Annotated in this window: 61 protein-coding genes, 2 tRNA genes and 1 CRISPR repeat array (1 of these 64 running past the window's edge); of the genes, 16 read left to right on the top strand and 47 right to left on the bottom strand. The window is 46.3% G+C overall.

The annotated features are described in order from the left end of the window. From VIS94_07325 to VIS94_07255, 15 genes are all read right to left on the bottom strand, one after another. Positions 1-987: the 5' portion of an acyl-CoA dehydrogenase family protein gene (locus VIS94_07325; GenBank protein HEY9160877.1), read on the bottom strand. The gene continues 162 nt to the left of window position 1, outside the view; the window shows 987 of its 1,149 coding nt (coding positions 1-987); its start codon is at positions 985-987; its stop codon lies off the left edge, out of view. Between the two features lie 175 nt (positions 988-1,162). Then, positions 1,163-1,654, bottom strand: coding sequence for a Zn-ribbon domain-containing OB-fold protein (locus tag VIS94_07320; GenBank protein HEY9160876.1), 492 nt, complete (start codon positions 1,652-1,654; stop codon positions 1,163-1,165). Between the two features lie 10 nt (positions 1,655-1,664). Next, positions 1,665-2,117, bottom strand: a complete 453-nt coding sequence (locus VIS94_07315; protein HEY9160875.1) for a Zn-ribbon domain-containing OB-fold protein — start codon at positions 2,115-2,117, stop codon at positions 1,665-1,667. Positions 2,118-2,127: 10 nt separating this feature from the next. Next, on the bottom strand, positions 2,128-3,294 hold the full coding sequence (locus VIS94_07310) for a hypothetical protein (GenBank protein HEY9160874.1): 1,167 nt from the start codon (positions 3,292-3,294) through the stop codon (positions 2,128-2,130). A gap of 9 nt (positions 3,295-3,303) precedes the next feature. Continuing rightward, the gene (locus VIS94_07305; GenBank protein ID HEY9160873.1) at positions 3,304-4,446 is read right to left on the bottom strand and encodes a thiolase family protein; all 1,143 of its coding nucleotides are present in this window, start codon (positions 4,444-4,446) and stop codon (positions 3,304-3,306) included. Between the two features lie 107 nt (positions 4,447-4,553). Next, positions 4,554-5,324: a CoA-transferase gene (locus VIS94_07300; protein HEY9160872.1), complete on the bottom strand. Its 771-nt coding sequence runs from the start codon at positions 5,322-5,324 to the stop codon at positions 4,554-4,556. Continuing rightward, positions 5,317-6,315 carry a CoA-transferase gene (locus tag VIS94_07295; protein ID HEY9160871.1) on the bottom strand — a complete coding sequence of 333 codons (999 nt, stop codon included), beginning with the start codon at positions 6,313-6,315 and terminating at the stop codon, positions 5,317-5,319. Before VIS94_07295 ends, VIS94_07300 begins: the two co-directional genes overlap by 8 nt. Positions 6,316-6,370: 55 nt before the next feature. Then, complete coding sequence (locus VIS94_07290) at positions 6,371-8,176, bottom strand: long-chain fatty acid--CoA ligase (protein ID HEY9160870.1); 1,806 nt, start codon at positions 8,174-8,176, stop codon at positions 6,371-6,373. Between the two features lie 120 nt (positions 8,177-8,296). Beyond that, positions 8,297-9,160, bottom strand: a complete 864-nt coding sequence (locus tag VIS94_07285; GenBank protein ID HEY9160869.1) for a 3-keto-5-aminohexanoate cleavage protein — start codon at positions 9,158-9,160, stop codon at positions 8,297-8,299. Between the two features lie 107 nt (positions 9,161-9,267). Then, positions 9,268-9,735 (bottom strand): Zn-ribbon domain-containing OB-fold protein, encoded by a 468-nt coding sequence (locus VIS94_07280; protein ID HEY9160868.1) that lies wholly within the window; start codon positions 9,733-9,735, stop codon positions 9,268-9,270. 11 nt (positions 9,736-9,746) lie between these two features. After that, positions 9,747-10,904, bottom strand: coding sequence for an SCP2 sterol-binding domain-containing protein (locus VIS94_07275; protein ID HEY9160867.1), 1,158 nt, complete (start codon positions 10,902-10,904; stop codon positions 9,747-9,749). A 10-nt stretch (positions 10,905-10,914) separates the two neighbouring features. Next, complete coding sequence (locus VIS94_07270; GenBank protein HEY9160866.1) at positions 10,915-12,105, bottom strand: hypothetical protein; 1,191 nt, start codon at positions 12,103-12,105, stop codon at positions 10,915-10,917. Positions 12,106-12,117: 12 nt separating this feature from the next. Then, positions 12,118-13,260, bottom strand: a complete 1,143-nt coding sequence (locus VIS94_07265) for a thiolase family protein (protein HEY9160865.1) — start codon at positions 13,258-13,260, stop codon at positions 12,118-12,120. Positions 13,261-13,291: 31 nt separating this feature from the next. Next, positions 13,292-13,873, bottom strand: coding sequence for a hypothetical protein (locus VIS94_07260; protein ID HEY9160864.1), 582 nt, complete (start codon positions 13,871-13,873; stop codon positions 13,292-13,294). An 82-nt stretch (positions 13,874-13,955) separates the two neighbouring features. Beyond that, positions 13,956-14,543 carry a TetR/AcrR family transcriptional regulator gene (locus tag VIS94_07255; protein HEY9160863.1) on the bottom strand — a complete coding sequence of 196 codons (588 nt, stop codon included), beginning with the start codon at positions 14,541-14,543 and terminating at the stop codon, positions 13,956-13,958. A gap of 161 nt (positions 14,544-14,704) precedes the next feature. Here VIS94_07255 and VIS94_07250 point away from each other — a divergent pair, with 161 nt between their 5' ends. From VIS94_07250 to VIS94_07240, 3 genes are all read left to right on the top strand, one after another. Beyond that, on the top strand, positions 14,705-16,564 hold the full coding sequence (locus VIS94_07250; protein ID HEY9160862.1) for an ABC-F family ATP-binding cassette domain-containing protein: 1,860 nt from the start codon (positions 14,705-14,707) through the stop codon (positions 16,562-16,564). A gap of 289 nt (positions 16,565-16,853) precedes the next feature. Next, entirely contained in the window at positions 16,854-17,405 is a 552-nt protein-coding gene (gene pal / locus VIS94_07245) for a peptidoglycan-associated lipoprotein Pal (protein ID HEY9160861.1), read from the top strand. 45 nt (positions 17,406-17,450) lie between these two features. Further along, on the top strand, positions 17,451-17,705 hold the full coding sequence (locus VIS94_07240) for a hypothetical protein (GenBank protein ID HEY9160860.1): 255 nt from the start codon (positions 17,451-17,453) through the stop codon (positions 17,703-17,705). A gap of 115 nt (positions 17,706-17,820) precedes the next feature. Here VIS94_07240 and VIS94_07235 read toward each other — a convergent pair whose 3' ends face one another. The 9 genes from VIS94_07235 to VIS94_07195 form a co-directional block, all read right to left on the bottom strand. Beyond that, positions 17,821-18,321, bottom strand: a complete 501-nt coding sequence (locus VIS94_07235) for a 3-isopropylmalate dehydratase small subunit (protein HEY9160859.1) — start codon at positions 18,319-18,321, stop codon at positions 17,821-17,823. Then, on the bottom strand, positions 18,321-19,583 hold the full coding sequence (leuC, locus tag VIS94_07230; GenBank protein ID HEY9160858.1) for a 3-isopropylmalate dehydratase large subunit: 1,263 nt from the start codon (positions 19,581-19,583) through the stop codon (positions 18,321-18,323). The genes VIS94_07235 and leuC overlap by 1 nt, the downstream gene beginning before the upstream one ends. A 21-nt stretch (positions 19,584-19,604) precedes the next feature. Beyond that, complete coding sequence (locus VIS94_07225) at positions 19,605-21,137, bottom strand: 2-isopropylmalate synthase (GenBank protein ID HEY9160857.1); 1,533 nt, start codon at positions 21,135-21,137, stop codon at positions 19,605-19,607. Beyond that, a complete protein-coding gene (gene pssA, locus VIS94_07220) occupies positions 21,103-21,930 on the bottom strand; it encodes a CDP-diacylglycerol--serine O-phosphatidyltransferase (protein ID HEY9160856.1) in 828 nt (275 codons plus the stop codon). Before pssA ends, VIS94_07225 begins: the two co-directional genes overlap by 35 nt. A 2-nt stretch (positions 21,931-21,932) precedes the next feature. After that, positions 21,933-22,949 (bottom strand): ketol-acid reductoisomerase, encoded by a 1,017-nt coding sequence (gene ilvC, locus VIS94_07215; GenBank protein HEY9160855.1) that lies wholly within the window; start codon positions 22,947-22,949, stop codon positions 21,933-21,935. Then, positions 22,949-23,446: an acetolactate synthase small subunit gene (ilvN, locus tag VIS94_07210; GenBank protein ID HEY9160854.1), complete on the bottom strand. Its 498-nt coding sequence runs from the start codon at positions 23,444-23,446 to the stop codon at positions 22,949-22,951. Before ilvN ends, ilvC begins: the two co-directional genes overlap by 1 nt. A gap of 25 nt (positions 23,447-23,471) precedes the next feature. Beyond that, positions 23,472-25,172 carry a biosynthetic-type acetolactate synthase large subunit gene (gene ilvB, locus VIS94_07205; GenBank protein ID HEY9160853.1) on the bottom strand — a complete coding sequence of 567 codons (1,701 nt, stop codon included), beginning with the start codon at positions 25,170-25,172 and terminating at the stop codon, positions 23,472-23,474. 34 nt (positions 25,173-25,206) lie between these two features. Beyond that, positions 25,207-25,428, bottom strand: coding sequence for a DUF465 domain-containing protein (locus VIS94_07200; GenBank protein ID HEY9160852.1), 222 nt, complete (start codon positions 25,426-25,428; stop codon positions 25,207-25,209). Positions 25,429-25,631: 203 nt separating this feature from the next. After that, complete coding sequence (locus tag VIS94_07195) at positions 25,632-25,955, bottom strand: PilZ domain-containing protein (GenBank protein HEY9160851.1); 324 nt, start codon at positions 25,953-25,955, stop codon at positions 25,632-25,634. A gap of 136 nt (positions 25,956-26,091) precedes the next feature. Between VIS94_07195 and VIS94_07190 the strand changes: the two genes are divergently transcribed. From VIS94_07190 to VIS94_07165, 6 genes are all read left to right on the top strand, one after another. Further along, positions 26,092-27,564 (top strand): CoA-binding protein, encoded by a 1,473-nt coding sequence (locus VIS94_07190; GenBank protein ID HEY9160850.1) that lies wholly within the window; start codon positions 26,092-26,094, stop codon positions 27,562-27,564. 86 nt (positions 27,565-27,650) lie between these two features. Beyond that, positions 27,651-28,178 carry a hypoxanthine phosphoribosyltransferase gene (hpt, locus tag VIS94_07185; protein HEY9160849.1) on the top strand — a complete coding sequence of 176 codons (528 nt, stop codon included), beginning with the start codon at positions 27,651-27,653 and terminating at the stop codon, positions 28,176-28,178. Position 28,179: 1 nt separating this feature from the next. Next, positions 28,180-29,007, top strand: coding sequence for a zinc-ribbon domain-containing protein (locus VIS94_07180; GenBank protein HEY9160848.1), 828 nt, complete (start codon positions 28,180-28,182; stop codon positions 29,005-29,007). 98 nt (positions 29,008-29,105) lie between these two features. Then, a complete protein-coding gene (gene ruvX, locus VIS94_07175) occupies positions 29,106-29,525 on the top strand; it encodes a Holliday junction resolvase RuvX (protein HEY9160847.1) in 420 nt (139 codons plus the stop codon). Further along, entirely contained in the window at positions 29,506-30,513 is a 1,008-nt protein-coding gene (gene mltG / locus VIS94_07170) for an endolytic transglycosylase MltG (protein ID HEY9160846.1), read from the top strand. Before ruvX ends, mltG begins: the two co-directional genes overlap by 20 nt. Positions 30,514-30,598: 85 nt before the next feature. Beyond that, complete coding sequence (locus VIS94_07165; GenBank protein ID HEY9160845.1) at positions 30,599-32,056, top strand: HD domain-containing phosphohydrolase; 1,458 nt, start codon at positions 30,599-30,601, stop codon at positions 32,054-32,056. A gap of 2 nt (positions 32,057-32,058) precedes the next feature. On the opposite strand, the gene VIS94_07160 is transcribed toward VIS94_07165, so the two are convergent. The 10 genes from VIS94_07160 to VIS94_07115 all read right to left on the bottom strand — a co-directional run bounded on the left by VIS94_07160 (position 32,059) and on the right by VIS94_07115 (position 41,574). Beyond that, positions 32,059-32,532 (bottom strand): hypothetical protein, encoded by a 474-nt coding sequence (locus VIS94_07160; GenBank protein HEY9160844.1) that lies wholly within the window; start codon positions 32,530-32,532, stop codon positions 32,059-32,061. Between the two features lie 176 nt (positions 32,533-32,708). Next, positions 32,709-34,640, bottom strand: coding sequence for a bifunctional UDP-sugar hydrolase/5'-nucleotidase (locus VIS94_07155; GenBank protein HEY9160843.1), 1,932 nt, complete (start codon positions 34,638-34,640; stop codon positions 32,709-32,711). 145 nt (positions 34,641-34,785) lie between these two features. Then, positions 34,786-35,793, bottom strand: a complete 1,008-nt coding sequence (locus VIS94_07150) for an inorganic phosphate transporter (GenBank protein HEY9160842.1) — start codon at positions 35,791-35,793, stop codon at positions 34,786-34,788. After that, a complete protein-coding gene (locus VIS94_07145) occupies positions 35,786-36,418 on the bottom strand; it encodes a DUF47 family protein (GenBank protein ID HEY9160841.1) in 633 nt (210 codons plus the stop codon). Before VIS94_07145 ends, VIS94_07150 begins: the two co-directional genes overlap by 8 nt. Positions 36,419-36,594: 176 nt before the next feature. After that, positions 36,595-36,666 (bottom strand) — tRNA-Thr (locus VIS94_07140). A gap of 52 nt (positions 36,667-36,718) precedes the next feature. Continuing rightward, positions 36,719-37,465, bottom strand: coding sequence for an amino acid ABC transporter ATP-binding protein (locus VIS94_07135; GenBank protein HEY9160840.1), 747 nt, complete (start codon positions 37,463-37,465; stop codon positions 36,719-36,721). Then, positions 37,452-38,255, bottom strand: a complete 804-nt coding sequence (locus VIS94_07130) for an amino acid ABC transporter permease (GenBank protein ID HEY9160839.1) — start codon at positions 38,253-38,255, stop codon at positions 37,452-37,454. Before VIS94_07130 ends, VIS94_07135 begins: the two co-directional genes overlap by 14 nt. Further along, positions 38,246-38,992, bottom strand: a complete 747-nt coding sequence (locus VIS94_07125; GenBank protein HEY9160838.1) for a basic amino acid ABC transporter substrate-binding protein — start codon at positions 38,990-38,992, stop codon at positions 38,246-38,248. The genes VIS94_07130 and VIS94_07125 overlap by 10 nt, the downstream gene beginning before the upstream one ends. 91 nt (positions 38,993-39,083) lie before the next feature. Beyond that, positions 39,084-40,589, bottom strand: coding sequence for an ABC transporter substrate-binding protein (locus VIS94_07120; GenBank protein ID HEY9160837.1), 1,506 nt, complete (start codon positions 40,587-40,589; stop codon positions 39,084-39,086). Positions 40,590-40,614: 25 nt separating this feature from the next. Then, positions 40,615-41,574 (bottom strand): queuosine salvage family protein, encoded by a 960-nt coding sequence (locus tag VIS94_07115; GenBank protein ID HEY9160836.1) that lies wholly within the window; start codon positions 41,572-41,574, stop codon positions 40,615-40,617. A 129-nt stretch (positions 41,575-41,703) separates the two neighbouring features. Between VIS94_07115 and VIS94_07110 the strand changes: the two genes are divergently transcribed. Then, positions 41,704-42,249, top strand: a complete 546-nt coding sequence (locus VIS94_07110; protein HEY9160835.1) for a hypothetical protein — start codon at positions 41,704-41,706, stop codon at positions 42,247-42,249. Here the strand turns inward: VIS94_07110 and VIS94_07105 are convergent. After that, positions 42,243-43,901 carry a C45 family peptidase gene (locus VIS94_07105; GenBank protein HEY9160834.1) on the bottom strand — a complete coding sequence of 553 codons (1,659 nt, stop codon included), beginning with the start codon at positions 43,899-43,901 and terminating at the stop codon, positions 42,243-42,245. The genes VIS94_07110 and VIS94_07105 overlap by 7 nt on opposite strands. A 412-nt stretch (positions 43,902-44,313) precedes the next feature. Between VIS94_07105 and VIS94_07100 the strand changes: the two genes are divergently transcribed. The 5 genes from VIS94_07100 to VIS94_07080 all read left to right on the top strand — a co-directional run bounded on the left by VIS94_07100 (position 44,314) and on the right by VIS94_07080 (position 47,050). Beyond that, positions 44,314-44,601, top strand: a complete 288-nt coding sequence (locus VIS94_07100; protein HEY9160833.1) for a hypothetical protein — start codon at positions 44,314-44,316, stop codon at positions 44,599-44,601. A gap of 35 nt (positions 44,602-44,636) precedes the next feature. After that, positions 44,637-44,712 (top strand) — tRNA-Phe (locus VIS94_07095). Positions 44,713-44,769: 57 nt separating this feature from the next. Then, complete coding sequence (locus tag VIS94_07090; protein HEY9160832.1) at positions 44,770-45,429, top strand: HAD hydrolase-like protein; 660 nt, start codon at positions 44,770-44,772, stop codon at positions 45,427-45,429. Between the two features lie 9 nt (positions 45,430-45,438). Then, positions 45,439-46,341, top strand: coding sequence for a DUF2804 family protein (locus VIS94_07085; GenBank protein HEY9160831.1), 903 nt, complete (start codon positions 45,439-45,441; stop codon positions 46,339-46,341). A 55-nt stretch (positions 46,342-46,396) separates the two neighbouring features. Further along, entirely contained in the window at positions 46,397-47,050 is a 654-nt protein-coding gene (locus tag VIS94_07080; GenBank protein ID HEY9160830.1) for a cyclase family protein, read from the top strand. Between the two features lie 213 nt (positions 47,051-47,263). Here the strand turns inward: VIS94_07080 and VIS94_07075 are convergent, their stop codons facing one another. Together VIS94_07075 and VIS94_07070 are read right to left on the bottom strand one after the other, a co-directional pair. Continuing rightward, the gene (locus VIS94_07075) at positions 47,264-48,073 is read right to left on the bottom strand and encodes a hypothetical protein (protein ID HEY9160829.1); all 810 of its coding nucleotides are present in this window, start codon (positions 48,071-48,073) and stop codon (positions 47,264-47,266) included. A 139-nt stretch (positions 48,074-48,212) separates the two neighbouring features. Further along, on the bottom strand, positions 48,213-49,298 hold the full coding sequence (locus VIS94_07070; GenBank protein HEY9160828.1) for an OmpA family protein: 1,086 nt from the start codon (positions 49,296-49,298) through the stop codon (positions 48,213-48,215). 175 nt (positions 49,299-49,473) lie between these two features. Here VIS94_07070 and VIS94_07065 point away from each other — a divergent pair, with 175 nt between their 5' ends. Continuing rightward, complete coding sequence (locus VIS94_07065) at positions 49,474-49,830, top strand: DMT family protein (GenBank protein HEY9160827.1); 357 nt, start codon at positions 49,474-49,476, stop codon at positions 49,828-49,830. A gap of 10 nt (positions 49,831-49,840) precedes the next feature. On the opposite strand, the gene VIS94_07060 is transcribed toward VIS94_07065, so the two are convergent. The 10 genes from VIS94_07060 to VIS94_07015 all read right to left on the bottom strand — a co-directional run. Next, positions 49,841-50,719, bottom strand: a complete 879-nt coding sequence (locus VIS94_07060) for a F0F1 ATP synthase subunit gamma (GenBank protein ID HEY9160826.1) — start codon at positions 50,717-50,719, stop codon at positions 49,841-49,843. Beyond that, entirely contained in the window at positions 50,706-52,256 is a 1,551-nt protein-coding gene (locus tag VIS94_07055; protein HEY9160825.1) for an alternate F1F0 ATPase, F1 subunit alpha, read from the bottom strand. The genes VIS94_07060 and VIS94_07055 overlap by 14 nt, the downstream gene beginning before the upstream one ends. A gap of 19 nt (positions 52,257-52,275) precedes the next feature. Continuing rightward, positions 52,276-53,058 (bottom strand): hypothetical protein, encoded by a 783-nt coding sequence (locus VIS94_07050; GenBank protein HEY9160824.1) that lies wholly within the window; start codon positions 53,056-53,058, stop codon positions 52,276-52,278. A 6-nt stretch (positions 53,059-53,064) separates the two neighbouring features. Continuing rightward, a complete protein-coding gene (locus tag VIS94_07045; protein HEY9160823.1) occupies positions 53,065-53,340 on the bottom strand; it encodes a F0F1 ATP synthase subunit C in 276 nt (91 codons plus the stop codon). A gap of 37 nt (positions 53,341-53,377) precedes the next feature. Then, entirely contained in the window at positions 53,378-54,085 is a 708-nt protein-coding gene (locus tag VIS94_07040) for a F0F1 ATP synthase subunit A (GenBank protein HEY9160822.1), read from the bottom strand. A gap of 9 nt (positions 54,086-54,094) precedes the next feature. Further along, positions 54,095-54,373: an ATP synthase subunit I gene (locus VIS94_07035; GenBank protein ID HEY9160821.1), complete on the bottom strand. Its 279-nt coding sequence runs from the start codon at positions 54,371-54,373 to the stop codon at positions 54,095-54,097. Continuing rightward, a complete protein-coding gene (locus tag VIS94_07030) occupies positions 54,370-54,657 on the bottom strand; it encodes an AtpZ/AtpI family protein (GenBank protein HEY9160820.1) in 288 nt (95 codons plus the stop codon). The genes VIS94_07035 and VIS94_07030 overlap by 4 nt, the downstream gene beginning before the upstream one ends. A 28-nt stretch (positions 54,658-54,685) precedes the next feature. Continuing rightward, on the bottom strand, positions 54,686-55,069 hold the full coding sequence (locus VIS94_07025; GenBank protein HEY9160819.1) for a F0F1 ATP synthase subunit epsilon: 384 nt from the start codon (positions 55,067-55,069) through the stop codon (positions 54,686-54,688). 2 nt (positions 55,070-55,071) lie between these two features. Continuing rightward, a complete protein-coding gene (atpD, locus tag VIS94_07020) occupies positions 55,072-56,448 on the bottom strand; it encodes a F0F1 ATP synthase subunit beta (protein HEY9160818.1) in 1,377 nt (458 codons plus the stop codon). 359 nt (positions 56,449-56,807) lie between these two features. Beyond that, a CRISPR array of direct repeats spans positions 56,808-57,446; the repeat unit is 35 nt; unit sequence GTCGCAATCCCTTCAATCAGGTCGTGTGGTTCGTT. Positions 57,447-57,477: 31 nt separating this feature from the next. Then, positions 57,478-57,671, bottom strand: a 194-nt coding sequence (locus VIS94_07015; protein ID HEY9160817.1) for a hypothetical protein, incomplete at its 5' end; no start/stop codon positions are given.

Raw genomic sequence — 57,671 nt, 5'->3', positions numbered from 1 at the left:
CAGGTCTCCGACATACATCTTGTTGACCGCTGCAAGCAGAGGATTGAGCATCTGCCCGTTGTCCTTAGACGATGCGACACGGTATATGGCGAGCTTTGCCGCCTCGTTGAATATCTTTATATTAGCTATCCTGTTCTGCACGGCCTGGAATTCCCTGATCGGCTTCTTGAACTGGACACGTTCGTTCGCATACTTGGCGCATGCGTCAAGCGCGAAGAGCCCAGTCCCGAGGAACGGGGCAAGCAGGGTACAGCGATCCCATTCGACTGAGGAAAGCGCCATGTTCCATCCCTTGAACTCGCCTCCAAGGCAGTTTTCCAGGGGAACTTCACAGTCTTCAAAAAAGACCTCGCAGGTGGTCGAGCACTTGCAGCCCATCTTGTGGAAAGGCTGTCCTGTGGAGAATCCCTTGAAATCCCTCTCGACTATGAATGCGGTGATTCCTTCATGCTTCTTTGACTTGTCAAGAGAGGCGTAGACAACCATGACCTGAGCTACCGGGGCATTGGTTATGAAAGTCTTGGAACCGTTCAGAATATACTTGTCGCCCTTCTTGACCGCCGTTGTCCTCATGCTGGCTGCATCAGATCCCGCACCCGGCTCGGTAAGCCCCATGCAGCCTATCCATTCGCCGGTAGCAAGTTTGGGTATATATTTTTTCTTCTGTTCTTCGGTCCCGAAATGATAAAGCGTCGCAGCGCATAAATAAGTATGCGCGCCGAGCGCCAGCAGATGGCCGCCGTCGACGCCCGCATGGGCTAACGCCTCGCCGGAAAGGCAGCATGAAACAATATCCGCACCCGAGCCCCCGAGCTCCTCAGGGAAAGGAAGCCCCAGAAGCCCCATGTCACCCAGTTTCCTCCACACCTCGAAACTGAACTCCCCTTTGAGGTCGGCCTCTTCGCACAAGGGTGCTATCTCCTTCTTGGCATACTGATAGACCGTCTCCCGAAACATCTTCTGTTCGTCTGTTAACGTGAAATCCATTCCTTCCCTCCTGTATTATGAATCAAGAACTCAACCTCCCCCATCCCCCTCCTGTTCTCAGGAGGAGGCTATATCTTTTAATCAATCCGCGTCTTGGCGCGGATTGATTAAAGACATGGCCCTCTTTCCCATGTGGGAAAGAGGGGTGGGAGATAGGGAGAGTTTCGTGTTCAATTTATTTGCTCTTCCCGGACTTGACCGGTGTGAAATATTTTATATCCATGATGTGGCCTTTTTTGTCTTCATTCCAGACGGCCTTCACTTTCATGCCGTTCTGAACTGTTTTGCGCACGAGCTCCGAATCGGACAGGTCGATGCCGCCGATCAGATGAAGGAAGTTGGAATCGGTGCCGTCCAGCCTGATAAGGGCCCCTATGAACGGCGGTTTGGTGGGCATTCCGAAGTATTCGTACTCGGTCAGCGCCCAGGCGACAATTGCACCTTCCTGGGCAACCTCGATAAAGCTGTTTACTTCCACGAAGCAGCGGGGGCAGTATGAACGCGCCGGCACAAGTATCCTTCCGCATTTTGCGCATTTGCTGCCGAGAATCTTCTCTTCCTTCATCCCGTCAAAAAACTTGATCCACGTAGGACCGTAGGCAATCTCATAGTCGACCGATATTTCGTCCGTAACGACATCGCATTCTTTTCTGATCTGTTCCGCCATCACACACCCCCTAACGTACCGGCTCGAAGTATTTGATGTCGAGCATATGGCCTTTTTTATCATCACTGAAAACGGCTTTGACCTTGAGGCCTTTTTTGAGCTTTCTGGACAGAGTCTTCAGATCCGCGCCGCCGATCAGGTGCAGGAAATCACAGTCGGTCCCCGCAAGTCTTATCAGTGCCGTTATGAAAGGAGGTTCACACGGCGAGCCGAAAAAGGGTTTATCAGTATAAGCCCAGGAAACAACCTCGCCCTTGCCCGAAAGCTCGACCCATTTGTCCATCTTGGCAAGGCATCCCGGACAGAACGAACGGGCCGGAACATATGTTTTCTTGCAATGAGGGCATGTGTTCGCAAGAATTTTCCCCTGCCTCAGACCGTCATAAAATTTTGTTATGACAGGCCCTGCCCCGTATTTATGGGGCAGCGTCATCGTATTCGAAATTGTTTTATATTCTTTCATGGCATCCCCCCTATTTCACCGAGCTTACGATCATGACGCCGTTGTACTGATCGACTCCGCCCATTGCGTGTGCCAGTGCCGTTTTGGCATTTGGAATCTGATGCGCCCCTGCCTGATTCGTCACCTGCAGGGCCGCCTCAGCCACACGGTTGAGACCCGTTGCACCGATGGGGTTTGTGCAGAGCGTCCCCCCGGACGGGTCGCAGGGCAGTTCGCCTTCTCTTGAGAATACGCCCTTGAGGGTGTAATCGCATGCGGTGCCGAAATCGCAGAACCCGAAGCATTCGTAATAGAGCAGTTCCTGGAAGGTGAACGGATTATAGACCTCAGCCACGTCGAGTTCCTTGCGCGGGTTTTTTATACCGGCCATTTTATAAGCCTGTCTCGACGCCTGTATCGCCGACTGCCAGATTACCTTGTCCGAATCGCCGAACCAGTATTCCTCGCCGCAGTAACCTACGCCCTTTATCCATGCCGCCTTCCTGCCGAGCTTCTTGGCATACTTTTCGGATGCGATCAGCATGGCGCATGCACCGTCCGATGCAGGACATACATCCCATAGCCTGACCGGGTATGTGATTATGCGGGCGGTATTGACCTGCTCTTCGGTAAGATGCTGTTTGATATGCGCGTGTGGATTATCGAACGCATCATTGTGATGGTCTATCGACAGCCTTGTCGCAGCGGCCCTGACCTTTTCTTCAGGAATGCCGAAACGCTTGGACCACTCCTGAGACTGCATGGAGAATATGCCCGGCGCGCCTGAGATGAAATACTTCTGGTAAAACGGGTCGAGTATCGACGTCATGGTCGACTGTGAATCACCCTCGTTCATCTTCTCGGAACCGATTACGAGGACCAGGTCCGCCATGCCGGATGTCACCCAGTAATAGCCGGTAATGGCTATCGATATCCCGGTCGAACCGCATGTCTCGGTCTTGAGAATCGGCTTGCCAACGGCACGCAGAACATCGGCGAAATAGAAGTGAGTAAGCGCCACCCCTTCCATCATGGAGGGCATGGTGCCGAAAACAACACCGTCGATATCCTTGAGGTCAATACCCGTGTTCTCCATAAGGGCTTCGACCGCTTCGTTCACAAGCTCGGGATAATTGACGTCAAAGCGCTTGCCATGGTTTGTCTGTCCGCTTCCGATAATTGCAACTGGTCTTCCCATAGCCGCCTCCTATGCTCCCACTATCGCAACGGCATGGCATTGTCCGGCGAAACCGTGCGTGCCGTGCGCCAGAGCTGTCTTGACCTCGCGGTCCAGCTGATGCTCGCCCGCCTGTCCTCTTATCTGAAGGACGCATTCTGCAAGCCTGTACAGGCTGCGTGAAATATAGGGATTCATGGCGAGCGTTCCGCCCGAAGGGTTGACCGGCATTGCACCTGCCATTGAAGTAGTGCCCTTATCGATGAGCTTGCCGCCTTCGCCTTTGCCGCAAAGCCCTAGGTCTTCGCACCACAGAAGCTCCTGGAAGGCGTAGGGCTCGGTTATCTCGAAGCAATCTATCTCCTTTTTGGGATTCTTGATGCCTGCCATGTCATAAGCTCGCTTTGCGGCATTGGGCAGCTGGCCTTTCAAGAGGTCGCGGTCGCCCGGGTAAAAGCTGTCCAGGGATGAACCGTAACCTTTTAGCCATACGGGTTTTTTCGTAAGCTGCTTGGCCTTTTTCTCGTTTGCAAGAAGAATTGCTATTATGCCATCGGATTTGGGGCCCGCCTCCAGAGAATGGATGGGGTCCATTACCATTTCCGTTGCCAGGACATCATCAACGGTAATGCGCTTTCTGATATGTGCATACGGGTTGCCGAGCGCATTGCCCAGGTTTTTGACAACGACTTTCGCGCACTGTTCCTGGGTAATGCCTGCACGTTCCATGTATTCCCGTTTCTGGAGCGCAGCGGCTATTGTTTCGTTAAGACCCAACTGTCTCAAATAAAACGGGTCGGTATAGAAATGCGTTATTACGTCATTTTCAGGATTTTCAGAGCCCTTGCAAACACCGAGGACCAGTGCCGTTTCATAGTTACCACTCATTATCCGCATTGCTGCGTATGCAAGAGCAAAGAGTCCTTCGCCATCCTGGCGGCTGCCGTTTTTGAGCAAGGCAGCTCCTGCATCCCAGTAGTATGCATTCGCACAGCTCATTCCTGAATGGAAAACGTCCGATGAACAGCTGATGACCGTTCCAACATCGTCGCGGCTTACACCAGCCTTGTCGAGAACTTCCCTGCAGACCCTGAACACTATGTCGAGAAAGTTCTCATGGCTTGGCGCACCTGCTGTCATGGCAATATCTACTATCCCTACCTTGCCTGACATATTATCCTCCCAATTTAGCTGATTGGTTGTTAAGCTAATGAGCTATCAAGCCGCAAAGAAATTGACTTGCATTTTTGCTTAACAGCTCGACAGCTTTTAGCTTTTTACTATCTTCCAATTATGTATCTGTACGGATCGACCTGCTCGCGAAGAATCGACAATTCATGGTGAGTCGGTGCTTTTGTCTCCTTTATCTTGGGAATCTGCAAAAGCTCGAATCCGCAGTTTTCCTGCACATCCTTGAATGTATAGCCGGGATTGATGGATATGACCCTCATGCGTTTGCTCTCGGGTTCAAAGTCCATGACAGCCATGTTCGTGATTATCTTATAAGGCCCGGTTCCCAGAGGCAAACCGGCATCATAGCGGGAATTGCCGCCTTTGATCCATCCGGGGGTAGTGATGAAATCGATGTTTTCAACAAAACGTCTCGCATCCTGGACAGTCATGACCATCATTTTCCAGCAGAATGATCCGAAATCATTGGCCCCGCCGGAACCCGGCAGTCTAACCTTCGGCTTCTGGTGGTCGCCTCCAATCTTCGTCGAATTGAGATTGCCGAACATATCGATCTGGGCTCCGCCCAGAAATGTGTAGTCGACAAAACCCCGGCAGCATGTCTCCATAATCTCAGCCATGCTGGTTGCCATAATGGCCTTGTTGAATGTGCGCGAATCGCCGACCGAGATCGGCATCTCAGGCAGGATCGGGCTTACACCGCCCGCCTCGAACATGATAACAAGGTTCGGCGCATGAGTCTTCTGTGCAAGCATGGCCGCCGCACAAGGGGCACCCGTCCCGACTCCTGCCGTGGCGCCGTCTTCAAGTTCACGCGAGGCAACCGTAATCATCAGCTCCATGGTATTGTAATCAGCCATTGGTCACCTCCTTGTGAAGCATGTGTTCCTTCAGTCTCAGTTCGATTATCTTGTGTATGCCGCCGTTGAGCTCGATATAGTCATAATGGTCTTTGCAGCCATAAATATACTTCTGCATGAAGGCCTTGAACCTCTCGGGGTCCTCTTCGGTCTGCATCCACTCTTTCAGATGCTGTTCATCCGAGAAATATTCATAAGCCATATTACCCGGATATGCGCCGAAAGGCACTTCACAGACTGCATCCACCAGCCAGTAAGGTATCTTCGTCGCTGTAGGATCACGGCGGATTTCTTCATTGGGAATAAGCCTTTCGCATGTAATGATGAGCTTTTTGCTAGCCCTTGCCAGATCGTCATCGGCAATCATGATGCCCTTTATGCGGCAGTTGCCGTATATGTCGGCTTCATGCACATGAATGATCGATATGTCCGGATAGAGGGCGGGCTGAAGCACAATCTTTTTACCTGTGAAGGGACACTCAACTACCTTGCAGCCGCTGTACTTGAAGGTATCGGTTCCCATCAGGTTTCTGGTCGGTACGAACGGGACACCCATAGCGGCGGCCTTGAGTCTTGCCGCCAGGCTGTAATTGCTCCATTCGGTGACCTGAACCTTGCCGCTCTGCATATACCTGCGGGCAACATTGGAAAGTCCCCTTGCTTCCAGGCCTATTATATAAGCGGCATCACACCTGTTGAAAACCTCGCCCGCAGCCAGAATCTGAAAATCATGGGTGGACGTGTGCCCTGCGAATCCCATGTTTTTCCTTCCCTGCCGGACAATCTCATGACAAGCGGCAATCGGTGCTCTGTTTGCGCCAAAACCGCCTATGGCGAGATATTCGCCGTCCTTCACGTACTTATCAATCGCTTCCTTGAGAGGCATGAGCTTGTTTTCCAGTTTCCGCGATTTGTGGCGGAAGTGCAGCCTTGCCTTGTCCGGATCGGGATCCGTGAAAAGCTCCCCAATTCCCTGTTCTAAAATGTCCACACTAACCTCCTGTATATTTGTGATTTCAAATCTCAAATTTGAAATTTGAAATTATTTATTCTCCGTCAACCGGATACATGCTCTCGATGATATCCTTGTATTTGTTCATGACCACCTTGCGCTTAACCTTGAGCGACGGCGTCAGTTCGCCTGTGGCTTCCGAGAATGTATTTTTGAGCACCCTGTAGTATTTTATGGTTTCAACCCTTGCGAGATTTCTGTTGAGATCCTGAACATGTTTGTCAACCAGGTTTAAGAACTCCTTCTTATCAAACAGTTCTTCAGGATTATTAAAGCTTATGCCCGCCTGTTTTGCTATACGTGCACTCTCTTCGTGGTTCAGGTTGAACAGCGAAACAAGGTATTTCCGGTTGTCGCCGATTACTATGACCTGCTCGAACAGAGGGTCCTGCTTGAACATGTTCTCGATATTCTGAGGTGCTATGTTTTTTCCGCCTGCGGTTATGATAAGGTCTTTCTTGCGGTCCGTTATTACCAGGAAGCCGTCTGAATCGAGATGTCCTATATCACCGCTTTTCAGCCAGCCGTCATCGGTAAAGGCCTCTTTTGTCTGTTCAGGCATTTTCCAGTAGCCCTGAATGACGTTATCGCCCTTGATAAGGATTTCGCCGTCGTCAGCGATCTTGATTTCATTGCACGGAAGCGGCTTGCCGGTCGTACCGAGCTTGTAGTCTGTTATCGTGTTGAGAGTCGCAGGTGCAGTGCTTTCGGTCATGCCATAACCCTCGATTACAAATACGCCCGCAGCATTGAAGAAATCGGCAATCTCGCGGGACAGCGGCGCTCCTGCAGCAGTCATCCAGCGCACACGGCCGCCCAGCGCCATAGCGACTTTCTTGTAAACAAGATTATATGCAATCTTATACTGAATGTTCAGAAGAAGCGGGATCGACTGCTTCTTCTCTTTTAATTTACTCACCTGTGCGCCTACTGTTGTAGCCCATTTGAAGACCTTCTGCATCAGCGGCGGCTGCTGCTTGACCTGGGCCTGTATCTTTGCATAGACCTTTTCGCACACACGGGGCACGGCAAGAATGATTGTCGGCCTCTTGGCCTGTATGTCTTCGACGATTGTGTTGAAATCCTGAGCATAATGCGAGGTGATGCCGACCTTCATGCCGTAGAAATGTCCTGCTATTCTCTCGAAAACATGACACAGCGGCAGAAATGGAACCGTTTCATCCGTCTCGTCGGCAGGGACAATCTTGCCAAGACCGTCAAATACGGCAAGAATATTCTTGTGCGTTATCATGGCGCCCTTCGGATGCCCTGTCGTGCCGGATGTATAGACAAATGTGGCAAGATCATCCACACTTACAGCATCTGTCAGCTTTTCGAAAAGACCCGGCTCTTTCTTGTCCAGTTCGGCACCAAGCGTTCTGAGTTCTTCAAAACTCATAAGCCTGTTGTCATTCATATCAACGCCGCGTGTGTCAATGACGACTATCTTTAAAAGCTCGGGACACAGCCCTATTGTGTCGAGACCTTTATCGGCAGCTTCTTTGTTTTCCGCAATGAAGACTTTGGCATCTGAGTTGTTATTTATGTAACCCGCTTCAGATGAAGGTACTGTCGGATATATGGGTATCGTAACAGCTCCAATTCCGATTATACCCATATCCGATTCAATCCATTCAAGCCTGTTGGTACTCAAAATGGAAACACGGTCACCCTTTCTGACCCCGAGGCTGTATAAACCAAGTCCGATTTCCTTTGCAGCTTTATAGTATTCTTCCCAGGTAATACCGTGCCATACTCCGTCCATTCTCTTTTCGGCGGCAAGCCTGCTGCCGAATTTTTTAGCCTGTCTCCTGAAAATCTGCCCCAGATTCTCCTTCATAAAGACCTCCTGTGAATTTGAAAGAAACCTTGAGAACACAGCTGCCGAACTATAGGTCTTGGAAGCGGAAACCTGCGCGGATTCCGCTTATCAGCCTGATAGCTTGTCAGCAGCCTGGTTCTATCTTCTGGTCGTACCCATTATTGAACTTGCTTCATCAGGTGTCGCAGGAGTTCTTCCAAGAGATTTCGCAACCGTGACGGCCCATTCGACCTGCTCGTAGCTACCTTTGGCGATTTCACCATCGGGCATGCGGGTATTGTCTTCAAGCCCTACTCTCATATGACCGCCCATGAGGCAGCTCATCATATTTGCCGGGAACTGTTCAATACCGACACCGCAGGTAGTGAAGTTGGCACCTGCCGGAAGGGCGTGGTACATGGTTACAAACGCATCGGGCCTGAAGGCTTGTCCGCCGACAACGCCCCATACGAAGTTGAAATTCATGGGTTGGGAGAAAAAGCCCTGCTTCATTATAAGGAGAACATTGTCGAGACCGCCTATGTCATATATCTCGATCTCAGGTTTCGTTTTCTGGGCTTCCATGGCCTTGCCGAAATCCTGGAGCATGGTGAATGTGTTTTCAAATATAAAATCTATGAATATTGCGCCTGTTTTTCGGTCAAGCACTGAGAAATTCATCGTGTTGGTATTCAGAGACGCCATTTCAGGATTGACATGTACGATCTGGCTTATGCGCTGTTCGGGAGTTTTGCCCATGCCGACGGCGGAACTCATGTTGACGATAAGTTTGGGGCATCTTGCCTTGATCGCGTCATGAGTCTCCTTGATCCTTGCATGGTCATGAGTCGGCCAGCCGTCATCCTGGCGCGCATGGACATGCACCATTGCAGCGCCTGAGTTGTAGCATTTTTCAGCTTCGATTGCGAATTCTTCAGGTGTATAGGGAACAGAAGGGTTATTGTTTTTCATCGTGGCGGCACCCGCCAGAGCAGCACAGATTATTACCTTGTTTTCAGCCATGTTACGTTACCTCCCACTTTTATTTTTTTATGCAGGGCGAAAGAATTTATTTTCTAACGCCCTTTCAGAACCAGCCCGAATCAATTTACCCATTCAAAATGCCTGCTTCACACAGGCTCAAAATGATCAAGATCCCTTATGGAATTCGTAGTCTCGGCTGCATAGACCGCTTTGACCCTCATTCCTATCTTTATGTCTTCCAGTGCAATCCCCTGAACTATATGTGCAAAAGGCGTATCCGCACCATCAACCTTTATGAGCGCAAGTATATAAGGCGGCTTGATGGGCAGGTGCTTGTCGCAGTAATTCACAATGGTATAGTTTGTCACAACACCTTCATTTCCAAGTTCAACCCAGTTTTCATCAAGCTTTTCAAGGTCCTTCTCGCAGTATTCCCTAGGCGGCACATAAACCTTGTTGCACTTGCCGCATTTTACACCGAGTATCTTCTTGGCATCTCTTAAGGAGATTATGAACTTCGATCCGACACTGCCGGCAAAATACTGGTTCGGCAGGGCCATCTTGCCGTTCATTACAAAACATTCACTCTTGTCTATTTTTTTATCTACTGCCATATCATGCCTCCCTAGTCATCGATTTCGAAATAGAGCAGGTCTGAAAAGCTTCCCGTCCTGTTCTCCGCCCAGACCGGCCTGACTTTCATACCGGGACGAATCCTGTCGAAATCTTCCTTTTTGATATCGTGTGCAAAACTTTCACCAGGTGTCGAGCCGTCCAAAATCATGAAAAGAGCGGCATAAGGTGTCTGCTTGACCTTTCCGCTGAGAGGGTCAGGACTTGCAAAATATACCTTGTCAATAACGGTTACCGTGCCTTTAGGTCCAACTTCAATGAATTCATCAGCACGTACTCTGCAGACTGCACAGACTTCACGCGGAGGTATCTGGGTTCTTCCGCAAACGGGACATTTGGATGCAAAAAACTTCTTTTCCTTGAGACCTTTAAACCATTTCCCCATGTGCGTACCTGTGGCAAACCTCTGGTTTATCGAAGGAACACACTTGAGGCTGATCAGCTCTTCTCCGCCTTTTTCATCTCCACCTGCGACCTCGAATTTATTGAACAGCTTTGCTGTCGCTCCTGCAGCCATCATATCACCGTCTATCTTCACCTGGCCAGCGCTGAAGGCAGCACCCGGATCGACCTTTCCGGTATTGAGCCCGACAAAAATATCTGCATCCATTATGAGGGTAACAGTATTGTCAGCATCTATGCCTTCCTTGAGAGTACAGGCATTGTCCTTGATTACAACAGTCCACTTGCCGCCGTCGGTCCCGGAGAGGTCATAACCTATCTTCATACTGACACCTTCAGCCTTGTCGGCCCTGAAGCGTTCAGGCATGCTCTCAACGATTGCCTTAGCCCTTATGACCGGCTTGAACGGCGTAAAGGCCTTCGGAAGGACGTTGAGCAGAGCGGTTATATCACCGGCAACCTTTAGTCTTCCGGACGAAAAGGCCTCTCCTGTATCGAGTTTTCCCAGCGCTCCGCCGACAAACCCTTCTGCATCGGTATTCAAAGTTACCGAACATTTGGGCAGACCGCCTTCAATCTTTTCAACTTTTAGCTTTGAATCCTTGATCGTCACGGTCCATTTTCCGCCGCCTTCGCCGGTTATGTCATACCCAATAACCACATCGACACCGGTTACACCTTCCGGTTTGAACCTCTCGGGCATCGTACCGAATATATCTTCCACTCTTGAGCCAAAATATTCAGCCATCATCCACCTCCTACCAGTCCAGATCTTTTTCAAGCATCATAAGCACCGTCCACAGTGTCCCCCCGAAGCCTGATGCTAGGGCGTGCTTTACTTCGCGTTTGAGCTGATGCGGACCTGCATCTCCCCTTATCTGCAGCGCCGCCTCGGCGGGCCGCACCATTGCCGTAGCCCCTATCGGATTTGTCGCAGTGACGCCTCCGGAAGGATTTATGGGGAGCTTTCCGTCAAGGTCCCAGTCACCGTTTTCCAGCATCTTTATATGTTCATCGCCTTCTAGCAGGAAAAACTCCCTGAGCCAGTCGAGACCCCACCATGCAGACGGGTCATACATCTCGAAAACGTCAAAATACTCCAGAGGCTCTTTTATCCCGTTTCTTTCAAACAGATGTCTGGCAGCATAGTGATGTGTCATCTCAGGTTTTTCCAGACCGAAGCAGTTGAAGGTTTCCTCGCGGTGAACTGTTATATGATCGCGTATCCATACGGGCGCCTTCCTGGCAAGATCTTTTGCCTTTTCTTCTGACGCAAGGATCATCACGCAGCATCCGTCAGACTGTGAACACATATGGATAAGCCTCAACTCTCCAACCAGTTTTGGAGAAGTAGTCATGAGGTCATTCATCTGTTCATATTCGAGACCGAATCGCCTGTGAGCACGAGGATTGAGGCATGCATGCTTATCCATCATGATACGATAATGCATGGCGGCTTTCATAGCCCTTTCCTCCCCGAATTCCGCTATCATCGCCGTTGCCGTAGTAGCGGTAAGCGCACCAGTCTGAAGATGCCTGAACCAGAGCGGATCCGCCATGTTGGTAATGCCGCCGGTCGTATTTCCCTCCTGCAATTTTTCCATTCCGATCGCCATGACCACATCATACATACCTGAAGCAATCAGATTATCTGCGGCGCAGACAAGAGTGGCGCCGACCGTGCCGCCGGTCGTCAGACGAAATTCGTCCTTCCCATAGGAAAGAGTACCGAGCGAATGCCACATATCAGGAAGATGAACCATCTCGAAGAGTTCCATATTGCCGTGGACGACACACTCTATATCATCCATGGTAACATTGCAGTCCGCCAATGCGGCCCTGACCGCTTCATTGATCATCTCGACCTGATTCTGGTTTTCCTTGTGCGAAGAATATTCGGTCTGGCCGATTCCGACTATCGCTACATTCCTGTTTTTCTTATGTCCCATGTCTCACCCCCTCTACTTCTCGAGAACAAGCACTGCCTGATGCTGGCCGGCGCCGCCGGTGGTGCTCTGAACAACGGCACATTTGACGCCTTTGGCCTGACGTTTGCCGGCCTTGCCCTGAAGCTGCAGTACCGCCTCAGCCGCCCTGTACATGCCTCCGATCATGATTGGTGAACCGCAAAGCATCCCGCCGGAACGGTTTACATTGTATTTATCAAGCAGGCCTTCATCTATGAATTCTCCGCCTTTTCCCTCGTCAGCCAGCCCCAGGCCCTCAAGCCACATGGGCTGCTGATATGCGTAGCAGTCCATGACTTCGGCAAGCTTTATCGTCTTCTTCGGATTCTTGATTCCGGCTTTTTTATAGGCACGTTCAGACGCCTTCTTGAGGGCGAAGTTGCTCGCAAGGTCGCGGTCACCAAGAAAATAGCTGTCCATGCAGCTTGCAAATCCCGTTATCCATACCGGATTATCTGTAAATTCATGCGCCCTTTCTTCAGAAGCGAGCAGGAACGCCACGGCACCGTCGGATACGGGATAGATATGGTTTTTCCTTATCGGGTCGCAGACCATCGGCGAAAACATTACATCGCCCAGATCAAGCTGTTTCGTCTCATTCGCATAAGGATTTTTTGCAGCCCACGCCCGGGCACGGACAACAACCTTTGCAAGATGTTCATCCGTTATGCCTGACTTTTCAGCATAAGCCCTTGCCTGGAGCGCCGCTACATTAAGGAAATCGAGTCCTACAGGTCTCCCGTAGAAGGGATCATATGCGAGGCTTGAACACAGAAGACGGCTTTCAGGCTGGCTTTCCTTTGAATGGCCCGCCACATAGACGACATCATCATGTCCGGCAAGGATCATGCTCGCGGCGTATCCAAGGCCGTTGAGACCTTCCTGCGCCATCTTTTCCTCACCCCTGTAATGGCCGCCGACAGCGTCTGTCACACCATTATTGGAGATGGTGCGCGCATCAAATACGTCATCCGAACATGTTACTATGTTCCTGACACCATTTTTTTCATCGTAGGTGAAACCGGTCTGGGATCGTATGTCATCCATAACGTCTATAAGCATTCCCTGGAAACGCTTATACCAGATGTCCGGTTCAATCTTGTGCTGGGCAACTGCACAGATAGCAACCCTTTTCATATTTGAACCTCCTTGGATTGTTATAAAGCCATCATGCGATGACCATTTTTTTTGCCGGCGTCTTTACATAGCAGCATGCAAAGTCGCCGTTTTTTATAGCCTTAATGATCGAGTCTTTTTTCTTTGTCGAATCAAGCTCTATCCATGCCCTTCCACATCCAAGCACGGAATGGGAGTCATCTGTTGCAACTTTTGGATAGGGGATCTCTTCAGTATCGTACTCTCTGGTAAGAAAACCGTGATGTGTAATTTCGACCGCATCAATTTTCAGGCCCCTGGAAACATCTTCAATAGCCTCCAGAGTATGATTTATGGAAAAATTGTTTTCTCCCGGATGATTGAATGTATGGAGTATTTCCTTGTCTCCTTCAATACGGCTGACATGAACATATCCCCAGCGTGTGCTTATTGTAAGTTCAATACCGGAGAAAACAATCATCCTGGTTTTTACCGTTTTTATGGAATCACGATAGTTTGACTTTAAGAGATGGTCATGGTCGGTATATGCGATGAAATCAAACCCGAGTCCCGAATACGTATCAGCAACCTGCTGATGGGTCAGCCTTCCGTCTGAAGAAGTAGTATGGATATGTATCTGACCCTTCAGATGCATTGGCGAACTCCTCTCACAAAATCATATTTTCTTGTAAAGACTTTGCGCTTTGAATTGTTTCCGCCGCTATACATGACTGATCTCATACCTTTGCCCCGTTCAGAAACACGCTTAAAATCGCATTCGTGGCGCGGGTTTTTCTGTCATTTGAAAGCTTCTCGTTACCCAGCACTACAACAGACATGAACGCCTCAATTGCACCAAGAAAGATATAAGTAAGGTAATGAGGCGCTATATCGCTTCGAAGAAATTTCTTCTTCTGTCCGATAACCATAATCTGTTCGAACAGCTCAAAGAGCTTCCTGAACCTCGAAAGCCCTCTTGCTGTATGGTACACCGAGCTTCTGGACACTTCAGTGACAAAGATCGCCATCAGGTTGGGGTTGGTTTCATAAGTATCAAGAAAGAAATTCATTATGATTCGTAGTTTGTTCTCGAATTCATCCTGATCGGACTTTACCCCTTCAAGCATTTCATAAAGGTTTTTCCACCACGACTCGACAATAACATCGAAAAGAACTTCCTTGCTTGAAAAATAATGATAAACCAGACCGTATGAAACCCCTGCTCGGTTGGCTATATCAGCCATGCGGGTGTTGGCGAAAGCCTTGTCCCTGAAGACCTCCAATGCAGCATCAATAATAATTTTCTGCTTATCATCTTTAGCCATAAAAGAAAGGATACCGAGAGTTGATTGACATGTCAATTTAATTTTGACATATCAGTCAATTTTTTTATTCATCGTGAAAATCAAGCATCTTCTTACAGGCAAACCAATATAAAACTGCACAATTGACAGCCTGTTTATGATCTTATAGCAACTGTAAGAATATGATCAGCGTTGACAATCTCGGAAAAGCATATGGAAAACATATACTGTTTGAAGGCGCCAGCTTCAAGCTTAACCAGAAAGAAAAGGCGGGACTTGTCGGACGAAACGGGCACGGAAAAACAACACTGCTGAGGATTATTACCGGCGAAGATACCCCGGATGAGGGAACCGTGACGATCCCGCGTAATTACCGCATAGGTTATATTAAACAACAGCTTGAATTTACCGAAGACACCATACTCAAAGAAGGGATGAAGGGCCTTATTGAGACGGAAAAAGAAGATTCATGGAAAGTTGAGAAGGTACTTGCAGGACTTGGCTTTCAGCGCTCCGACATGAACAGGAACCCTCTTGAATTTTCAGGCGGTTTTCAGATAAGGCTCAACCTTGCCAAAGTGCTTGTTTCAGAACCTGACCTCTTGCTGCTTGACGAACCGACAAATTATCTGGACATCACATCAATAAGATGGATTGAAAAGTTTCTACAGGGCTGGCCCAGGGAACTTATGCTGATTACGCATGACCGTGGTTTCATGGACAAGGTCATCACGCATACCATAGGCATTCACAGGAGGAAGCTGCGCAAAATCCCGGGTACAACCGAGAAATATTACACGCAGATTGCGCAGGATGAAGAAATATATGAAAAGACAAGACTGAATGACGAAAGAAAAAGAAAAGAGGTTGAGCTTTTCATTACCCGCTTCAGGGCGAAAGCACGGCTTGCAGGGCTTGTACAGTCAAGGGTGAAAGCACTGGAAAAGCAGGAGAAGAAAACCAAGCTTGAAAATCTGAAAGCACTTGAATTCAGTTTCAGGGAAAAAGAATATAATGGGAAATATGTTCTGAGCGCAAAAAACATAAGCTTTTGTTTTGATCAGGCCAACCCGCTGATTAACGGTCTCGATATAACAATCGGCGCGCATGATAAAATATGCGTCGTCGGCCAGAACGGAAAGGGAAAGACCACACTCCTGAGGCTGATTGCCGGCAACCTCAAGCAGATCACAGGCGAATTCATCTGGAACAAAGGGGTAGAATGGTCTTTTTTTGAACAGACCAACATCGTAACGCTATCGGACAAACGCACAATCGAAGAAGAAATAATGGCTTCCGCACCGGATATCGACAGGCAGACTGCAAGAAACATCTGCGCTGCCATGCTTTTTGAAGGCGATGACGCGCTTAAAAAAATTTCTGTCCTGTCAGGCGGAGAAAAAAGCAGGGTCATGCTCGGTAAGATCCTTGCAACACCGGTTAATATGCTTCTTCTCGATGAACCGACAAACCATCTCGATATGGAATCCTGCGATGCCCTTCTGGCTGCGATTGACAGCTTTGACGGTGCCGTGATTCTTGTGACCCATAATGAGATGTTCCTGCATGCCCTGGCCGAAAGGCTGATAGTTTTTCATGATGGAAAAACTTTCGTATTCGAAGGCAGCTATCAGGATTTTCTTGATAAAGGTGGTTGGGGAGACGAAGAAACGCTATTCAAAACCGACCAGACTTCCAACTGTTCGGACAATGCTGCAGGGAAAAAAGAACTGAGAAAGGCGCGATCCCAGATAATTATTGAAAGATCAAAAGTACTCAGACCACTTGAACAGAAAATAGAAAAAATCGAGAATGAAATTGCAGCTCTCGAAAAGGAATCGGCAATTATTAATAAATCAATAGAGCTGGCGACCCAGGAAAGGGACGGTAAAAAGATTGCTGAACTTTCTATCACCCTTACCAGCAACGAAACAATTATAAACTCTCTGTTTGATGAACTGGACAAACTTTCAACCGAATACGACAGTCTTAAATCAGTTTTCGATGAAAGACTGGAAAATATTATAGACGATATTTCTTAATTCTCACTTATTTTATCCCGATTGCAAACCAATGATAAAAAACAGCTTTCACAAAATATCCGGAGCAAATTAGTTAAGACATTAGTTAAGACATTAGAGTATTTTAATTTAAACAGCCTATAGAATGGCTTTACAAGCTATTCTGTGAGTTATTTTTATTGACAATACCTTTATGGCATTATAATAAAAAAATATGGTTATATTATTTGAATCTGAAACGATCCTTTTTCTGCTTGACCATCGATTGAGAAAGAGTAATTTACTTTAAAAAAAACAAAACAGGAGGAATATGATGAAAAAAAATTATTACAGATCATTTTTGGTACTATTTATAGCACTGGCATTTTTGGCAGCTGGCTGTGCAAAAAAGGCTGAGCCACCGAAACCGGTTGAAGAAGTAAAAGCTCCTGTTGCAGCACCGGCACCTGCACCGGAAAAACCGAAAGAGGAAGTAAAGATTCAGACTCAGGCCCCAATCCCAAGTCTTGATGATGAAATTAAAGCCCTTCAGGAAAAGAACATCTATTTCGATTTCGACAAATTCGACCTCAAGCAGGAATCGCAGGATATATTGAATCAGAATGCGACTTTCCTCAAGGCAAATCCTAATGTAACAATCCAGATAGCTGGAAATTGCGATGAAAGAGGTACTGTCGAGTACAACCTGGCACTTGGAGAGAGAAGGGCAAAAGCGGCCATGGACTTCCTTGTTTCACTTGGCATTGAGAAAGAGCGCATCTCTACAATAAGCTACGGCAAGGAAAAACCTCTGGATCCTGGACACACAGAAGAAGCCTGGGCTAAAAATAGAAATGATCAGTTCGTAATAATTAACAAATAAAACATCTACATAGAAAAAAATAAAAATTTAAAAGGAGATAGCGGTATGAGTAAATGGATCAATCTAGCAGTAGCATTACTTGTTGTTTTCGCAGTATCAGTTTCTTTGGGTTGCGCAAAGAAGGAAGAGGCACCGGCTCCCGCAGCAACAGAGCAGGCTGTTCCGGCACCTGAAGCAGCTCCGGCACCTGAAGCAGCTCCGGCTCCGGCAGCACCTGAAGCAGCTCCGGCTCCTGACGCAGCAGCTCCGGCAGCCCCGGCTCCTGACGCAGCAGCCCCGGCAGCACCACCAGCGAAGTAAGAGATCATTAATGCAAACCCCCCTTGTTTCTAAAAGCAAGGGGGGTTTTTGTCTGTATCTGGTATTGATTAATAAATTCTTTCTGTAACTTATTATCTTATATAGATATTTTTAATCAGATATTGTGCCGCTTCTTGATATGCTCAATAAGCCCTCCATCTTCCACGATCTCTTTAATAAAATCAGGCAGCTTATTGGAAATATACTTTTTGCCTGTTGTGATGTTTCTGATTACTCCCTCTTCTGCATTCACTTCCAGGACATCACCTTCTTTAATGTCTCTTGAAGCTTCAACGGAGATCAATATGGGAAGCCCCATGTTGAAGCTGTTTCGAAGAAATATCCTGGCAAAGCTCTCTGCAATGACACAACTTATGCCTGCGGCTTTGATTGCTATCGGTGCATGCTCCCTTGATGATCCGCAGCCGAAATTTTTCCCGGCCACAATAATATCTCCAGCAGTGATTTTTGATGAAAATTCAGAATCGGCATCTTCCATGACATGCAGTTTCAGTATATCCGGATCAGAATTATTCAGGTACCTGGCTGGAATTATAGCATCGGTATCAATATCGTCTCCGAAGACAAATGCCTTACCCTTCATCTCTCGAATCATTACATCACCTCCCCGGGTGATGATATTTTTCCTGTAATTGCTGATGCGGCAGCTATTGCGGGTCCGGCAAGATAGACCTCGCTTGTCCTGTGCCCCATTCTGCCAACAAAATTGCGGTTGGTGGTTGAGACAGCGCGCTCACCTTCCGCAAGAATGCCCATGTGGCCGCCAAGACACGGCCCGCATGTAGGCGGCCCGAGCACTGCGCCCGCTTCAAGGAATATCCTAAGCAACCCTTCCTCCTCAGCTTTCAAATACACTTCAGGAGTTGCCGGAAGGACAATACAACGGACATTTCTGTCAACACGCTTATTCTTCATAATGTCCGCTGCAATTCTTAAATCTTCAATTCTGCCGTTTGTACACGAACCGATTATAACCTGATCGATTCTTATAACACCTACTTCACTTATTCCTTTTGCCTTTTCAGGCAGATGGGGAAATGAAACCTGTGGTTCGATGTTAGCACAATCATATTCATATACCGATTCATAATTTGCATCTTCGTCGCTTTCATATATCGTGTATGGCCTTGTCGCCCTGTTTTCAACATAGGAAACAGTCTTCTCATCAGCCTTAATTATCCCTGATTTGGCACCAGCTTCTATAGCCATATTTGCAATGGTAAGCCTTCCGCTAAGATCAAGCGCATCTATTGCTTCGCCTGATATTTCCATTGTCTTATAAAGTGCTCCGTCAACACCTATCTTTCCGATCAGATATAAGATGATATCTTTGCCACCTACCCAGGGCATCAGTTTACCGCTGAAAACAAATTTCATGGTCTCAGGCACCATAAACCATACCTGACCGGTTATCATTGCCGCAGCAATGTCAGTACTGCCGACTCCCGTTGCAAATGCTCCAAGTCCGCCGTATGTGCAGGTATGGCTGTCCGCCCCGATAACAACATCACCCGGAAGTACAAGGCCTTTCTCCGGCAGAAGTGCGTGTTCCACGCCGCAGTTTCCGCCGTCAAAAAAATTTTTTATTCCGTGTTTTCCCGCAAATTCCCTGATCAGTTTGCATTGATTAGCAGAGTCTATATCTTTATTCGGAGTAAAGTGATCAAGCACGAATACGATCCTGTCAGGATCGTGAATATTTTGTACTCCTGAATTATAGAATTCCCTGATAGCTATAGGGGCGGTTATATCGTTAGCCAGTATTACGTCGACCGAAAGACGGATGAATTCACCCGGTACAATTTTTTTACCATCCATATGTGCGGACAGTATCTTTTCAGTTATTGTCATTCCCAATTGATTATTCCCCTTTGCCTTTTATATGCCCTTTCTTTTTTTTATGAATTCCATTTTATTTATCGCATTTACCAGCGCTTTTGCCGATGCAACAAGTATATCGGGGTCGGAACCATGACCAATAGATACCAGATCGCGGTCTTTCAGTTCAACAGCAACCTCACCCTGGGCATCTGTCCCGCCTGTTATCGAACTCACACTGAATCTCTGAAGTTCCGCATTGTACCCGGTCATTTTTATGATGGTCTTGAACAGTGCGTCTACAGGTCCGTTTCCAAAACCTGCATCCAGCGAAACCTCACCATCAATACTCAGCTGAACAGTTGCCGTCGGAATCGTAACCGTTCCTGAACTGACATTTATATTCTTCAATTCATACCTGTCCGGAATCCTGTAGATTTCTTCAATTACTATCGCCTCGATATCTGCATCATAAACCTTCTTCTTTTTATCAGATATCTCCTTGAAGCGGCTGAATACCTTTTTCAACTCATCTTCATTGAGATTGTAACCCATACCCTTCAGCCGGTTGTCCAGCGCATGCTTCCCTGAGTGTTTTCCCAGAACAAGCTGAGATTTGCCAATGCCCACTGTTTCGGGTGTCATTATTTCATAGGTGGTGCGCTCTTTCAGAAAACCATCCTGATGGATGCCTGATTCATGTGCAAATGCATTCGCCCCGACTATCGCCTTGTTCGGCTGCACTGGAATACCTGTTATATGAGATACCAGACGGCTTGCCGGGTAAATCTGAGAGGTATCGATTCCATTCTTCAGATGATAAAGGTCTTTGCGGACATTCATGATCATCACCGCTTCCTCGAGTGACGTATTGCCCGCACGTTCACCAATACCGTTTATTGTACATTCGATTTGACGGGCGCCAGCCAGAACAGCAGCTATTGAATTCGCTGTGGCAAGCCCCAGATCATTATGGCAGTGAACGGAGATAGTGACCTTATTAATATCTTTAACCTTGTTTACCAGATGTCTGATTAGGTCGGAAAATTCCTGTGGTGTAGTATATCCTACGGTATCGGGCACATTCAGGGTATCAGCACCGGCAGCGATTGCCGCCGAGAAGACTTCTGCAAGAAAATCCCAATCAGAGCGGGTCGCATCCTCTGCTGAAAATTCTATGTTCGGAGAAAGAGATCTGCATAAACCAACGGCATATTCAACATGCCTGAGGACCTCATCCCTTTCCATACGGAGCTTGTACTTGAGATGGATATCAGAAGTGGCAATAAATGTATGAAGCCCCGGATTTTTAGCTTCCCTGACAGCATCCCATGCCTTCAGTATATCCTGTTCTCTGGCGCGGCAAAGTCCTACTATCTGCGGTTTTTTTATCTCCGATGCTACCGCCTGCACTGCGTCGAAATCACCCGGTGATGTTACAGGAAAACCGGCTTCAATCTTATCAACACCAAGAAGTTCAAGCTGTTTTGCCACAATGATTTTTTCATGAACATCCATTGTGGCGCCCGGAGACTGCTCTCCGTCTCTCAATGTTGTGTCAAATATTATGATTCTCTCTTGGGATGGTTTCATTTATTTCCTCGCTTACAGCCTTCCTGTTCCTGAAGAAAAGGTACTGGATAATATTGGAAATTACCCCGCCGATTACGAAGGTCATTGTAAGGAGGAAAGCCATCATTTCAGGCTTGTAAGCCACCACCATAAGCAGCAGCACACCTGCAACCAGGAGCTGGAACGGATGGGCCTTTATGTAAGTTACATGTTTGAAGCTCGGATATTTTATGGTGCTGACCATAAGAAATGCCAGGAAAAAAACGCCTGCAAGAATAGGAACACCTTTGATCGATTCAATAAACGAGACCGCATATGGAATGTTCTGATATTCACCCATCGTTCCATAAATAAGAAGTATACTGGCGAGCGTCACTGCTGCAACAGGGATTGGAAGGCCGGTAAATTTCGTCCCGTCGCCGGTTGTATCAGTATTGAAACGCGCCAGCCTCAAGGCACCACAGGCGACATAAACAAAACCCGCAAGAAATCCCATCCTGCCGAATTCTGAAAGTTCCCACAGGTAAACCATTATTGATGGGGCTACTCCGAAACATACAAGATCACACAGGGAATCATATTCCTTACCGAAGGCTGAAGTTGAATTGGTTGCCCGTGCTATTCTTCCGTCAACTCCATCGATGAAACCAGCCAGAACAATCATGATTGCAGAATTATAAAAATTACCTTTCAGTGAAAACATTATTGAAAAGAATCCGAAAAACAGCCCTATTGTTGTGACAAAATTCGGCAATAAGGGGATTCTGTTTTTCAACCCTTCATTACTAAATCTTCTGAATCTTCTTTTCTTCATGATCAGTTCTCCTGTCTGTTTACCTTTCTTCCTTCTTTGAGCCATGGCATCATTGCCCTGAGCTTTTCTCCCACTTTTTCTATCAGGTGCTCTTCTCCTTTCTTTGTCAGATCATCGAAGACAGGCCTTCCAGCGGCATTTTCACTTATCCACTCCTCGGCAAATTTCCCGTTTTGAATATCCGTGAGAAGCCCTTTCATTTTTTCCCTTACATTCTTATCAATAAGTACAGGGCCTTTTGAAATGTCGCCATACTGTGCAGTATTACTGACAGAATAGCGCATATTAGTGATGCCCCCTTCATATATCAGGTCAACGATCAGTTTGAGTTCATGCAGACATTCGAAATAAGCAAGTTCCGGGGCATATCCCGCTTCAACCAGCGTATCAAAGGCCGCCATGATGAGCGCAGTCACGCCGCCGCACAAAACCGCCTGTTCGCCAAACAGATCCGTTTCAGTCTCATCTTTGAATGTTGTCTCGAGGATGCCTGCTTTACCTCCCCCTATCGCACAAGCATATGACAGGGCCATATCTTTAGTATTGCCTGAAACATCGTTCTGAACGGCAATCAGCATGGGAACACCCCGGCCCTGGGCATACTCAAACCTCACCATATGCCCCGGAGATTTCGGGGCAACCATGAAGCAGCTCACCCCGGCAGGAGGAACAATCTGTTTGTACCTGACATTGAATCCATGAGCAAAGGCCAGATACATGCCATCCCTGAGATAAGGTTCGATCTGTTTTTTATAAATTTCGGGCTGAATCTCATCCGGAAGAAGTATCATCACGATATCGGAACATTTAACTGCATCACTGATGTCCATTACCTTGAGGCCTGCATTTTCAGCTTTTTTCCATGAACTGCTCTGCTCCCTCAATCCGACAACAACTTCGACACCCGAATCCCTCAAGTTGTTGGAATGGGCGAAACCCTGCGAGCCGTATCCGATTACGGCAACCTTTTTTGATCTGATCAGATCAAGATTCGCATCCTTGTCATAATATACCTTCATCATAGCTCGACTCCGCCTCCTTGCATTTCTCTTTCCATGACTACCGTGCCTGTCCTTATAAAATCTATTATTCCTATAGGTTTCAACATTTCTATGAAACCGCCCAGTTTGTTTTTATCTCCCGTGAGTTCGAGTGTATAGGATTTCGGGCATATATCAACCACTTTTGCCCTGAATATCTCTGCAATCCTCAACACCTCGGCCCTGTTTTCGTCCCTAGCCTGAATCTTGATCAGCACCATTTCCCTTTGTACACAATCCTTGCCGACATAGTCGACAACTTTAATAACATTTATGAGCTTGTTAAGCTGCTTTTTTATCTGTTCCAGCACCTGTTCATTGCCGCTTGTCGTGATAACCATAATAGAAATCTTGGGATCAAGAGTCGGGGCAACGCTCAAGGATTCGATATTGAATCCCCGGCCTGAAAAAAGACCTGACACCCTGGTAAGGACGCCGGCTTCATTGTCAACAAGTACAGATATTACATGCTTCATAATATGCTATCCTCTTACCTCATCCTCATACAAGCAGCATATTCTTGATTGGAGCGCCGGACGGCACCATAGGATACACATGCTCATCCGGGTCGACTCTGAAGTCAACAAATACCGGCCCCTTGATTTTAAATGCCTCTTTTATCGCACTTTCCACATCCGACGGTTTGTCTACAAGAAACCCGTTCGCCCCGTAAGCCTCAGCCAGTTTTACAAAATCAGGAGAAAAATTCATGGCGGTATGAGAATACCTTTTTCTATAAAACAGACACTGCCATTGCCTGACCATCCCGAGGTTGCAGTTGTTGAGAATCATTACCTTCACATTGAGACTGTATTGTACAGCCGTCGCCAGCTCCTGAATATTCATCTGAATTGAGCCGTCTCCGGCGATATCGATAACAGTCCTTTCCGGAAATGCAATCTGCGCGCCTATTGCCGCCGGGAAACCATATCCCATTGTCCCCAGACCGCCGGAAGAAAGAAACAGCCTCGGCTTGTTGAATTTATAAAACTGAGCAGTCCACATCTGATTCTGTCCGACTTCAGTCGTGATTATCGCATCTTCAGGGGAAAGCCTGTCTATGGTTTCAATAACATACTGTGGCTTGATCAATTGATCAGAGGAATCGTATTTGAGAGGCATATGCTCTTTCCAGTAATCTATCTCTTTATTCCAGGGCTCGATTTCTCTTCGAAGTTCATCAACGTCTTTTGATCTGTTCTCAAGCAGAGCAAGCATGTCTGTCAGTACGTTCCTGCAGTCGCCGACCACGGGCAGGTCCACTTTTACATTCTTGCTAATGGATGTAGGATCGATATCTATATGGATGACTTTTGCTTTTGGCGAGAATTCGTCGATCTTGCCTGTAACACGGTCGTCAAATCTGGCGCCAATCGAAATAAGACAGTCTGATTCATGTACGGCCATATTAGCATAGTATGTGCCGTGCATCCCCAGCATCCCGAGAAAACCTCTCTCACCTGCCGGATACGCGCCAAGTCCCATAAGCGTTAAGGCTACCGGTATGCGGGTTGTACGTGCAAATTCTCTCAACTCATCCGCCGCATTTGAAAGTATGATACCGCCACCGGCATAAATTACAGGCCTTTTGCTCCTCAATATTGTATCAACAATCCTTTTGATCTGCCCCGGATGTCCCTTATATGTAGGCGAATATCCCCGCAGGTGGACTTCTTCCGGATATTTGAATAATACCTGGGCATTCATGACATCCTTGGGAAGGTCAATCAGAACAGGCCCTGGCCTTCCTGTCCTGGCTATATAAAATGCTTCTTTTATTATCCTCGGAAGGTGATTCACGTCTTTAACTAAAAAATTATGTTTCGTGCATGACCTTGTGATGCCAACGATATCTGCCTCCTGAAAGGCATCGTTTCCAATCAGATGTGTCGATACCTGACCGGAAAATACAACAACAGGAATGGAATCCATGTATGCAGTGGCAAGACCTGTGACGGTATTCGTCGCACCAGGCCCTGAAGTGACAACGCAGACTCCCACATTTCCGCTTGCTCTGGCATAGCCGTCGGCAGCATGAACCGCACCCTGTTCATGCCTGACAAGGATGAACTCAATGTCTTTTGCATCATAAAGCATGTCGAAAATATCCAGGACGGCTCCGCCCGGATAACCGAAAACATGCTTTACGCCCTCGCACCTGAGGGATTCGATGAGCGCCAGTGCGCCCTTTATTTTCGTCATGCATTCCCCTTAACTTTTCAGGAAAGGATAACCTTCACTTTCTATGCATCCTTAGAATATCTTCAATTCTATCTTTACCGGCAAGCTTCAGCTTCTGTATTTCTCTTCGCTTCAGTTCATCTTCTGCGCTGAGATATTTCTTCCTGTTGAATTCATCGAGTTTTACCTTGTAATCCAGGTGCTCTTCCCAGAGTTTTTTCAGTTCAGGGTTTTCCGGGATGATTTTGTTTATGAGCTGCAAGTCTTTTTCTTCCATCTTCCTCACTTCCTTTATTTAAGATGTATTATCTGAAATAAACCATGTGCGAGCACTATGTCAACAAGGTTACCTGTGAGGTTCTCAAAGAATAATTAGGGGTTTTCTGCTTTTTAAAAAAATATCTTATACCAAAGTGAACTTTTCGCTACATTAACCTGGATACGCACTTTGCGGATAGAGTTACATAAGCATTTAACGATTTATGCTTTCTTCTTCTTTATTATCGATTTTTCCGCAGACAGCAGAGATTCCAGCCCTTTCGTATCCGCCCTGTTAAATTCAATTGCCATTCCAAACGGCGTGGTTCTCACAACATGGCCCTGAGTCCAGACAACCTTGCCTATACTCTCAGCATCTATATCGATAAAAACGTATGCACCTAATTTACTCAGATTGGATACTTTGATAAACATACCGCCCATGCTCAGATTGCTTACACGGCCTATGTATGTTTCAGGCGACTCCTCATAATACTGAGCCCTTAAATCGACCGGTAATCTTTCGTGTAATCTTTTTTCTTCCATGATGCCCCCCCTATTGTTGCAGAAAAAAATAGTAAGATTTATATTTAATTTATAATAAAAGAATTATACTAATTGGGCAACAATATATTTATGGACCCCCTGAATGACAACAATCACGGACAAGGAGATATGAAATATGGATGAAAGCTTAAGAAAAAAACTCGATGCAATGTTTTTCCCCGAATCAGTCGCAATCATAGGTGCTTCGGACATCCCCGGGAAATGGGGATTTATGATTACAACTGCAATATTAAGCGGAGGATTCAAGGGGAAAATATACCCCATCAATACAAAAAAGGAACTGATCCTTGACTTGAAGACCTATCCGGACCTTGAGTCGGTTCCAGACAAGGTTGATCTGGCAATAATAACAATTCCCGCAGTTCATGTTTGTAACGCCCTGAAAGATTGCATAAAAAAGGGTACTACATCGGTTGTTATAATATCCTCGGGATTTAAGGAAACAGGAGAAGAAGGCAGGAAACTTGAACAAGAAATCAATGAAATTGCAAAAGACTCGGGTCTTGTGTTCCTGGGGCCGAATACGATGGGGTCGATATCAACTCATGCCGGTTTGACTGCAATCGGCGTACCAGTCTTCCCTGGCAAAGGAAGCCTTGGAGTCATTTCCCAGAGCGGCAATATCGGCGTCCAGATTATACAATGGACCATCAACAGGGGTATGGGTGTATGTTTTTATGCAGGCACGGGAAATGAGGCAATTCTCAAAGCCGGCACGCTTCTGGAATATTTTGGAGAAAGGGATGAGGTCAATGGTATTGCCATGTACCTTGAAGGTGTGGAAAATGGCAGGCAGTTCATGGAAATTGCAAGGAAAACGACAAGGAAAAAACCTGTAGTGGCTCTGAAAACAGGCAGATCCAAGACAGGTTCAAAAGCCGCCCAGTCGCATTCAGGGGCAATGGCCGGATCATTTGAAACATATACTGCCATGTTCAAACAAACCGGGATAATTCAGGTCAAGAATCCTACCGAACTGCTCAATGTGGCAGGAGCAATGACGAACCTTCCCATACCTAAATCCAACAGGGTGGGAATAATGAGCCTGGGCGGCGGCTGGGGTGTCGTCACCGCTGATGAGTGTGAAAGCCAGGGCCTGGTCCTTCCTCCTTTATCTGAAGATATCATCGAAGAATTGAACAAGCATGTCCCAGCATACTGGAACAAATCCAATCCGATAGACCTTGTAGGTGAAAACAAGCCTGAACTGCATTTAAAGACACTGGAACTCCTGGCAAACTGGGACATGATTGATTCCATTATCACCCTGGGTGTTGTCGGCACACTTAAAATAGTTGAAGATTTCATACAGTCCCAGGAAAAGGTCCTCGGAAGCATATTGAGCAAAGAGCTTAAACTTTCAATAATAAAAGACCATATCAAGACTGAAAACAAGTTTATCTCGGAAATGGCACGGCTGCAGAAGGAAACAGGAAAACCTATTATTTCGGTTTCACTGGGCGAAGGCATCCAGACTTTGCAGCATACATCCTATGGACCGGCAATGTGCCTTACAACACCGGAGGAAGCGGCAAGCATTCTGTCTTATATGGCAAGCTATAGTCAGTATCTGAAAAATCTCGACTAATATGATTATAATTTGAGAAAGGAGAGCATGGAAGGGCTTGATATCACTGCATTGACACATTTCCGGCCATACTATATAAAATGATTATGGAATTACTCTTCAGTGCCAGTAAAATAGCTGATAAAGTCAAAAATATAGGCATGCAGATAAGCAAAGAATATCAGTCGAAAAATCTTTATATCCTTGCAATTCTCAAAGGCTCTTTTATGTTTGCATCCGACCTGGCAAGAAATATCAGCATCCCGTTCAATATCGATTTCGTTAAAATAACGACATATGGCAACAAGGACATGCCTGAGACCAGGCCGGTAGTAACTCTGGACCATAAGATTGATATAAAGGGAAAAGATGTCCTAGTTGTTGATGATATACTGGACACTGGGCATACCCTTTATGCTTTTAATGAAATGCTGACTTCCATGAAACCCAATTCTTTGAAATTATGCACGCTTCTTGATAAGTCCTGCAGGCGTGAGGTTGATATCAGTCCTGACTTCTGCGGGTTCAAGATAAATGACGGTTTTGTTGTGGGATACGGACTGGATTATGCCGAAAAATTCAGGGGTCTGCCTCAGATATACGTACTCAGTGAAGAGGAAATAAAACAGGGATAAAATGATAATAGTCTGCCCGAAATGCTCAAGCAAATTCAAGGTTGACGATTCCCTTCTGCAAAAGAAGGGAATAAGAATGAGATGCAGCGTATGTTCCAACATCTTCACGCTTGAGAAAGAATTGCCCGACCTTCTTGAACCTGAATCAGGCAAACCTGAAACGGAAGATATTCAGAAAAAACAAAACGGATATGATGAAAAATTCGAATCCGCCCCGCTTGATACAGGACTGACCTTTTCCGGTGACAAACATCGGGTTGTCGAGCAAGCAACTGCCGAGAAACCGGTTGTTGACAGAAAAACCAAACCGAGGAGCCTTAGAAATACTCTGACCGGTCTATTTGTAATGATCATAATAACAATAGCACTGATACTTTCTTACAGCAAAACCGGAAGACTGAAGATATTTGATGGAATAGGCGACAAGTCATCCAGGCAGGAAGTGGTTTATCCTTTCTCAATTAAAGATACAGACACCTCTTTCAAGTATTTCAACATTGGAGAAAATGGTCAGATCCTTGTAATAAAAGGTATCGTAATAAAAAATGAAAACAAACCTCTGAAATCTCTGCAGGTGGAAATAAGGATATACGCCAAAGACGGCAGAATGCTTGCCGCCAAGACCGTATATGCCGGTAAAGTACCGCTCGATACAGATTTCCTGTTAAAAAACGAGCCTGAAATTGATGCCATATTGACGGACGGCAGCAGTTCGCTCGGCGTTCTTTCCCAGGTTAACGAGATTCCTTTCTCTGTCGCCTTCTACGGCCAGCCGGTATTGAGCACATCATCGATCCAGGCTGAAGTAAAGGAATACATTTGGCAATAAGAGATATCAGCCCTTCCGGCAGAATAGTATTTGTCCTGGCGATTTTTAATCTTTGCAACTCAAAATAGTTATTCCAAAGACTGATTATGGGAATCATAATGGCAATTGATTATGGCGTTAAGAGGCTGGGAATTGCGATAAGCAATCCTGACAAGACCATGTCCGTCCCGCTGACGATAATAGATGTGCGATCCGACGATTCTCATTATGAATCCATTATGAAGCTGATCAGAGATTATAACGTTGAAGAGCTTATAATAGGCCTTCCTTACAACATGGACGGTACGCTGGGTCCTTCAGGATGCAATGTGATTCAATGGTCAGACACACTTAAAGAAAAACTTGGAATTCCTGTTAATCTGTGGGATGAAAGGCTTTCAACATATGAGGCTCATAACATGCTTGCCCAGATAAACATAAAACACAAAAAAAGAAAAAGGATTGTCGATTCTCTTGCTGCAAGTATAATTTTGCAGAACTACATTGACTCAAGGAATAATGATAAAGAAAAAGATTAAGATTACATTGATGACTGTTCTGGTTATTCTGATATGCGGCATAGCCGGGATTATCTCATTGTTTTTATATACACCGATATCTCCCGGCAGGCTTATTACAGTTGAGATAAAGCCTGGAACAAGCGCCTGGAAGATATCAAAAACCCTGAAAGAAAACGATATCATCACCAACGCACCCATGTTCATGGCCCTGGCCATGGTCAGGCAGAAGGCAAAAAATCTTCGTGCAGGTACTTATCGATTCGACGGCAACCACTATCCGGACGAGATATTAAAGATGCTGTTCAAGGGCGATTATGTCAAATACAGGCTTACCATCAAGGAAGGCTACAATATCTTTGACATCGCGGAAAGACTGGAATCGGAAAAAATATATTTTTCAAAAGATGATTTCATTAGAATTGCAATGTCAGAAGAAACCACAAAGGTATTCGGGGTGAAGGCCCCTAGCATGGAAGGTTTTCTATATCCGGACACATATGAAATAATACCTCACATGACGCCCAATGAGATAATTGACCGGATGGTGAACAGGTTCAAGGAGAAATATTCCCCTGAAATGAAATTGAGGGCAAAACAGATAGGCTTTACCGAGCTCGAAGTTTTGACTTTAGCATCAATGATAGAAAAGGAAGCCCAGTGCGAGAGTGAAAAGCCAATCATTTCATCCGTATTTCACAACAGGCTCCGTATGGGAATGAAGCTGCAGTCAGACCCGACCGCCATCTATGGCATTCCGGGTTTCAGAAGAGAGATAGAACCCTATGATTTAAGGAGAAGCACTCCCTACAACACCTATCTTCATCCGGGCTTGCCTCCGGGGCCGATCTGCAGCCCCAGCCAGAGTTCCATCAAGGCCGCCCTCTGGCCAGATGAAACAAATTATTTATTTTTTGTTTCAAAAGGAAACGGGCACCATCAGTTTTCACGTACCTACAGTGAGCACAGTGCGGGTATAGAAAATCTCAAATCCATTCAACGCAAATAAATCTTTAAAGTATATCCATATTTCTTTCGATAAATACTTTGCCTGCCAGGATAGCACTATAACTTTTAAAAGAAGGTTCTTAATCATGGCTGATACATCAGTGTCAACGAATGATAACAAACAGGACAATAACGAAAGAATTCTAATCGTTGATGACGATCCCGGAATCCTGGATACGCTCACTGAAATGCTGTCCGAGCAGGGGTTCGAAATACTTTCGGCCAGAGACGGTAAGGAAGCGTGTGCCCTTCTGGACTCCGGAGGGCTGCTATGTGTGCTGACCGATATCATGATGCCCAACATGACAGGCATTGAACTGCTGAAGAAAGTCAAGGAGAAAGATGTAAGCCTGCCTGTCATAGTAATAACAGGACATGCCTCTATTGAAATGGCCATCGAAGCGATGAAGCAGGGTGCATCGGATTTCATCACCAAGCCATTCAAAGTAAAACAGATTCAGTACATAATTAACAAGGTCAAGCGGGAAAAGTTAATACTTGAAGAGAACAGGCGCTTCTCGGAAGAACTGCAATTCCACCGTATGATTGATAATCTGACGGAACAGATAGAAGACAAATCCCAGGAGATAAATTCTCTTCAGAACATGTCCTACAGGATCACAAGGCTCAAGGGTGTGCATGAGATTATTAATGCAATTATCGATCTTGCCAGAGAATTGCTTTCTGATTCGCAGGTCAGTTTTCTCCCGGCAAACCAGCGTGAAGGATCGCTCGCAACACCTGAAGGAGATATTTATTTTGACGATAACTTCCTTAAAGGACACGTTTTAAGAAAAGAATGCACATGGAACAGTTCAAGAGGCATTAATACTTTCTTTCCTCTTATAATTGAAAACCAGATATTCGGGGTATTGAGCATTAAAACCCATGTCATGCTTTCTTCCGATAATGAACAGAAGATATTGTATCTGCTGCAAAGGACTGCGGAAAGAATGGAAAACGTGGTTCTTTACCAGGAACTTTATGAAAGCATCCTCTCTACACTTTATGGCATGGCAAAGATTATGGATGCCAGAGACCCTTACACATCCCAGCATTCGACAAGGGTGACATCAATTTCAATAATGCAGGCGGATTATCTGGGCCTGGGTGAGATAGACAGGGACATACTTTACATTTCATCAAAACTCCATGACATAGGAAAGGTTGGAATTCCTGATAACATACTTTTAAAGCCCACATCGTTAACAGATGAAGAATTTGCCATAATCAAAAAACATCCTGACATAGGTGCAGATATTCTTAAATCGATTTCCATAATGCATCGAGAGACAGAAATAATAAGACATCATCATGAGCGATATGACGGTAAAGGATATCCGTCAGGACTCAAAGGCGATGAAATTCCACTGCTTTCAAGAATCATAGCCCTGGCAGATACATTCGATGCAATGACTTCTGAAAGACCGTACCGCAGAGCCCTCAGCACAAAAGAGGCCATCATAGAAATAAACAGATGTAAAGGAGCTCAATTCGATCCTTATCTTGCAGAATCTTTTATCAAAGTGATCGATCAGTACTAACGCTACTTGTTTACTTTCTGTCCTCCCGGAACCGGCGTCACATTATTCAAACCCTGCTGTTGAGCGTCCGGTGTCGATGAAACACCTAGTCTGGATCTAAGCATCTGGATTTCGGAATTGAGCCTTGCATTTTCCTGGATAAGATACTGGCTTTGTCCGGCCATTGACCTCAGACTCGTATTTTCATTCTGAAGCGACTCAATCTTTGACTGAAGGGCGACAAGCTGGGCATTTGAGGGGCTCTTCAGCATGCTGTTATCCTTTTTCAGGCCCTCCACTTCTTTTGTCAGATCTGCATTAAGGCGTTCCATGCCGTCGATATAGCTGATGATATCCTTGAGCATCGCCTTGTAATCCTTTTCTTTCTCCTTATGATAGCCCCAGATATAGAAGCCAAGGCCGAATCCCACAATGAACACAACTATCGACATTATTACTATCGGATTGTATATGAATTTTTTATTTTCCCCCTGCATATCCACCTCCGGATAAAAACCTACGGAAGAATGCCTGCAACGTCAAGAGAATAACTGCCAGCTTGCATCATGTACTGGTACAGCGAATACTGCATACTGCCGGGCATTTAAAGAGCGATTCCCGCATCCTCCCTGATCCGGGGAAGATGCGGGATATGAATTTAATATTCTTAAATCTAAAGGTTTGCAGTGCTTATAAAACAGTTTGTCTGTTTGATTCTGCCCGTCGGGCCCTTATACAGGTCAGGGACATCTGGATAGCTCTGGCCCCTGATGTCATCAAATGATTCGAGATATCTCATGAATCCTTCCCATTGCTGAAGTTCCTGCACACCTGGTGTCAGGGGGTCCTTATCAACACGCGCCTCGTTCAGTCCTTCCGGATGCGCGGTTTTGTCAAGATAACTTACACCGTTCTTGTCCTTGGGAACAATTTTAAGGAACCCGTAGGTGTAGTCGCCGATGACCGCTATAAACTGTGCAACATAATAGTTGATTGCAATCTTGTAGAGTTTCTTGTTCGTAAAAGTGGTATTCAGGGGTTTTGTATCGTAACCATTCGTCTCGTCGCCCATATATATCTTTCGGACCCGGTAGAACAGCAGGAGTTTGGGGTTATATTCGAATTTGAGCCCGCTTACATTGAGCCAGTAGTCGCTGTTATTTCCCTTTAGAGGGTAAACGGTCGTAATAACTTCGAGCGCCTTTCTGATTTCAGAGGCGGTCACATAGAAAGTCACCATCGGATAGCCGACGAAAGGATCACCGTTAATATCTTTCTCAAGGCCGAACCCCAGAGGAAGTACCCTGAAGGCGTCAGAGAAACTGATAAGACCTGTCGTTCCTTTCAGAATATCGTCGCGAATGACGCCGTTGGATTCCACTGCGAGGTCAACCTTGCGTGATTCAGGATCGGCCGGGTCATAATCCACCTGATCGACCATCCAGCGCATGGAGTCTGCCACTAGATTTCCTAGATTGGTTTCCTCTCCAGCTGTACATATGAGGTCATAGGCGGTTTCTGCTACAATCCCGTCAAAGGTGTACGGATATCCGAGTACCCCGGAAAGGATATCGTTTATTTCCAGCTTGAGGCTGTTTGTAGCATCTACAATGACCTCATCACCGGGTATCGAGTCATTGATAGGCACAAGTTCATACGATGAGAAATACGGCGCGGTTTGTGTGAGGTCAAGGTCAAGCACGCCCAGATAACGCCCGTTGGAGCCTGCCTGTACGATAATGGTATTCCCTGACATGATGGGGGTTTCGGACCTCTCATGGGTATGGCCGCTTATGATCACATCTATTCCGGGAACCGCCAGTGCCAGTGCAGAGTCTTCTTCAAGACCGGAATGTGACAGGCATACAATCAGCCGAGCGCCTTCGGCCTTCAGTGCTGTTACCGCCGCCTGGGCCGCAGTGGCCGGAACATCAAAATCAACAGGTGATGCAAACGGGGCCACGCTGGCGGCGTCTTTGCCCATCAGACCGAAGAAGCCGACTTTGAGCCCGTTTACATCTTTGATGTAATAAGGCTGGATCACATTGCCTATGCCAAACAGGGCTTGAAGGGCATCATCCTTGGGGCTGGTATCTGAGAAGATAAGGTTCGAGGCCACCACTTTCATATTGAGGCCAAGACTTGGAATAAGTCCGTATATTTTTGCCGTTTCGGTTGGCGTCCAGTCGAATTCGTGGTTGCCTATCGTTAGCACGTCGTATCCAAGCATGTCCATGAGCGTCAATTCCGATGTACCGCGCTGCAGGGTGAATGCTGTACCCATCATGAAGTCGCCTGCATCAACGAGCAGGGTTGGAGTACCTTCCAACAGACGCCCGGCACGGATGTCCTTGACCTTTGTGGCGATGCGTGCAAAGCCTCCAATAGTATTGTCGTCATTTATTGACAACGGTGTGTAATCGGCTTCGGGCCCGATTCCTACAAAGTGGGAATGAAGGTCGTTGGTATGCATTATTGTCAGATGTGTCGGTGGATCAGCCGCTGCAGTGCCAAAGACCATGAAGACAGAAGCCCCAAACAGTAAACCGCTCAGTAAAACCCTCATCAATACATTGCCGGTAATACCTCTGTACCGTTTATTCATAAAAACCTCCTCTTAAGAGATTATTTTCTATCAGGACATGAATGAACAATTATATATTACAGCAATCCGTTGATTGTGGCAATGATTCAGGAATGCGTGAAGATATACCGGTTCAGGTCAGCCTGTATCCTCTTGTTCTTTTCCTTCATGCCAGTCCGATCAACCGGCACAAGAACATGCACAGTGCCCCCACTACCGCCGCGGCAGGAATAGTCACAAACCAGGAAAGCGCAATACTCCCGGCCACACCCCAGCGGACGGCTGAAATTCTTTTGGATGCACCGACTCCCAGCACCGAAGAAGAAATGACCTGGGTTGTACTTACTGGTGCCCCGAGCAGAGACGCGGTCATAATGACTCCGGCCGTGGCACTTTGTGCGGCAAATCCATGGACAGGCTGCATTTTGAAGATTTTCTGCCCCATGGTCTTTATGATCTTCCAGCCGCCATTGATCGTCCCCATCATGATGACCGATGCACAGGCGACTTTAACCCATACCGGAACGTACAGCTGAGGAATTTTATGGAACACTACAAGGGCGAGGGCTATAATTCCCATGGTTTTCTGGGCATCGTTCATACCATGGCTCAGCGCCATCCACCCGGCGGCAAGCATCTGGAGCTTTTGAAAGGCTTTATTGGCCGTCTTGTAGCGTACCCGGAAAGTCAGCCACGCAAGGCCCAGCATGAAGAGGTAACCGGCGACAAAACCGCTCAGTGGAGAAAGAAATAGAGGGATGACCACCTTGGTGAGTATGGAGTGATATTCAAGCGATTTCCATCCGCTGTTCACGATGCCAGCACCTATGAGGCCCCCGATCAGTGCATGTGAAGAAGACGACGGCAGGCCGATGGTCAGGGTTATTACATTCCAGGAGATCGCACCCAGCAGCGCAGCCAGCAGCAGAGAATGACAGCCGGATATCAGCTCCGGCCTTATGATGCCCTTGCCTATGGTCTCGGCAACATGGGTTCCCAGAAAGGCCCCGGCAAAATTGAGAATGCCTGTCATGATGACTGCAATCTTCGGTGTCAAAACCCTTGTCGAGATAACCGATGCAATCGCATTGGCACTGTCATGCGCCCCGTTGGTATAATCAAAGATAAGTGCAACCGAGATAATAATGACAAGCAGAACAGGAAGGTCAGGCATTTTTTATACTGATTCCTTCGATTATATTGGCAAGTGCCTCTGCCTTTTCCAGGGCCTGCTCTATGCGGTCGTAGATCTGCGTCCACATGATAACATGCAAAAGCTCTTCGCTGGCGGACGGCTTGCTTTCATAGAGCGAGCCAAGAGCCAGTAGCAGATGCAGCTCCGACTCGTTCTTTATGCGGTGGACGGTCCTGGAATGCTCTTCAACCTCATTCCTGCTGCTCAGGTTTCTGATCATCCTGTCGATTTCCTCGACAATTACCTGCAGGCTGCCGGTCAGATCGGCCGCAGCAGGCTCCATGGCAGTTGTAAACTGGTACAGACCTATGCGTGAGGCAATGGCCCTGATCATATTAAGTATATCTTCCAGTCCCATATTTATGGCGTGGATATCTTCCCGGTCAAGAGGAGTAATGAAGGTAAGGGAAAGCTGTGTTGATATGTTCCTTGAGAGTTTGTCGCCTTCAGTTTCCAGCTGATTGATTCTCTGGCATTTGGCTGAGACCTCTTTGAAATCGCTGCATATTTCGGCAAGTATGACGGCCGCCTCTTTGACCAGGCTGCTCTGTTTCTCAAACAGATCAAAGAATTTCAAGACCCTGGGAAAAAAACTAATGTTCATGTAAACCCCGCTTTATTCATTTTATTCCTATACTGATTTTTTTAGCATCAGTTACAGCAATAAACAGATGATCTTATTACTTCATCGGTTTTTCGATTTAATTTGTTTAACGGGATTCATATTCCTGACGGCAGACTGGAAATCACACAAACGGTTTTAATTGGATTAATAACCAAAGCCAGCGAAGGGGGTTGAACCCTTGACCTGCTGATTACGAATCAGCTGCTCTACCACTGAGCTACGCTGGCATGCGTTGAGTCTTTTACATATAGATTAAATAGTTGTCAATCGGTTTGGACCTCAAAGGATCTGGCTCAGGAACTGCTTGGCCCTTTCATGCACCGGGTTTTTGAAGAAATGCTCTGGACTGGCCTCTTCGAGAATCCTGCCCTCATCCATGAACACCACCCTGTCAGCCACCTCCCGGGCAAAACCCATTTCATGGGTCACAACGATCATGGTCATACCCTCCCTGGCAAGCCTGACCATGACGTCAAGAACCTCGCCTATCATTTCCGGGTCCAGTGCCGATGTCGGTTCGTCAAAAAGCATGAGCTTAGGCTGCATGGCCAGAGCCCTTGCAATAGCAACCCTCTGCTGCTGGCCGCCTGAAAGTTTTGTCGGATAAATATCCGCCTTTTCAAGTATACCGACCTTCTTCAGAAGTTCTTCAGCAATCCTTTTTGCCTCGTCTTTTGTACGCTTTCTGACTACGGTCTGTGAAAGGGTAAGATTTCCCAGAACCGTTTTGTGTGGAAAAACATTGAAGGCCTGGAAAACCATCCCGACCTCTTCCCTTACCTTATTTATGTCTGTTTTCTTATCATACAGATCAAATCCATCGACAAGGATGCTTCCCCTGTCTATCTCCTCGAGCTTGTTGATGGATCTCAGAAGCGTACTTTTTCCGCTTCCGCTTGGGCCTAAAATGACCACTTTTTCACCGTCATAGACATCCATGGATACGTTGTCGAGCGCCTTCAATGTTCCGAAGAACTTGCTTACGCTTTTTATCTCGACCATTTTGCGCCTGCTACTTTCCGGCATTTACCCTTTCCTCCATGATGCTAATGAGTTTTGAGAAGAACAGCGTGATCATCAGATAGACCAGTGCGATGACCGTATATGTCTCGAAATAGGTGAATGTCTCCGATGCATATTCTCTTCCCCTCCTCAAGAGATCGGAAACCGCAAGGATGGAGACAAGCGACGAGTCTTTCAGCAGCGCCACGAATTCATTACCTACCGGCGGAAGAATAGTCCTTATCGCCTGCGGAAGTATTACATGTATCATTGCCTGAGTCGATGTCATGCCCAACGAACGGGCAGCTTCCATCTGACCTTTGGAAATCGCCTGGATGCCAGCCCTGAAAACCTCACCCATATATGCGCCATAGCAGACAGCCATAGCGATAACGGCGCTTAACATGTCAGGGATGTTGACGAATTTGGCCAGCGCATAATAGATGTAAAAGAGCTGAACAAGCAGCGGTATCCCTCTGATGACCTCGACATACAGCGATGCAATGCCATTGATATATCTGTTTTTTGATATCCGGCCCAGCCCGGTAAACAAACCTATTACTAGCGCCAGAAGTATCGATTCGACCGTAACCTGAAATGTAATCAGTATGCCGTCTGGAACAAACCTTATTATACTGAGGTATGGATCCGGCTTGAAGATTATAAGGGCTATGAATGCTGCTATGGCACCGAAGAACGCAACCCTCCAGGCAGTAAACAGTCCCGCGTCCGATTTCACGGGGATGGCTACGCCATCCCCGACCTCTATCACCTGGACAGGCTGATCTTTCTGTTGCTTAGGATTTACAGCCACTTCTTTTCAATCTGCTTGTCTATGCCTTTTTCCTTGACAGCCTTGAGTCCCTTGTTAACGAGATCCAGAATCTTCTTGTCGCCCTTCTTGATCATTACACCGAGTTGTTCGTTTGTCGGTATTTCCAGACCTATCTTGAATTTTTCCTTGTACTCGGCCTTGTGGAGGGCATAATCTCTTGCAACCGGAGTGTCGCACATAACACCGTCAATCCTGCCGGCGGCCATATCCGCAAATGCTAGCCCTATTTCATCATATGTCTTTGTTACAACACCCTGGGCCTTCTTCAACTCCATGGCGCCTGTGGTGCTGATCTGAGCGCCGACCTTCTTTCCTTTCATGTCATTCATGGATTTGACGTTCAATGCCTTGGGAATGACCAGAACCTGATTTACGTTAAGATACGGATCGGAGAAGTCATATGTCTTTTTTCTTTCTTCGGTAATGGTTATCGAGGAAAGCGCGCAGGCATTGGGGTACCTGTTGCCCTTCATTGCGGCAAATATTCCGTCCCATGCAGTATTTTTATACTCGGGTATGAATCCTGCTTCTTTTGCTATCGCATTGAACAGGTCTATCTCAAATCCGACAATATTCTTGTTCTTGTCAACCATTTCCATCGGCGGCCATGTGGCATCGGTGAATACCGTAATCTTCAACTGCTCTGCCGAAAACGCAGAGCCTGATATAATCAAACCTGCAAGCATGAACAATAAAAACGATTTGAAGATTTTCATGATTCCCTCCTTAAGGATAGATTTTCACGGTTACTTTCAAATCAGGGAGCTATCATATTTTTGTTCTTACGTCCACATTGATACCCCTGCCCTATTGATTGCCTGAATTTGCAATTCGCGTTTTTTCCATCACAATGAAAAACGGCTGAGACGTGCAATCATAACCAAGATCGATATCTTTCTTTAACACGGCATATTCCCTTATGAATACGAGAGGCAGGATATCGATATCAGCCAGTATTTTTATTTGAATGTGTTTTAATAAATCTGTCTGCCTGGCGTTGGAGGTTATTCTTTCCGATGCTTCAACAAGATATTTGTATTTCTTATCGATTCCATTCTCAGTCATCAAGATACCCAGCAATTTCTGGATACTACCGGTAGTTTCGAAAGACAGCAATTTAAGATCACAAGCATCATCACGGCATGTTGTAATGACGTCTTCCGGATCATCTGCTGATAAATTGAATCCCATTTTTTTCAGTATATCCCGTAATTTATGAATTATTTCATCAGGAATTTCCCTGCTCTTAACACATAAGACAACCTGTTCACCAGTGTTTACAGGAAGAGCTTTACGTGAACTGTCACTGAGCCCGTAATCAAGACCGAGCCTGATAATTTCATCCCGGGTCAAACCGGCTGTAGTGATTAGGGGACACAGACCATACAAACTCTCGCATCCGTCTATGTTTGAACAGAAGGCATCCCTGTCAATATTTTCTGCTGTTATCTTTCTAAGCCCCTTATCATTAAAGGGGCCTGCTTCGATATTAAAGCCGAGATAGATTAACCAGCCGTTACGGAAATACAGCCGTTTAAAGTTGTCATTGCCTTTGTCATCTATCTTGTCTGAAAAATCATCCGCCGGTATCAATACGTCCAGATAGCCCTCTGACAATGAATGTTCCATCTTTGATATGTCGGGACCAAAAACAAATCTGACACTGTCAATAACCGGCATCCCCTTGAAATAGGACTTGTTCACCCGCAGGTACAGGCTGTCTTCTCCGATACCGGAGGCAACCATAAACGGTCCGGTCCCTGAAAACATGCCTTTCCCTTCAAAAATTTTTCTGCTGAATATATAGACCCCGTTGTAACCGGTAAGCATCGGTAAAAAGAAATCCGGGGAAAGAGGCTTATCAAGTATAAGGGTTATTTCATACCTTGATTCTTTGCGTATCTCGATGCCGGAAAGAAGCCTGCTGTCATCCGAACCTGCAAGCAACTCGAGAGAGAATGCGACATCCTCAGCCTCAAGTTCATAATCCTGTCCACCTGATAATCTGTGAAATTTCACATTTTTTTTAATTGTCACTGTCCAGTATTGCCTGCTGTTCAACATTCTGGGCTTTGGTATGCTTTCGGCAAGTTCAGCTTCGATTGAATTCGGACTTCCGGGAGAATATTTGAAAAGCGAATTGAAGACCGTACCGGCAAGAATTTTTTCAGCCCGGGTTTTGCATGAAAGGATACTGTCCATATCAGGCTTTTTTCCGCATATCCCAACTGCCAGAATCTTCTCCGATGCCAGTACCTGTCCGGACAACACAAGATAAAATATCAGGAACAGCAGGTTTTTTTTCAGATTCATATAGTTTAATAACTGCCCGGAAAATTCAGTAAAACACCGTACGGGTCCTGTGTCTTGGTTTTGCCTTTTTATAATAGGACTGCTGCCCCCTATGCCAGAGAATATTGTCAACAACTGCAGGTGTTGCACCCTTTGAATACCCACCCATCAACTGTGAGATCCTTTCAACGGCATCGACGGCGCAAGCCCTTATTTCAACCTCTTCGGGGGAACCTGATGATATAAGTTCAGAACTGTCAATTTTCTCAGCCAGACTGTCTTCATATTCGAGTATCCCGTCGAGCCTGAGTACATGCGGTACAAGGTTATCTGCAAACATTGTCAGCTTATAGAGATCATCGAACCTCCCGATGCCCTGTCCGTCAAATGCTATATTAAGATCAAGTGAAAGTATCTGCGCCCTCTTGAAGAAAGCGACCTGTGTACCTTTGTATTCCGCCGTATCCTTAAAGAAAGGCATCCCCGAGATGATTTCAACCAGCCTCTCGGACGAGCAAGCGGAAGCCTCTATCATTTTTGTAAAGCTTGAATCATAGTTTTCTTTTACATAATTGGCCAGATCTTTCAGGGAAATGGCATAAAGCTCCATCAGTTCGCGTACAATGTGATTATCAGCATCCTGTCCCAGCATCGCCGCACAATCACCCGGTGTTATATTCAGCAGGTCCCCTGCCCTGAGCGGGGCTTTTTTAAAAAAGTCATTCAATTCCGATGCAATCGTATAATATCCGGACATGCCGGGCCTTTTTTTCAAATACGGGAAATAACCCGAGCCGAAATTTATCGAATTGAGTATTACAAAAAAAGCAACCGTATCATCGCCATGTCCGATATAATGGCAGTTTATATCCATCTGCGGCTTGTCAGGTCTGGTTCTCGCAAGCCTCATTGCATATTCATCGATTTTATCATGCCTGATATGCACAAATTCCGAGTTCTCAGCCACGAATCTGCATGAACGCCTTATGTAATCAAAAGTCCACATAGTTTTTGCCTTACAATAATTTTACATCATCATAAACGATTTTGCCATCCGTGATTGAAAAACTTTCTTGAAATTAAACATTACTTACATTAATTCCGATATTCAAAATCAGGAGTCAGAATTAAAATTATGATTATACTTATCGTTGCTGCAGTATTGTTGATGTCCGGGCCCAGCGAACCCGTACCCGACATGGTGGATTTCACATTCATGGATCATGAGGGAAACAGCTACAGATCAACAAAACTGCTTGATTATGCCAGCACATATGAGGAATCAGACAAACAGCCAATGATTCTGCTAGTCGAAACACCTGATATGAATAATCCCGATTTTAAAAAACAGTATGATGAAATCAGGAAGCTGGCTTTATCCGACGCAAACATTATCACCGTTGTTTCATGTCCCGTTGAAGAATACGATTCCAGTTTTCATACCGACATAGCCACAGCAGCATCCATACGCAATAACAGCAAATCATTCAGAGTAATGCTTCTTGACGGAAATGGAAAAGTGAGAAAGCACTGGTTCAAGTCAGCCAGATCGGAAGTCCTGGAAAAGCTTCTTGTCAAAACCCCAAATATTGATTCATGGAAAATCAGAGAAGAAAACAGAGCGGGGAAAATATATGCCCAGGACTCTTCTCTGAAAGAAAGCGCAGAATCTGTTCAGTGATCTGAAATATCGATAAACGGTTTCAGGTCGATCCTGACCCAGGGTTCATCTGCCCGGTAATAGCCGTAAAGACATTCCATAATCAGTTCCTGATTGTCGAATATGTCATGATGGCCTTCGATTTCGCCATCCACCTTGTATCTTGTCCAGCCTTCATAACCGTTTCTCAGGGATTCCTCTTCCCTGTTGGGGTTCATGAAGTCTATCAGATCCCGGGCAGTTGCAAAATCTATACGGCCGTATTTATCGGATACCCTCTTTGTAAGGTCACTGTATCTTAGAAGGGTCCTGGATGTCTTCCAGTAGTTCTTCTGAAGAAACTGTATCCAGGGAGAAAACGTAGTAAATACCATCCTGGGGATTATATAGTGATTGGCGGCGATCACTACATCATCATACGTTTCTATCTGCGGCGGGAAATCCTCAAGCCCCTCGAATGCGGCAGGATATACCCAGTTTTGAGGCCTTGTCATCACACCTCTTTCCGGCAGTTCATCAGTGGGCAGTTTTTCTATAAGATCTTTCAAAGACTGTTGTGTATACCATTTCAGGATATCAGGACCGCCAACTTCCTTGCCGTTTTTATCTACCGCCATCCCTTCTTCGACTACTGTTCCATTTGTGTATTTTAAGCTTTTTTCATCATCTGCAATAACGTAAACCCATGACACGCCCCTGTTCTGGGACTTCATCCTCTCTACAGCCTCATCGAGGTTTGAGCTGTTCTGGATAATATCGCGAATGACAAGAAGGCATCCCATGCCGGGTGTTTCCCTTGTCGCACCGCTGAATACCACATCAACACCCATTGATAGCCCCTGGCTGTTTATCCCTGCCGTCTGCCCTACAAAGCCGGGAGCACCCAGCGTAACGAATGGTTTGCCATTATCCGGGATGTAGATCGTCATCAATGCCTCGTCCTGATAAACACCGCCGGTGGCCAACATGAAATCCCTTCCGTGATAGACCTTGCCGCCAACCGTGGCATTGCCGGACACGACAAACCCGTTGCATCCCAGTATATCTTTTGTAGCGCCCTGAGTATTCGGAAGCTTCCCGGTGAAAAGTATCGAATAAAGCGAGTCCAGACCCTCATTAAGTACAAGCACGTCATCGGCGGTTATCTGCTTGAAGGATGAATTAGCTGAATTAGCACCGTCAGCAACCCCTTTCATTTCTTCCAGCAGGTAATCGGGTATTGCATTATCTTCAGTGACAGCCGCTTTTGCAAGGGCGGTAGCCATATTTTTAACAGTATTGAATAATGCCGTTCCTTTCTTAACATAGGCATATTCTTCAAGCAGGTTCTCCGTATAGGTTTTCACCATGTTATATGTTCCGCCAGGGAGAAGTCTCCCCATCTGATAGCCGAGACTATAGGGTTTGCCTGTAAGGACTACACATTTTTTTTGAGGCCATATTGAATGTTTTGCCAGTATGCCCACATCACCGTTGATGGTAACCTGCTTCACAGCCTGAAATCCCTGCTGGTTCAATGCTGCAATAATCGCATCTGCCTTTTTGTTTGATTCTCCCGGAACAGGATTGTCGGTTTCTGTATAATTATCATGAGATGATGAGCAGGCAGTAAATATTAATATACAAACAAGTACCAGGACAGTGAAAATATTTGAAATTAAACTTTTCTGCATTGCCGCCTCCTTGAACCATAAATTAACTCTGCCGGAGACAGTTTCCGGCAAATAACCATCAGTTTTGTTAAGAGCTTGCCCTCTTAGTAATACCAGTTATCAAAAGGTCTTGATTTTTCCGGACCATGGAACTGGCATTTTAATAAATATACGATAAACAACAAATAAAAAGTAATACATATCATGCAATTAATATGCCTTGAGGCATTTCAGTAATTTCATGATTTCCTTACCTAATTTTAAGGGAAAACATGTTGCATGGCAAACAATTTCATATATCTCCCAATAATTTTCTTAGTGGTGAACAATACTTTTTCAGAAGAAAGTTGCGATTGCGAATGATTAAATATCGGGTTAATGAAATTTATATCTTTGACCGATAGAAGAAGTAACAATAAAGGAGGTCCAATATATGAAATGTACAAGATGCGGTTATACGAGTTTTGATTATCTGGACAGATGCAAGAATTGCGGCGAAGATATGACCCAGGTAAAGATGAAACTGAATATTTATACAAAGCAGCCGGAACTGGATACAGGTGATGAAGGATTTCTAATCAACAGGGTCAGTGATATGTCAAAGGATGCACTCGGCGCAAAAAATCAGCAGAAACTTGGGCAGTCATCGGTCGATGATTTGCTTAGGCAGGGCGCAAACAAAGGTACCAGTTTTGATTTTGGAGAAGATAAAATTTCTTGACAATAATTCATAAATTAAATAGACAACTCCGGTGTGCCGAGGTAGCTCAGTTGGTAGAGCAGGGGACTGAAAATCCCCGTGTCGGGGGTTCAACTCCCTCCCTCGGCACCAGTTTTTGATTCAGCAAAAAAAGATTTTTCTATACTCCTCATAATAACCAGAATACTCATGAAAGACATTACCACAATCCTGTTCGATCTCGATGGCACTCTCACAGACCCGAAAGAAGGCATCATAAGATGCATTCAATATGCCCTCGATAAAATGGGAACAGGCACCCATGATACTGACAGCCTGATATGGGTTATCGGACCACCTCTGAAAACCTCGTTCTCGAAGATTCTTGACACGTCGGATGAACAGATACTTACCAATGCAATCGCCCACTATAGAGAAAGGTTCGGAGATACAGGCATGTATGAAAACATACTATACCCAGAAATACCCGAAGCGCTCGAAACTATAAGAAATACCGGCCGTAAGATAATGCTTGCAACTTCAAAACCCGAAGTCTATGCAGTAAGGATCCTCGAATTCATGGACATCATGAAATATTTCGATGTCGCTTATGGCAGCATGATGGATGGCAGCCTCGCCGATAAGGCGCGTCTGATAGAACACATTATCGCCAGGGAAAACCTCAGTCCTGAAAATACCATGATAATAGGCGACAGAAAGCATGATATAATGGGGGGAAAGGCAAACGGCATAATCACTGCGGCGGTAACCTATGGATACGGCACACGTGAGGAACTGGAAGAAGCAGGTCCCGATTTCATATTTGACTCCATGCTGGAAGCTGCTGCATTTATAAAGGAAAAACTTTAAGGAGCCTGCATGAAAAACGAAGGACACGTTGATATCGACACATCCCGTTTCGGCATTAAAGGCTTATTGAGAAAAAAAGAATGGTGGTATTTCGAAGGCATCGATGTCAAGGAGAAGATTTATTATGTCTTTCTGGCACTCAGGGCCTTCCCGATAAGCTATGTCTCGATCAAGATAATCGACTACAAGAATAACAGGCGTTTTACAGAAGAACACATGGGCTCGTTCATTTCAGAACCAGGTGATCGCGTGAAGGTTTCCGCCAGCGGCAAATGGGGATATATGAGATTTTCAGGAAGTGCGGAACAGGGTTGGATAATCGACGTCTCTACCGAAAAGGTCAAGGCCCAGTGCTTTCATATCCCTCTCGCACCGGTTCATGTGAACCATCTGCTTACACAGCATATCGACTATACTATAAACCAGTTCATAAAAAATGAGGCCACAGGCACGATAATCATGGACGGATCGGAATACCAGTTGAAAGGCAGCGGTTATCATGAACACAACTGGGGCGTGCAGCCCCGGCATTCGACAGCGCACTGGCTTCATTTCTGGGGCAGGAATATTGCCGGGGTCGTCCTGAGCTGCCATTACGATGCTGGTGTTCCCCATCATTACACATGTCTGTGGGACGGCAACAATATGAGCTATCTGTTTTCACCGGCACAATTCGGATTTGATCCGTCACAGCCTGATAAACCCTGGTCTGTCAAATCTCCTGATATCGATCTTGTCATAACCCCTCTCGCAGGACACCATACCCGCATGGGAATCCCTCCTCTGATAGAGTATATCCATATCGACTACTACGAGCAGCTGTTCGAATTGAAAGGGACTGCCATGGTCAGAGGCGTACCCGTAAACATAGACGGTATTGGAAAGCTGGACCATAACTGGAACCGCTGGTAATAATATTGCTCGTCTTTCAATTATTACCAGACTTAAAAAACTGATGGGAGAAAATATGATCATTGGCCAGGTTATAGACCTCAGCAGGACTATTTCCGAAGACATGCCCGTTTATCCCGGAACAGAACAGCCTGTGATATCAAACCCCTGCACCATCGATGGGTGCGGATTTGCAGAAAAGAAGATCACACTGTATTCTCACACAGGTACGCATATGGATGCGCCATCTCATATATTGAGAGGTGCGCCATGCCTTGAGGATCTGGGTGCCGGCCATTTTATCGGAAAAGGCGCTGTGATCGATTTGAGCCGGAAAGCCGTTAAAAACCACAGTATAGAATTAGACGAACTTCTGGTTTTTAAGGAGCTTGTTACTAAAAAACAGTTCATTCTTCTGCACACGGGCTGGGGAAAATACTGGGGCAGAGATAATTACTTCAAAGGTTACCCGGTCCTCTCAACAGAGTCTGCAGAATGGCTCGCAGGATTCAACCTCAGAGGCATCGGCATCGATATGATCTCGATTGACCCGCCGGATACAGAAGACATGAGGATCCATAAGATATTTCTGAGCCGGAACATTGTCATCATAGAAAATCTTTCAAATTTATCTGAATTGACGGGAAAGAATTTTATTTTCTGCTGTTTCCCTCTTAAGCTTATGAATTCAGACGGCTCGCCCGCAAGGGCAATAGCCGTGATCAATTGATAAGGGGAACGAGATATTGAAAAATCCGTTCTCAGAACATTCTATGATGAGGTGGCAATAATCACCGGCGGGGCATCGGGCATAGGTCGTGCGCTCGAAGAAGAGCTTGCGGGAAGAGACGCAGAGGTTTTAGAAAAACAATCCGTGACAAGACAGGCATAATATTCAAATCCACTGTTTCAAGAAGTTATTCCCGTTTAAACTACTGCTCGTTTATGGATTGTAATTTATTGCATCATTCAGGCATTCCTGTCCGAACATTACCGGATCGTTGGTTGCCATATATCTCTGTACGAAGGACATGAGGTCGGAAAGGCCTTCATTAAGCCAGTACATAACACAATCATTATTCGTACAATGATGGCCGTGCGCAGTATCCTGATGCATGCTCCTAAGCGGAACACCGTTGTTCACAAGCCCCATTGCATGTCCGAATTCATGAACAAGGGTAGTCTGCTCGACATATTTCACAAGTGTTGGAGAAGCCCCCGTTGATTTTACGACATCCTTGAACACTACTATAATGGAAGTTCCCGTAATCGATGCGCCTATCACAGAGGTTTCAATTTTGCCGTCCTCGCTTAAATTTCCGTTGACAAAGAAAACATAAAAACATGCCGTGGGCGAAGATGAATAACCTGTAATAAAAGACCTGGCCAGATCATAGACATCCTGAGCACTCCAGGAGGTTTTGTTCTGATCCGGAATTTCCGTCATCTCCCGGACAGTTCTCGGTACGTATATATCAGGTATCAATGACCTTGATTCAAAGAGTGCTGCCATGTTTGCTTCAAGTATGCTCCAGTACGCAAAACCATTCTGTGTATTTCCTACATATGGCTCTGCATCAGGCTCATAAAATACACTTACTTCTATTTGTGACACGTTTGAATAAAGGGCTGGTATGTCTGTAACAAATTCAAGAGAGCTTTGTTCTGATGATGAAGAAATCTCATCGCCACCTGAGCAGCCTGAGAAGACCAGGAAGATAATATATACGATAAAAACAGAACACTTCCTCATTGCTGCAATCTCCTTTATCCGAACCGCCTGTAATTTGTAATTACACTAAAGCCAATCCATATTCCAAGATGTATGTATAAAAAAGCCTCCCGATAACATCCGGGAGGCGTTGGAAATATTCTTTATTCGGGGAGGAAAACTATTTTTTCACGTCTTTGACCTTATCATATTCAACAACGGCTTCAACACGGCGATTTTTTAATCTGCCCTCTGCAGTCTGGTTACTGGCTATAGGTTTTTCTTCACCGTAGCCGATTGCCGTAAGTTTCGAGCCATCAACTCCTAGCTTTTCGACAAGATATTTCTTTACATTTTCAGCACGTGCCTGCGACAGCTTTTTGTTGTAGTCAGAGGGTCCGATATTATCCGTGTGGCCTTCTATATAAACCTTAAGTTCTGGATGCTTCTTCATGACATCCGCAAAGCTTTTCAAGTCGTTAGTATACATGGTATCTATCTCGGCGCTTGCTGTCCTGAACCTTACATCAAGCGTAGCTTTTCCCTTTTCGACTATCTTTCTCTCCACCTCGTTGACGACAGGGGCCGGGGCTGGCTTCTCCACTATCGGAACAGGAGCCGGTTCGGGCACTGGAGGAGCCACGACTGCTTCAGGAGCGGGTTCAGGGGCTGCAACAGCAGCTGGTTCCGGCGCTGCCGTTTTCGGTTTTTTAGCCAGATAAAAACCGATTCCGAGGGTTGCTTCAATATTGTTAAGAAAATCATCTTTATACCTGCTGGGAAGCATTACATCTCTGACATCAAGCCTCGCCACAAGATAATCGGTTATGAAATATTTCACACCCAGACCAACATCCACTGTCAGATAGTTGCGGTCGCCTCCTGTATATGCATCGACATCCAGTGTGTCGTTTGTGAATCTGGTTGATCTGCAGCCCACCCCGACCGCACCATAAGGAACGAATGTCGCATCAGGCATAAAGTAGTACAACCCTTCTGCGCGGTATGACCAGACCCTGACCTTCTGCGTCTCGTCATCGTTCAATGTTCCGCTGTATGCTAATTTAGCTTCAATACCTATATTCTTCGTTGCATCATAACCAACCCAGATGCCTGCCTGAGTCGTGTTGGTAATATCTTCCTGCCCGTCAAAAACATACCATCCGTCTTCGAACCCTGCAGAAATACTACCGGCTTTAACTCCTGCATAACATGGTGAGGTTATCAAAACCAAAAATATTGCAGATGCCATCAAATATCTTTTCATCAGGTTCCTCCTCAATTTTAAAAATGCTTTGATTGTTTATATACCCTTATATACTAGTTTACAGCAATAAATAGCATTCTTGCAAGACTGAACTGATTTTTTATTGACATTAACAATTATTTTGATAAACAAATGCCGTCTTTTAAATCGACAGGCTGCATCAAGAAGGAAAACAATGAAAACTTATTTATCAACCATTATACTATTGTGTTTCAGTAACATCTTCATGACATTTGCCTGGTACGGCCACCTTAAAAACCTCTCTCACAAACCCTGGATTATAGCCGCGCTGTTAAGCTGGGGCATTGCCTTATTCGAATACATGATACAAGTTCCCGCAAACAGGATTGGGCATCATGTAATGAATGTTGGACAACTCAAGATATTGCAGGAAGTCATAACACTTTCCGTGTTTGTGCCCTTTTCCATAATATATCTGAAGGAAAAACCTTCCATAGATTACATCTGGGCAGGATTATGCCTGCTCGGAGCCGTCTTCTTTCTTTTCAGGACTAAAATACCTGGCGTCTGATTCTGACACTTCAGGAATTTTTCAGCACCTCGTATCCGGATACTATATCGATAAGCTCCTCTGTAATCTTCGACTGGCGCTGCCTGAAATAACTCAGATTAAGTTCATTAAGTCTTTCTTCGATATTCTTTTCGGCACTCTGCATTGCAGCGAGGCGGGAGGCGTTTTCACTTGCAAGTGACTCGGCAAAGGCCCTGTACAGACTTACAAAAAGATACTCCCTTATCAGATGATGAAACAATATCTCCTTTTTCATTGAAAAAAACGGAAGCGTCCTCGAATCCCATTTTCGGTTTTTTATTTTATTAAGCCATTCCCGGTCAATCGGCAGGATTCTTATACCTTCCTGTTTGTAATTCGAACCTGATACGTACTTGTTGAAAAACAGGTAAATCTGCTCCACTTTCTGGTTGAAGTGCCAGTCGTACAATATCATCACAAGCTCCTGAACCGCAGGGGTTATTCCCGATATCGAGCTTGGCGTGGTAATACTCTCAATGACATCCAGGTCGGCAAGTTCAAGGTAATCCCTTGCCCTTTCCCCGATAGTGATCAACACCACCTCGTCGAAGTCCACCTGCGTCATCTGAATTTCAAGCGCCGCATAAGAAGCAATCAGTGTATTCAGCTGCCCGCAGAGCCCCTGGTCGGAACCGAAAACAACAGCCCCTATGCTTTTTGGTTTTTTTGTCTTTTCTACAGGCTCAATCTGACCTTTCAATACAATCTCAAGTCCCATTTCAACAGTATTCGTATAGTCCGAAAGGGATTCGACCGAACGCTGGAACTGTCGTATGCTGACAGCGGCCAGCGCCTTCATGGTCTTCACGACACCAAGAAGGTCATTCGTGCTCTTGATCTTTTTCTTCAGCGTTTCAACTGTTTCCATCTTCAGTCAATTCCGAGAATTGAGCAGAGGCTTTTACTGCTTCATCAAGAAGCACCTTCCTGTTTTCATCGGTTAGCTTGTTTCCGTTTTCAATTTGAGAACAGATGCTGCCCTGATTCTCTTTAACATTTTTTCTGAGCGCATTTTCAGCTTCACTAACATTTGCCGTTGGAACATTGTCAAATGCCCCGTTGGTGACAGCAAGCATGGCAGCAATCTGTTCTGCAACCGGAATAGGTTTGAATTGCGGCTGTTTCAGAACTTCACGTACACGCCAGCCCCTTTCAAGCGTCTTCTTCGTCGCCTCATCAAGCCTTGTTCCGAAGCGGGAAAAGCTCTCGAGCTCCTCGAACTGGGAATATGATATCCGAAGATCCCCAGCGACGGCTCTGTATGCAGGGAGCTGCGCCTTGCCGCCGACCCGCGACACGCTCTTGCCTACGTCTATTGCCGGCAGCACACCCTTCTGGTAAAGGCCGGTGGAAAGGTACAGCTGACCGTCGGTAATGGAAATAAGATTTGTCGGGATATATGATGAAATATCGCCTGCCTCTGTTTCAATGATCGGCAGCGCCGTCAACGAACCGCCGCCATATTCCTTCCTGAGGTGCGTCGACCTCTCCAGAAGCCTCGAATGAATATAGAATATATCACCGGGGTACGCCTCACGGCCCGGCGGACGCCTGAGCAGAAGTGAAAGTTCCCGGTAAGCCCTGGCATGGCTTGTAAGGTCGTCATAGATGATAAGCACATCCTTCCCTTTTGACATGAAGTATTCGGCCATGGACGTAGCAGCATACGGCGCGACATACTGAAGGCCCGCCGCATCTTCCCCTGACGCCACCACCACTATTGAATATGAAATGGCACCATATTCTTTCAGCACGGCAACTGTCCTTGCAACGTCCGCCCCCTGCTTTCCGACTGCGCAATAAATGCATATCACGCCGGTGTTTTTCTGGTTGATTACCGTATCCAGGGCAATAGCGGTCTTGCCTGTCTGCCTGTCACCGAGAATCAGTTCACGCTGCCCCCTTCCTATTGGAATGAGCGCATCTATTGCCTTTAACCCGGTCTGAAGAGGAACGGTTACAGGATCGCGGTGCATTATGGGCGGTGCCAGCCTTTCAACCGGCATCCTTTCACTGCCATGCACCTCGCCCAATCCATCGAGAGGCCTGCCGATTGCGTCAACGACCCGGCCAAGAAAAGCCTCACCGACTGGAACATCAAGGACCCGGCCTGTGCGTTTTACCTCGTCGCCTGCCCTGAGCGTCTCTGTCGAATCAAGCATTATTATTCCTGAATCATTTGCATCCACATTGAATACGAGTCCGTAAAGATCACCGGGGAAATGGACAATTTCCTCGGATCTGACCCCGGAAAGGCCTTTCACAAGAACAATACCGGAACCGACAAAGGTGACGGTTCCAACTTCTTCTGCGGCTATCTCGGGCTGGTAGCCGTCTAGCGAGCTTTTAAGCCTTGTAAATGTATCTTTAAGGACATTGTCCAGAGCCCCCGCATCCGCTCCCATGTCTTTTCTCCTTGCCTTTTCAGGAAGTTACAGTCTGAGGCGCATCGGGGATATCTTCCTTCAGCGCCTCACTAAACCTCTGTTTCAGATCCTCAAGATATTCTCCGACACTCCATGAAATCTTTTTTCCCGTAGATACGAGTTCAATGCCTGCAATTTCATCGGGTATGACTTCATGAATAAGTGGGACACCTTCCGCAACGAGCGATTTTAAATATCTGACCAGTTTTTTCTCCAGCTCTTCTTCGACCTCGAAGGAAGTCCTGACTGTTACACCTGTCTCCTGATCAGCCTGCCTGAGCATCTCAAGCGTTCCGGCGTCAGCATTCTTCAACCTGTCCATAAATGAAAGGACAATTTGCTCCTCAAGGCTGATGTTGGCAAGGTCACGCAATATCTTCCTCACCGATTCCTGGACATGAGAACCCGCTCTTGATTTGAGGTCATTCAGGAAAGCCGTTTTTTCACTTGTCAGGGTATCCTTCCATGCCTTCTTCAGTTCATCCACTTCATTCCTTGCCCGTTCGGTAAGTTCGGCTTTCTCTGCTTCAGCCTTTACTCTGGCATCATCAAGCATGGCCGACATCCTTTCATCAAGAGACCTGTTCCTGTTCTCATATTCTTTTGCTGCATCCTCGGCCTCTTTCTTCATGCGGTCGGCTTCTTCCCTTGCAGCGGCAAGCCTTGCCTGACGTTCATCTATGGCCTTGATTATTCTTCCATAGAGAAAGAACTTCAGAAGCCAGACAAGGATCATGAAGTTTACTATCTGAGCGAGAAGGACAAACCAGTCGATATGCATTTTCGTCTATTTCAGTGCCTTTGTGGCATGATCCCAGAACGGATTTGCGAATATGAGGATCATCGAGATGACGAAACAGTAAATGGCAATCGACTCGATCATGGCAAGACTTACGAAGAGCGTTCTCGTGATAGAATTTTTCTCATCAGGCTGCTGGGCAATGGCACTCAGAGCCTGGCTCACTGCTGTCCCTTCTCCAAGTGCAGGACCGATAGAACCGATTGCCATGGCAAGCCCGGCTGAAATGATTGAAACAACGGCGATCCATGTTACACTGTCCATAACCTGTCTCCCTTATTTATTTATCTCTACACCTTTATCACACTGCAGCCTGATGCTTTTCCTCCTGGGCCTGGGATGCCGATGCTATATATACCATGGCCAGTATTGCAAAGATGTAGGCCTGAACCATACCTATCAAAAGCCCTAGACACTGCATCACGACCGGGAACAGAAACGGCGTTACCGCCAGCAGTATCCCTATTACCTTGTCATGGCTCATCATGTTTCCAAAAAGACGAATCATGAGCGCCAGCGTCCTTGTTATCTCGCCCATTACATGAAACGGGAAAAATATCAGCGTGGGCTGGAAATATTCCTTCAGATAATGCACAACACCCTGATTCTTGATTCCATAAAAAGGCACGGCGATGAAAACACATATCGCCAGTGCGCAGGTGGTTGTCAGAGACGAAGTAGGGGCCACATAACCAGGGACAAACATCATAAAGTTAGACAACCCAATGAAGAGAAATAGCGAGCCTATAAAGGCTGTATATTCATCAGGGTCGCCGTGCGAAGTTTCCCTGATCTGTTCTCGAATACCAGTAACTACCACTTCAAGCAAACCCTGCCATCTTGATATATTTTCACTCGATGTAACATTTCTTGTAACGAGCCACGAGGTCAGAATCAGGATCGCCATGACCAGCCAGGTGAAAACGAGGGTTGCGTTAATCGTAATAAACCGCCAGTGCCACAGGATAACCTGGTCCGGGCTTATCTGATTGAGTGATAAAATTTCCATATTACTTTATTAGACCGCCTTTTCTGCGCCAAAAACACGCTTCATGACTTCCCTCACCAGAATGAAACCTGCGAGCGCGGCAACCATCCTTTCCCAACTGCCGGACATGATTATATAGAAACCTGCAAGCACAACACCTGTTCTGATGAAATACCCGGTTATCATGAATATCCCCTGTTTGCCTTCATCGGTCACCTTTCTGACCGTTTTCCACAGGCTGTTGAAATAAAACGCCCCGAGCAAGGCACCTCCCAGAAATGATATAAGCAGCAAAAGCACAGGATTCATTCTTTTGTAATCCCTCCTTTTTTAACCCAGTACCATGCGTTCAGACAGCCCAGTGCAAGACCCGTTACAAGAAGCATCAGGGTCCAGGAATATTGCGTTGGCCATCTGCTGTCTATCCATAAGCCCAAGGCCACACCGATAAGGGTTGGGATAGCGACCGACCAGCCTATAATCCCGAACATCCCCAGTCCGAACCAGACGGTCTGATCCGGCTCAAGTTCGCTTTTGATCTTTCTTGCCTCTTTTTTTCCCACCTCGGTTGCAAACCTGTCCTCTCTCTTCATTCCACGCCTTTGAGGTGGTTTCCTTATTTTAGGCATTTCCCTTTATCTCCATGAGGCGTCGCACCATATCCGCCTCCAGCCTGTAGGCAGCCGCCCTTGAAGTCTTTTCCCGGTCGTCAATTATCTTGAATTTTTCTTCGACTATTTCCCTGCCCTTTCCCAGGTCAGGTATCGAAAACGCATTCCTGGTCGATATGAATACGTCATCCCCCTTTTTGACCAGTATGCCCTGGTCGATCGCGTAGAAAGATTTCCTGGCCTCTGCATCCTCCATTATGAGGATTCCCGGAATGATGGCCGAAACAAAGTCTATATGCCTTGGGAGCAGGCAGAACGAACCGTTTACGGCCTCGGCGGTCAGTTTTGAAACCTCACCTTTCAAAAACACTTCAGATGGGAGCAGAATTTTCACGTTCAAGGTTTCTTTGCCTCGTCAATTGTCCCTATCATATAAAAGCTTGACTCGGGATAATCTGCAAACTCGTCATTTAATATCCTCTCACATCCGACAAGCGTGTCCTCGATCGATACCATCCTTCCCTGAAGGCCGGTGAACTGCTCGGAAGTGAAGAACGGCTGGGAAAAGAATCTCTCCAGCCTGCGCGCCCGGTAGACCATGCGCTGGTCATCCCTTGAAAGCTCGTTTATACCAAGCATCGCGATAATGTCCTTTAGGTCCTCATATATGCCCAGAGTCCGCCTGATCTCCTGGGCGATCCTGTAATGCCTTTCACCCGCTATGCCGGGCATGAGCATCTTTGAATTGGACTGCAGAAGATCGACGGCCGGATAAAGCCCTTCGCTCATCTTTTTTCTAGAAAGGACAATGGAGGCGGAAAGGTGGTTGAATGTATGAACCGCCGAGGGATCGGTGAAATCATCGGCCGGCACGTAAACTGCCTGTATGGAAGTGATGGCCCCTGACCTGGTGGTACAGATGCGCTCTTCAAGCTCGGACAGTTCGGTTGACAGCGTGGGCTGGTAACCGAGTTCCGACGGCAGCCTGCCCATAAGGCCGGAAACCTCGGAACCCGCCTGAATAAAGCGGAATATGTTGTCCATCATCATGAGCACGTCCTGCTTCGCATCTTCCCTGAAATATTCTGCCATTGTAAGTGCCGCGTGACCGACCCTGAAGCGCGCTCCCGGGGGCTCGTTCATCTGGCCGAAAACCATGGCCGTATTTTTGAGTACCCCTGCATCCCGCATATCCCTGTAAAGCTCTTCGCCTTCGCGGCATCTCTCTCCTATGCCGCAGAATATGCTGACGCCTTCATGCGCCTTGGCCGTGTTGTGTATGATTTCCGTTATCAGAACGGTCTTTCCGACACCTGCACCGCCGAACAGGCCAGCCTTGCCTCCGCGCTGAAGCGGCGCCAGGACATCGATGGCCTTGATGCCTGTAGTAAATATTTCCGATGAGGCGGACAGTTCTTTAAGCGGTATGGGTTTGGCATGTATAGAGCGGAGTTCACCCGGCACATCTCCCAGATAATCGATGGGTTCACCGAAGACATTCATCATCCTGCCCAGAAGATCCTTGCCGACAGGTACGCTCAGAGGCTTGCCGGTATCGATGATCTGAGCTCCTCTTGCAAGCCCCTGTGTAGTTGTAAGCGATATACCCCTGATAGTAGTTGAATTGAGGTGTGTATTTACTTCTATTACGATCTCGTTGTTGTCTCCGGTTCTGAGGATATTGAAAATTGAAGGAAGTCTGGATGGAAAATGCGCATCCACTACACTTCCACGTACAGAAACTATGGTGCCTAAATTCAGTTGTTCATCCATAAAAAAAGCCTCCTGCTATCTTAAAGGAAAAACCCTGCAAGCACCGATGTCTGATAAAAAATACCGCGTTTCTTCTCATAGTAACGTATATAGAATTATAGTCAAGTAGGCAAACCAAAAAATTTTTTTCGAAGGCTTTCAAGCAGAGAGGAATCGCAATCCCTTCAATTTTTGCATCACAAAAATGACATTCCGAAAGAATGCCCGAAGGGTGAGGGCTATCTGCCCGAATCAATCAGGTCGTGTGGTTCGTTCCACTGTGAAGCCTGAAACAAGCAAGCCCACTGTGAAGGTCGCAATCCCTTCAATTTTTGCATCACAAAAATGACATTCTGAAAGATTGCCCGAAGGGTGAGGGCTATCTGCCCGAATCAATCAGGTCGTGTGGTTCGTTAGCAAGGGCAGCAGAGAAAATAACCCTGCTGCCTATTGTTGTCGCAATCCCTTCAATCAGGTCGTGTGGTTCGTTAAGTAATGTTTTGGGCAATCAAAGCTGTTCTTGGGGCTAGTCGCAATCCCTTCAATCAGGTCGTGTGGTTCGTTTATCTTTTCTGGGGGGTCATATGAAGCCAGAGCTGGAGAGTCGCAATCCCTTCAATCAGGTCGTGTGGTTCGTTTTTAACTGGAATGTTAGGGGTATTCCTAGGTTCTGTCATGGGTCGCAATCCCTTCAATCAGGTCGTGTGGTTCGTTTGCCAAAAATGATGAGGAATTGGATAGTGCGATTAAATCCTTGTCGCAATCCCTTCAATCAGGTCGTGTGGTTCGTTTAGCGCAACTCGGAGTAAAAGAGATGATACAGACAGACCCGTCGCAATCCCTTCAATCAGGTCGTGTGGTTCGTTAAGATCTCTGGGGAGACAAACCCCGCAGGCGGGCCGCATAGTCGCAATCCCTTCAATCAGGTCGTGTGGTTCGTTGAAATGAAGTATTTTCAGCCATCGTAGATGGAGGAAAATACTTGTCGCAATCCCTTCAATTTTTGCATCACAAAAATGACATTCTGAAAGAATGCCCGAAGGGTGAGGGCTATCTGCCCGAATCAATCAGGTCGTGTGGTTCGTTGTAAAACAGTAATTGAAGTGTCGGACGGTGACACACAGTCGCAATCCCTTCAATCAGGTCGTGTGGTTCGTTTGGATTTGAAGAATTGAAACGTATGCCCATCGGTACAACAGTCGCAATCCCTTCAATCAGGTCGTGTGGTTCGTTTACTGTGGATG

This window comes from Desulfomonilia bacterium (assembly GCA_036567785.1).
In the GTDB taxonomy this organism is placed as follows: Bacteria; Desulfobacterota; Desulfomonilia; order UBA1062; family UBA1062; genus DATCTV01.
This window is presented reverse-complemented; position numbering and strand designations above follow the sequence as displayed.

Excerpts from the sequence above, each read along its gene's own strand:
- VIS94_07320 (HEY9160876.1), bottom strand. The coding sequence starts at position 1,654 with ATGGCGGAACAGATCAGAAAAGAATGCGATGTCGTTACGGACGAAATA.
- VIS94_07315 (HEY9160875.1), bottom strand. The coding sequence starts at position 2,117 with ATGAAAGAATATAAAACAATTTCGAATACGATGACGCTGCCCCATAAA.
- VIS94_07310 (HEY9160874.1), bottom strand. The coding sequence starts at position 3,294 with ATGGGAAGACCAGTTGCAATTATCGGAAGCGGACAGACAAACCATGGC.
- VIS94_07305 (HEY9160873.1), bottom strand. The coding sequence starts at position 4,446 with ATGTCAGGCAAGGTAGGGATAGTAGATATTGCCATGACAGCAGGTGCG.
- VIS94_07300 (HEY9160872.1), bottom strand. The coding sequence starts at position 5,324 with ATGGCTGATTACAATACCATGGAGCTGATGATTACGGTTGCCTCGCGT.
- VIS94_07290 (HEY9160870.1), bottom strand. The coding sequence starts at position 8,176 with ATGAAGGAGAATCTGGGGCAGATTTTCAGGAGACAGGCTAAAAAATTC.
- VIS94_07285 (HEY9160869.1), bottom strand. The coding sequence starts at position 9,160 with ATGGCTGAAAACAAGGTAATAATCTGTGCTGCTCTGGCGGGTGCCGCC.
- VIS94_07280 (HEY9160868.1), bottom strand. The coding sequence starts at position 9,735 with ATGGCAGTAGATAAAAAAATAGACAAGAGTGAATGTTTTGTAATGAAC.
- VIS94_07275 (HEY9160867.1), bottom strand. The coding sequence starts at position 10,904 with ATGGCTGAATATTTTGGCTCAAGAGTGGAAGATATATTCGGTACGATG.
- VIS94_07270 (HEY9160866.1), bottom strand. The coding sequence starts at position 12,105 with ATGGGACATAAGAAAAACAGGAATGTAGCGATAGTCGGAATCGGCCAG.
- VIS94_07265 (HEY9160865.1), bottom strand. The coding sequence starts at position 13,260 with ATGAAAAGGGTTGCTATCTGTGCAGTTGCCCAGCACAAGATTGAACCG.
- VIS94_07260 (HEY9160864.1), bottom strand. The coding sequence starts at position 13,873 with ATGCATCTGAAGGGTCAGATACATATCCATACTACTTCTTCAGACGGA.
- VIS94_07255 (HEY9160863.1), bottom strand. The coding sequence starts at position 14,543 with ATGGCTAAAGATGATAAGCAGAAAATTATTATTGATGCTGCATTGGAG.
- VIS94_07250 (HEY9160862.1), top strand. The coding sequence starts at position 14,705 with ATGATCAGCGTTGACAATCTCGGAAAAGCATATGGAAAACATATACTG.
- pal (HEY9160861.1), top strand. The coding sequence starts at position 16,854 with ATGATGAAAAAAAATTATTACAGATCATTTTTGGTACTATTTATAGCA.
- VIS94_07240 (HEY9160860.1), top strand. The coding sequence starts at position 17,451 with ATGAGTAAATGGATCAATCTAGCAGTAGCATTACTTGTTGTTTTCGCA.
- VIS94_07235 (HEY9160859.1), bottom strand. The coding sequence starts at position 18,321 with ATGATTCGAGAGATGAAGGGTAAGGCATTTGTCTTCGGAGACGATATT.
- VIS94_07225 (HEY9160857.1), bottom strand. The coding sequence starts at position 21,137 with ATGAAACCATCCCAAGAGAGAATCATAATATTTGACACAACATTGAGA.
- pssA (HEY9160856.1), bottom strand. The coding sequence starts at position 21,930 with ATGAAGAAAAGAAGATTCAGAAGATTTAGTAATGAAGGGTTGAAAAAC.
- ilvC (HEY9160855.1), bottom strand. The coding sequence starts at position 22,949 with ATGAAGGTATATTATGACAAGGATGCGAATCTTGATCTGATCAGATCA.
- ilvN (HEY9160854.1), bottom strand. The coding sequence starts at position 23,446 with ATGAAGCATGTAATATCTGTACTTGTTGACAATGAAGCCGGCGTCCTT.
- ilvB (HEY9160853.1), bottom strand. The coding sequence starts at position 25,172 with ATGACGAAAATAAAGGGCGCACTGGCGCTCATCGAATCCCTCAGGTGC.
- VIS94_07200 (HEY9160852.1), bottom strand. The coding sequence starts at position 25,428 with ATGGAAGAAAAAGACTTGCAGCTCATAAACAAAATCATCCCGGAAAAC.
- VIS94_07195 (HEY9160851.1), bottom strand. The coding sequence starts at position 25,955 with ATGGAAGAAAAAAGATTACACGAAAGATTACCGGTCGATTTAAGGGCT.
- VIS94_07190 (HEY9160850.1), top strand. The coding sequence starts at position 26,092 with ATGGATGAAAGCTTAAGAAAAAAACTCGATGCAATGTTTTTCCCCGAA.
- hpt (HEY9160849.1), top strand. The coding sequence starts at position 27,651 with ATGGAATTACTCTTCAGTGCCAGTAAAATAGCTGATAAAGTCAAAAAT.
- VIS94_07180 (HEY9160848.1), top strand. The coding sequence starts at position 28,180 with ATGATAATAGTCTGCCCGAAATGCTCAAGCAAATTCAAGGTTGACGAT.
- ruvX (HEY9160847.1), top strand. The coding sequence starts at position 29,106 with ATGGCAATTGATTATGGCGTTAAGAGGCTGGGAATTGCGATAAGCAAT.
- mltG (HEY9160846.1), top strand. The coding sequence starts at position 29,506 with ATGATAAAGAAAAAGATTAAGATTACATTGATGACTGTTCTGGTTATT.
- VIS94_07165 (HEY9160845.1), top strand. The coding sequence starts at position 30,599 with ATGGCTGATACATCAGTGTCAACGAATGATAACAAACAGGACAATAAC.
- VIS94_07160 (HEY9160844.1), bottom strand. The coding sequence starts at position 32,532 with ATGCAGGGGGAAAATAAAAAATTCATATACAATCCGATAGTAATAATG.
- VIS94_07155 (HEY9160843.1), bottom strand. The coding sequence starts at position 34,640 with ATGAATAAACGGTACAGAGGTATTACCGGCAATGTATTGATGAGGGTT.
- VIS94_07150 (HEY9160842.1), bottom strand. The coding sequence starts at position 35,793 with ATGCCTGACCTTCCTGTTCTGCTTGTCATTATTATCTCGGTTGCACTT.
- VIS94_07145 (HEY9160841.1), bottom strand. The coding sequence starts at position 36,418 with ATGAACATTAGTTTTTTTCCCAGGGTCTTGAAATTCTTTGATCTGTTT.
- VIS94_07135 (HEY9160840.1), bottom strand. The coding sequence starts at position 37,465 with ATGCCGGAAAGTAGCAGGCGCAAAATGGTCGAGATAAAAAGCGTAAGC.
- VIS94_07125 (HEY9160838.1), bottom strand. The coding sequence starts at position 38,992 with ATGAAAATCTTCAAATCGTTTTTATTGTTCATGCTTGCAGGTTTGATT.
- VIS94_07120 (HEY9160837.1), bottom strand. The coding sequence starts at position 40,589 with ATGAATCTGAAAAAAAACCTGCTGTTCCTGATATTTTATCTTGTGTTG.
- VIS94_07115 (HEY9160836.1), bottom strand. The coding sequence starts at position 41,574 with ATGTGGACTTTTGATTACATAAGGCGTTCATGCAGATTCGTGGCTGAG.
- VIS94_07110 (HEY9160835.1), top strand. The coding sequence starts at position 41,704 with ATGATTATACTTATCGTTGCTGCAGTATTGTTGATGTCCGGGCCCAGC.
- VIS94_07105 (HEY9160834.1), bottom strand. The coding sequence starts at position 43,901 with ATGCAGAAAAGTTTAATTTCAAATATTTTCACTGTCCTGGTACTTGTT.
- VIS94_07100 (HEY9160833.1), top strand. The coding sequence starts at position 44,314 with ATGAAATGTACAAGATGCGGTTATACGAGTTTTGATTATCTGGACAGA.
- VIS94_07090 (HEY9160832.1), top strand. The coding sequence starts at position 44,770 with ATGAAAGACATTACCACAATCCTGTTCGATCTCGATGGCACTCTCACA.
- VIS94_07085 (HEY9160831.1), top strand. The coding sequence starts at position 45,439 with ATGAAAAACGAAGGACACGTTGATATCGACACATCCCGTTTCGGCATT.
- VIS94_07080 (HEY9160830.1), top strand. The coding sequence starts at position 46,397 with ATGATCATTGGCCAGGTTATAGACCTCAGCAGGACTATTTCCGAAGAC.
- VIS94_07075 (HEY9160829.1), bottom strand. The coding sequence starts at position 48,073 with ATGAGGAAGTGTTCTGTTTTTATCGTATATATTATCTTCCTGGTCTTC.
- VIS94_07070 (HEY9160828.1), bottom strand. The coding sequence starts at position 49,298 with ATGAAAAGATATTTGATGGCATCTGCAATATTTTTGGTTTTGATAACC.
- VIS94_07065 (HEY9160827.1), top strand. The coding sequence starts at position 49,474 with ATGAAAACTTATTTATCAACCATTATACTATTGTGTTTCAGTAACATC.
- VIS94_07060 (HEY9160826.1), bottom strand. The coding sequence starts at position 50,719 with ATGGAAACAGTTGAAACGCTGAAGAAAAAGATCAAGAGCACGAATGAC.
- VIS94_07055 (HEY9160825.1), bottom strand. The coding sequence starts at position 52,256 with ATGGGAGCGGATGCGGGGGCTCTGGACAATGTCCTTAAAGATACATTT.
- VIS94_07050 (HEY9160824.1), bottom strand. The coding sequence starts at position 53,058 with ATGCATATCGACTGGTTTGTCCTTCTCGCTCAGATAGTAAACTTCATG.
- VIS94_07045 (HEY9160823.1), bottom strand. The coding sequence starts at position 53,340 with ATGGACAGTGTAACATGGATCGCCGTTGTTTCAATCATTTCAGCCGGG.
- VIS94_07040 (HEY9160822.1), bottom strand. The coding sequence starts at position 54,085 with ATGGAAATTTTATCACTCAATCAGATAAGCCCGGACCAGGTTATCCTG.
- VIS94_07035 (HEY9160821.1), bottom strand. The coding sequence starts at position 54,373 with ATGAATCCTGTGCTTTTGCTGCTTATATCATTTCTGGGAGGTGCCTTG.
- VIS94_07030 (HEY9160820.1), bottom strand. The coding sequence starts at position 54,657 with ATGAAGAGAGAGGACAGGTTTGCAACCGAGGTGGGAAAAAAAGAGGCA.
- atpD (HEY9160818.1), bottom strand. The coding sequence starts at position 56,448 with ATGGATGAACAACTGAATTTAGGCACCATAGTTTCTGTACGTGGAAGT.